We start from the raw sequence: 53,971 nt of genomic DNA on the forward strand, positions 1-53,971 counted from the left end.
CCGTCACCTACACGGTCACGAACTCGGGCACGGCGGCCTTGACCATCGCGCAGGCGGTGAGCGCGGCCCCGGCCAACGTCACGGTCAATTCGATCTCGGCGCCGGGCAGCCTGACCGTCGCGCCGGGCGGCGGGACGACGACCTTCACGGTGAATTACACGCCGACCCTGGCCGGCGCCTTCTCCTTCGGGCTGAGCTTCACCAATGACGATGCCGACGAAAATCCGTTCAACTATACCGTCTCGGGCACCGCGACCGGCGCGCCGGAGATCGTGGTGAGTTCCTCCGAAAGCGGCGCGCTCACCGATGGCGGCACGGACGCCCAGGGCAGCGAGCCGGCGGGGGTGGCGAAATCCGTCACCTACACGGTCACGAACTCGGGCACGGCGGCCTTGACCATCGCGCAGGCGGTGAGTGCGGCCCCGGCCAACGTCACGGTCAATTCGATCTCGGCGCCGGGCAGCCTGACGGTCGCGCCGGGCGGCGGCACGACGACCTTCACGGTGAATTACACGCCGACCCTGGCCGGCGCCTTCTCCTTCGGGCTGAGCTTCACCAATGACGATGCCGACGAAAATCCGTTCAACTATACCGTCTCGGGCACCGCGACCGGCGCGCCGGAGATCGTGGTGAGTTCCTCCGAAAGCGGCGCGCTGACCGATGGCGGGACGGATGACTTCACCTCGACCCCGTCGGCCGGAGCGCCGAGCAGCGTGACCTACACGATCGGCAATTCCGGGACCGGAGCGCTCACCCTGACCGCGCCCAGCGTCGCGGGCAATATCTCGGGCCAGACCAACGTGACGGTGACGGGCCTGTCGCTGGCCGCCACCTCCGTCGATCCCGGGGGCAACACCACGCTACGGGTCGATTACACGGTGACCGCGGCGGGCGCCTTCGGCTTTGCCCTCTCGATCGACAACAACGACGCGGACGAGGCGCCCTTCGACATCGCCGCGAACGGCACCGCGATCGGCGGGCCCACCGTCGTCCTGTCCGGTGCGCCGGAGACCTTCGCCGCCGCGGCACCCTTCAACGTGACCGCGACCTTCAGCGAGGCGGTCACCGGCTTCACGGCGTCGGACGTGGCGGTGGGCAATGGCGATGCCACCGGGCTGGCTGGGTCGGGTGCGGTCTACACGATCACCATCACGCCGTCGGGTGCCGGGGATGTGACCGTGTCGGTGCCCGAAGGGGTCGCCTTCGCCGCCAGCGGGGCGTTCAACCAGGCCTCCCTGCCGATTTCCGTCGCGAACGTGACGGAGGAGGAGACCAAGGAGGTCATCGCGCGGTTCATGGCGAACCGGGCCAACCTGTTGCTTGCCAACCAGCCCGACGTGCTGGGCTTCGTGAACTTCCGCACCCAAGGGCGCCTGTCCTTCGCGGCCAATGGTGACAACATGACCTTCAACCTCGATTCCCGCGGCAAAGGGCCCATCTGGTTCACCCTGACGGGGGCGCAGGCCAATTCCTCGGGCAGCACGTCGGACTACGTCTTCGGCGCGGTCGGGGGCCATGTCTGGGCCAACGCCAACACCGTGATCGGAGGGATGATCCAGATCGATTACGTGGACCAGACCGACGGCGATGCGCGGACCACGGGGCGCGGCTGGATGGCCGGGCCGTATCTCGCGGGCAAGATCCCGGACCATCCGCTCTATTTCCAGACGCATCTGCTTTACGGGCAGACGCAAAACGAGGTTTCCCCGTTCGGCACCTATACGGACGATTTCGAGACTGAACGGCTGCTCTTCCACGCGGAACTGCGCGGGGAGCTCACGCAGGGCGAGGTCACCTACGCGCCCAGCCTGTCCGCCGCCTATACCTCGGACGAGCAATTGTCCTACGAGGACAGCCTCGGCAACACTATCTCGGCGCAGTCGATCGAGCTGGGGCGTGTCGCGCTCGGGGTCGATTTCATGACGCCGATGGGCGCCAGCCTGTGGATTCTGGATGGCGGCATCCAGGGATCCTACACGCAGATCAACGGGACGGACGTGCCGGGATCGGTGATCGAGGATTACGAAGGCGCCTACGCGCGCATCGATCTCGGCGTCTCGCGGACCGGCAAGCACGGGTCGAACTTCCGGCTTTCGGGCTTCTATGACGGCCTCGGCGCAGAGGATTTCGAACTCTTCGGCCTGTCGATGTCGTACGAGTTGCCGTTCTGAGCCGCGCGATGATAGCGATGGGGCTGGGGCAGGGCCATGCGGTCCGGCCCCGGACGACGGCCGGAACATCGCGGCCCGGAGAGACGGGCCTCCGCAACAGGGGCAAGGAAGGGACATATGGGAATGGACGGACAAAAGTCGCTGAGCCTGCAGGATTTCACCGATCTCGTGGACGACACGTTCACGGTCAGCTTCGGCGAGACCACGCTCGAGGCGCGGCTCGTGGAGGCGAAGGCGATGGGGACGGGCCTCAGGGAAGGCGGCGCCTTCTCGTTGCTGTGGCAGGGCCCGGCGGAGCCCGCGCTGGTCCAGGCGACCTACGAGGTCGCGCATGCGGCGACCGGCCCTCTGGACATCTTCCTCGTGCCGGTGGCGCGCAACGATGACGGATATTGCTACGAGGCGGTGTTCACCTGAGCCAAGGCGGCGGTGCGCTCGGCGGGCCACCGCATCAGGTCGTAGACACCCTTGTCCTCGGTCCGGACAAAACCCAGCCGGTGATAGAGCGCCATGGCGGGGTTGTTCTTTTCGACATGGATGCTGAGGGCCTTGCCGCCCGCCGCGCGCGCCTCGCGCTGCAGATCGACGAGGATCGCGCCGCCGATCCCGTGGCCGCGGCTATCGGGAAGGAGCGCGATGTCGATGATCCGGTGTTCGCGGTCCCACCGTTCGAGATAGAGTCGGCCGATCGGCGTGCCCTCCCGCTCGATCACCAGCCACAGCGCATCGGGATAATGCGCGCGGTAATGGCTGTGCTGGGCGTTGAACTGCATGGCGATGAAGGCCGCCTTTTCGTCCTCGCTCCAGCCCGTCAGGGCCAGCTCGTCCTCCCGCGTGGAGCGGTAGACCCGCTGCAGAAAGTCCATATCCGCATCGGTGCAGGCGCGATACCGCACGCCCAAAGCCGCGGCCTCATCGGCAATCGGATGATCCTTGATCTGCATGTCGCTCGATGGATGTTCCGAGGGCGGCGCCTTAGCTGCGCGACGGGTAGAGACCGAACAGCGCGATGATGAAGCTCATTGACAGGTAGGGCTGCATGTTGTTGTGCGGCTGGCTGCTGCCGGCAACCGCGATGCTTTCGGTCGCAAGATCGACGATGTCGGTCTGCGCGTCAGAGCGGTAAAGCGAATCCCCGAAGCCGACCCGCGAGACGGCGGTCGTGGCGCCGGGGGTGGCGGTGCTCGCGGCGCCGCTTTGCACGCGCACTTCATGAATGTGCGCCGGGATTTGCCCTTCGGTCAGGGTCACGGTCTCGACCCCGGCGACCTCGCCAAGCTGCCGCGGTGTCAGTCCGGGACCGCGGCCGGGATGCATCGGCGCGCGTCCCTGCAGGTTCGGCAGGGCGGTGGTGGTGCGCCCATCCCCGCCATAGGTCGTGCCGATGAGCGAAAACAACGCGGTGTTGTTGGCGATGGGCAGAAGCTGACCGTCACAGAAGGCCCAGTTACGTGGTGCGAAATTTCCCGCGAAGATGCGGATCTCTGCGATGAAGGGGTCCGACATCGGCGTAGCCTCCTAGCTGCGGGATGGGTAGATGCCGAACAGCGCGATGATGAAATTCACGCAGAGCGAGGGCATCAGGTTGATATGGGACTGCGATCCGCCGGCGCTGGCGATCGCGGCGGGGTTCATCGTCTGGTCCGGCGTGGCGGTGTTGTAGAAATTGACCCCGGCGCCCTCGGCCAGCAGGTTGCCCTGCGGGTTCGGGCTGGTCGCGGTTGCGGTATTGGCGTGAAAGCTGTGGCTGTGCGTCGCCATTTCCTGGATCGTCAGGGTTTCGTATTCCTGACCGCCTTTCGCGCCGATCTTGCGATCGCTCAGGCCCGGACCCGTTCCCTGGTGGACGGGAAGCCGGCCGCGCATGTCGGGCAGCGCGAAGGTGGTGCGGCCGTCACCGCCGTAAATCGTGCCGAGCAGCGAGAAAAGCGCGTCGTTCTGCGACACCGCAATGAGCTGGCCGTCGCAGAAGGCCCAGCCCCGGGGTGCGAAATTGCCCGCAAACATCGTGATCTGGCCAACAAAGGGCTCCGACATGACCTGTACTCCGATTGATCAGTTGCGCGACGGGAAGAGACCCTGCAGCGCGATGCAGAAATTCACCGCCAGAAACGGTTGCATGTTGTTGTGCGCCATACCGCCCCCCTGGTTCGTCACCGTGCCGGGTTGCAGCGAGGTCATCGTCGCGGCCTCCGGGGCGCGATAGGCCGCATCGGGCGCCAGTTCGGTGGCGAAGATGTTGCCCCCCGGCGACGGCGAATCCGCCGCGGCGGACGAGGCTTTCGCCGGATGATCATGGGCCGGAAGCTCGGGCTCGATCAGGGCGACGCTTTCCTGTCCGTCCTTCTGGCCGAGCGAATGTGCCGCGGAGCGGTGCATGGGGGTTCGTCCGCGCAGTTCGGGAAGCGCGAAGGTCGTGCGTCCGTCGCCGCCATAGGTCGTCCCCAAGAGCGAGTAGAGGGATTGGTTCTGGTTGATCGGAAGGATTTGGCCATCCAGTCCCGCCCAGCCGCGGGGGGCAAAGCTGAAGCCGAACATGCGAATTTCAGCGAGAAACGGTTCAGACACGGGTCCCTCCAATGAATTTATTACATGATTTTACTATTTAAACGAGTAAACTATCCCTGCGTAAACCTTGCCCGAAGATCTTCACAATACAAGAAAAATTTTCGGAAATTTGTCATATGACATAGCGGGCCCGGAACGATCGCGCCCAAGGTGGCCCGATATCGGGGCGGGTTTGCGGAAATGCCCGCGCGCCGGGCGTGGCGCGCGCAAGCCCGTTCCGTCGCGCCGATACCGGCACCGCGTGGGCCGGTCCCCGACAGGATCACTGCAAGGCGGCAGAGGTCGAGACGGTCGCGAGTTTCCAGTCTTCGATCAGCGTGCCTTCGGTCTCGAGCCTGCTGGCGAGGTAATAAAGCCGCTGCGTCGCGGGGCCGGTCGGCGCGGTCTCGAAACGCTGCTTGAGGTAATAGGGCGGGATGGCCTGCGAATAGAGCGTCGCGGTCACCGTGACCTTGGCCGGATCCGTGCCCGCCGGCAGCGGAATGCGGTATTCGACGCGATCCGAGCCCGGGACGAAATCCGGATCGGAGGCCGCGCGTCCCTCGGGCAGCGTCGCCTTCATGAAGGCCGAGGTGACCTCGCTGTCGCCGAACTTCGCCTTGAAGGCATCCGTTCCGGGCAGGAGCGTGCCATGCGGGGTCAGCCGGTTGTCCTTCGGATGGTAGACCCGGTGAACGAAACTCGTGGTGAAGGCGCGTTCGGCGTTCTGGGTCAGCTCTTCGTAGATCTGCACCTCGGTCTCGTTGGTGATGACCCGGTGATGCGGCTGGAAAAGCGCGGTCTGCGCGCCCTCGGGCACCACGTCGAGGAATTCGGTCACAAGGGGCGTGCCCGCACCGTCCACGATCACCCCCGCGCCGTTCGTGCAGCCCGAACACCAAAGCGTCGTGCCATCCGCGGCCACGGCGCGCACTTCCAGAAAGGCGCGCCGGAAGCCCACGCCCGAGGGCAGGCGGTGCCCGGTCTTGTTGGTCACCCCGACCTCCGCCACCAGTCCGTCATAGCCCCGGCTCAGCGCCAGCGAGATATCCGCGGTTTCCTGCGCTGCCTGCAGCGCCATCGTGTCGATCGAGAGCTGCGCGCCGTTCGTCGCATAGGTCATCGGATCGGTGAGGCTCAGGCCCATATCGTCGCTGAACTGGCGCATCATCTCGACCATGAAGACGTTCAGCCCGACGAAATTGTGCCGCCGGTAGCCGTCGCGGAAGGGCACGTCGACCTCCGCCTGCGGCAGAAGGTTCGCGACGGCGGGCAGGTTGGTGTCCTGGATCGAGGCGATCTGCGTGGTGATCGCCGGCACCGAAAGACTGCCATCGGCGCTGCGGAAGTCCGACTTCATGTGGCAATCCTGGCAGGACCGCGCGGTGCCGGGATCGCTGTAGATCGAGTTGACCCATTCGATATAGGTGGCCTGCTCGACCGAGTGCTGGAACCCGGTCAGCGCTTGGGGGAAGTCCACGCCGTAGCGGTCCTTCAGGAAATCGGCGCCATTGCGCGCGGCCTGGTTGAAGACCGCCTGGTCGGCCTCGGTATAGCCTTCCAGCGGCTCTGAGGTGTCGGCATCCACGTTGGGCAGGTTGATCGTGTGGCAGGCGCCGCAAAGCTCGCTGTCCTTGATGTAATCGTCGCCCATCGGCGTGATCCCCATGGCGTTCTGCATGGGTTTCTGGCGCACGTCGTCGAAGGGGCCGATCAGCCGGTCGGCCTCGGTGGTGCGGAAGACGCCGGTGGTGCCGTTCATCAGGTAGGTGTCGAGCGTGTTGTAATCGGGCTGCCCCGCGGCGCGCTCGGGCGGGGCGATGTGATGGCAGACCGCGCAGGAGATGCCTTCCCGCGCGAGATCGCCGTATTGATGATAGGGATAGGTCCCGTCTTCCTTCTGCTTGGCCTCCTCGGCGGCGGTCAGCGGGTCGTGCAGCGCCAGGTAGGACAGCTTGAAATCGTTCGGATCAAGCCCCGCCTCGGGGTTCTCATGCGCGTCGATCTGCAGCTGCCGCTGGCCCATCGCGCCGTGACAGGACAGGCAGGTGGTGCCGAGATTGCTGGTCAGATCGCCCGCGCCCGCGGCCTCGAGAAGGGCGAACTCGCTTTCGAGCTGCGCAAAGAAGATCGGGTCGCGCCCGGCCAGCCCCATCGGCGACCAGCGCCATTCCCCGTATTCCGAGATGTTGTAGCCGTCGCCATAGTCGGGCCCGGTCTGCAGGAACATCGTTGTGCCCGAGGGCGGACCGCCGAGACCCCCGTGACAGCCGAGGCAATTGTCCGAAGTCAGGAAATGCTGCGGCCCGTCGGGGCGCGCGGGCACATGGTCGAGCCATTGGCTGGGCATGGTCGCGACCTGATCCGGCGGGATGGCGATGCCGCCCGTGGGCGGGAACATCGCGGTGAAGGCCGGGTTCACCTTGCGCGGCGCCTCCGGCGTGACAGCCGTGTTGGAGGCCCGAAGTGCCGCATCGTCATGGAAGAAATCCGCGATCAGCGCGGCCTCGCTCTGGCCCATCGCCGGGCGCTGGGACGCGGGCAGGTTGAAGCGGCCCTGGGCCATGCCCGCCATGTCGCGCCAGCTTTCGTCGACGCGGAAGATCAGCGGCTCGCCCTCGTAGCCCGCGACGTTTTCGAGGCTGGAAAAGATCAGCTCCTCGGCGGCGGAGGCGTGGCAGCGCATGCACATGCCGTCGGCGGCCTGACCGGTGGCCGGAACGAAGGGCGCGTCGAACGTGTCGACCTCGGCGGCTTGCCCGACGAAGGCGAAGAACCAGCCGCCATGGGACAGCGCGCTGTCCTTGACCATCACCGTCCAGTTGAGCGCGCCGTCGCGCTTGAGAAAGGCGGTCATCTCGGTCTCGACCGTCTCGGGCGCGTCGGGATGCAGGAACTCCAGCATCTCGCGGTACTCGACGTATCGCGCCGCCGGGGGCGAGGTCATCTCCTTGACCACCATCGCGCCGTCGGGAATGCCGCGTTCGCGCTTGCCCTCAAGCCAGGTGATGATTTCGGGCGAGTAGTAGATGCGGACGGCGGGATGCACGCCGTAGGAGGTATCGAGGACGAAGGGGCCGGTATCGCGCCAGCTCTTGTCCCTGATCCAGCCCGCATCGGCAAAGCGGCGCTCGGCGATGTAGGGGTAAAGCTGGGCCTGGTAGTCCAGAAGCGGCGTCGCGGAGGGCAGGGGCAGGCCCGATCCCTGCGCCTCGGCCCCGGCCGGGCCGGTCAGGCTGAGAGCGAGGAAAAGCCCGGCGACAGAAAGCCGTTTCATGCAATATCCGATCAGAAAAACCTTCAGAAACTGCCGGTCACTCTGCGCGCAGCGGTTGTATCTGGCAATCTTTTTCGCGGGAGATGCAAGGGCTGGAAGGCTTTGGCGCCCCCGTCCGAACCGGTCGCGGATCAGCCGCGGGCCGGCATGTCGGCGATTATCCGGATCATCGCGTCCGCCGGGGAAAGCCCCGTCCCGGGCTGCGAGGCATGCGCGGTGCGGCCCGAAGCAGGACTTGCAGCCCCCGGCGCGACCCGGCCTGCTCTGCCCCCGAAGCGCCCCTAGCTCTGGTAACGGGTGGAGCCGCGGCGATTGGCGTCGATGGGCAGGCTGACATGCAGCGGCTCATGCGCGCGCTGATCGCAGTCGCGGCGCGGGCAGATATGGCAGTTGATGCCGATCTTCGCGACCATCTGCGCCGCATCGGGATCGAAGGGGGTGGCATAGCCGATCCGGTGCGCGTGATCGCGTTCGCAGCCCAGCGTCACCACGAGCCGCCGGGCCGGTTCGTGCCGGCTGACCACCGGGCGGGTGGTGGTGCGGCTGAAGGTGAAGAACTGGCCCGCATCGGGCATTTCCACGAATTGCGGGATGATCTCGCCGGGGCTCGCGAAGGCGCGGTGGATGTTCCACACGGTGCAGGAACCGCCCTGTTCCGCCAGCGTGAAGGGCGTAGCGTTGAACCGTTTGGTGACGTTGCCCGCCGTGTCGATGCGCAGGAAGAAGAAGGGCACGCCCTTGGCGCCGGCGCGCTGCAGCGTCGTCAGGCGCTGCGCGACCTGTTCGTAGGACACCGCGAAGCGCGTCGCGATCCGGTCGATGTCGTAGCGCGTCTCCTCGGCGCGGGCGCGCACGGCGTCGTAGGGCATCAGGATCGCCGCGGCCACATAATTGGCCAGCTCCACCCGGCAGCGCGCCCGTCCGGGCTCCGTGGCGATGCCGGAGGCCGCCACCAACTCGTCCAGCAGATGCGTGCAGCTCACCAGTGCCAGCACATGCGCCAGCTGGAAGTTGCGGTTGATGTGGTCGAGCGTCTCGCACAGCAGCACCACGCCCGCCGCCTCGTCGAAGTCGCGCAGGGTGCCCTGCATGGCGTCCGTTCCCGCCACCTCGACGCGCAGCCCGTAGGCGTGGCGCAGGTGCCGCTTGAGATTGGCGTAAAGGTCGTCGTTGTCGCCGCCGATCGCGGCGCGGGCGGCCTCGGCGGCGGTCTCCAGCGTGGGAAAATGATTGAGATGCTCGCGGAAGTAGTTGTGGATCGCGGTCTCGGGCCGGACCGCGTGCAGTTCCGTGGCCCCGTCGCCCGCATTGAACTTGCGCATTGTCTCGAGAAGCCCGTGGTGATTCTCGTGCAGCTGCAGAAAGAAGCGCACGAGCTTCGGCGCGTGATCGAGCGCGGCGCGGAGTTCCATCAGGTCGGGCGGCGCCTCGGAGAAGATCGGATCGCGCACCGCGGCGCGCAGTTCCGCGAGATTCGCCGCCGCGCCATCCTGCACGAGCTGGCGCGCGTCGACGCCGTAAGCCTCGCTGAGGCTCATTAACACTTTAACGGATACACTACGCTGGTTATTTTCCAGAAGGTTCACATAGGCCGGGCTGACCCCGAGATTCCGGGCCATTTCCGCCTGAGTATGGTTCTTCGCGGTGCGCAGCGCCCGCAATTGCGGGCCGATCAATGTCTTTGCCATGTTTACATGTTTACAAAATCATAGATTGTGTTGGCAATAATTAACACGCTCACTCGAAAAAATTGGAATAATCTTTCGCGCTTCTATCTACCCCTGTGTCAAGTCACCGCACCCGGGAGGCGGAGAGGTGGCGGAGGCAACTTGCTCAAAGGGAGTTTCAGGATGAAGACCAGGTTCACACGGCGGATGGCGATGGCCTTGGCCGCCTCGGCGGGATTGATGATGGCAGGCCCCGCGGCCGCCGAGGAATGGGCGCCGCAAAAGCCCGTCGAGATGGTCATCATGGCCGGTCAAGGTGGCGGCGCGGACCGTCTCGCGCGGCTGTTCCAGTCGATCATCCAGAAGGAAGGCCTCTCCAAGATGCCGATCCTGCCGGTGAACAAGGGCGGCGGTTCGGGCGCCGAGGCGCTGCGCTACCTCAAGGACAAATCGGGCGACAATCACGTCATCATGGCGACGCTCAACTCGTATTACACGACGCCGCTGCGCACCGATATCGGCGTCAACATCGAGGAATTCACCCCGATCGCGCGCATGGCGCTCGACACCTTCGTCCTGTGGGTGAACGCGGACAGCGACATCCAGAACCTCGACGATTACGTCGCCGCGGTGAAGGCCGCGGGCGGGTCGTGGAAGATGGGCGGCACCGGCACCGGCCAGGAAGACAGCCTCGTGACCGCGATGCTGCAGAACGAGTTCGGCCTCGACATCACCTACGTGCCCTTCAAGGGGGGCGGGGACGTCGCGAAGAACCTCGTCGGCGGGCATATCGACAGCTCCGTGAACAACCCCTCCGAAGCGCTGGGTTTCTACCAGGCGGGCAAGCTGCGCCCCATCGCGGCCTTCACGCCCGATCGGATCGAGGTCTTCCCGGACACCCCCACCATGACCGAACTCGGCCATGATCTGGTCTACTGGATGCAGCGCTCCTTCGTGGCGCCCGCGGGCATGGATCCGGCGGCGGTCGCCTACTACACCGAGATGTTCGAGAAGCTGAACGCCACCGAGGAGTGGCAGACCTACACCCAGGAAAAGGCCCTGATGGCCGATTTCCTGACCGGTCAGGAGCTGCAGGACTACTTCCTCGAAGAGCGCGCCAAGCACGACGAGCTGCTGGGTTCGATGGCCGAGGGCTGAGGTCAGCCTCACCGACCCAACAAGACCAAGGCGCGCGCCGCGAGTGCGCGCCTTCAATTTCGGGGGATAGCAAATGCTGACTGCGGATCGCGTCATCGCCGGTGCCATCATGGCGCTGTCGGTCTATTTCATGTGGCACGCCACGGTGCTGCCCATCGGCTGGAACGGCGAGACCGGCGGGCCGGGGGGCGGAGCTTTCCCGTTCTGGCTGTCGGCGATCATGTTCGTCTGCGCGGGCGGGATCATCCTGCGGTCGCTGCGCGAAAAACCCTCGGACACGGAACCCTTCTTCGACAGCGACACGCTGCGCTCGGTGGTGATCGTCACCATCGCGCTGGTAATCACCGTCGCGCTGATGCCCTGGGCGGGGGCCTATATCGCGCTGCCGCTCTTCCTGTTCTGGTACCTGAAGATCTTCGGCAAGCATGGCTGGGTCGTGACGCTCGCGATCACCCTCGGCACGCCGGTCTTCCTGTTCTTCTTCTTCGAGGTGACGCTGAAGATCCTGCTGCCCAAGGGCTTCACCGAACCGTATTTCATTCCGCTTTACGCGCGCTTCTTCTGAGGGACGCCACGCATGGAACTGCTGGGACATCTGGCCGACGGCTTCGCGACCTCGCTCTCGCCGCTCAACCTGTTCATCGTCATCATCGGCGTGACAGCGGGGCTGTTCATCGGCGCGATGCCCGGGCTCGGCTCGGTCAATGGCGTGGCGATCGTGCTGCCCATTACCTTCATCGTGCCGCCCGCCTCGGCGATCATCCTGCTCGCCGCGATCTATTACGGCGCGATGTATGGCGGCGCGATCTCGTCGATCCTGCTGGGGATACCCGGCGCCTCGACGGCGGTGGCCACGACCTTCGACGGGCGGCCCATGGCCCAGCAGGGCAAGGCGGGGCTCGCGCTCATCGCGGCGGCCTGCGCGTCCTTCGTGGGGGGCACCATCTCGGTCGTACTGTTCACGCTCTTCGCGGCACCTCTGGCCGATATCGCGCTGGCCTTCGGACCGGCGGAGGAATTCGCGCTGGTGCTCCTGGCCTTCACGACCTTCGTGGGCCTTGGCGGCGATGACGTCCTGAAGACGATCATCATGATCTGCCTCGGCCTCGCGCTTTCGACCGTGGGCCTTGACCTCATCTCGGGTCAGCCGCGGCTCATCTTCTTCGACGAGCCGGGTTTCTATTCTGGCATTTCCTTCCTAGTCCTCGCCATCGGCGTCTACGGCATCGGCGAGATCCTCTACACGATCGAGACGCAGAAGACCGCGCCGCAGGTCACCCCTGCCAAGCTGACCTTCACCGAGCTGTGGTACGGCATCAAGGAGATCAACAAGCTCTGGAAGACCATGAGCCTCGGTTCGTTCCTCGGCTTCTTCGTCGGTATGCTGCCCGCGGCGGGTGCCACGCCCGCGGCGCTGATGTCCTACGGGATCGCGAAGCTGACCTCGAAAACGCCCGAGAAATTCGGCAAGGGCGCCATCGAGGGCGTGGCCGCGCCCGAGACCGCGAACAATGCCGCCTCCACCGGATCGCTTCTGCCGATGCTGACGCTGGGCATTCCGGGGTCGCCCACCACGGCGCTGCTGCTGGGCGGCATGGTGATGTGGGGCCTCGTGCCCGGACCGATGCTCTTTATCGAGCAGCCGGATTTCGTCTGGGGCCTGATTTCGTCGCTCTATACCGCGAACCTCGCTGCCGTTCTGGTCAACCTCGCGCTCATCCCGCTTTTCGTCTGGGCCCTCCGGATGCCCTTCACTGTGCTCTGCTCGCTGGTCTTCGTGCTCTGCCTCGTGGGCGGCTATGCCCCGAGCCAGAAGCTGCACGATGTCTGGCTGATCGTGGGCTTCGGCGTCGCGGGCTACCTTCTGCGCAAGGCCGACTACCCGATGGCGCCGCTGGTGCTGGCGCTGGTGCTCGGGCCGCTGATGGAAAAGAGCTTCCGCCAGACGCTGATCTCCGAACAGGGCAACGTTTTGGCCTTCATCGAGCGGCCGATTTCGGGCACCTTCATCGCGATCAGCGTGATCTTCTTCGCGCTGCCGCTTCTGAAGCACGTCAAGCGCTGGCTGAAGCGCGATCTGTCGCCCGCCGAATAACACTCTGACTAAAATAAAAGAAACGAGGACATACCCCATGGAAACGACCCTGAAGGCGCTGCTCGCCCCGCATTCCGGTGAGATGCCTGCCATCGGAGCGCCCGGTCGGGAGTGGCTGAGCTATGACGGATTGCGCAGCCTCGCGGAGGAGGTGGCGGCCAGCCTGCACGGCATGGGGATCGACGCGTCGGACCGCGTGGCGATCGTGCTGCCGAACGGGCCGGAAATGGCCACCGCTTTCATCACCGTGGCCCAGGCCGCGACCACCGCGCCGCTGAACCCCGCCTACCGCGAGGACGAATACGCCTTCTATCTCGAGGATCTGAAAGCCAAGGCGCTGCTGGTCGAGGAGGGTTATGACGGCCCGGCGCTCGCTGCGGCGAACAGGCTCGGCATGGGGGTGATCCGCCTGTCGGTGCCCGACGGCGCGGCTTCGGGCCATTTCACGCTGGCCTCGGATCTTTCGGGCAGCGCCGAACGTGCACCCGCCGCCGATGACGTGGCGCTGATCCTGCACACTTCGGGCACCACCTCGCGGCCCAAGATCGTGCCGCTGCTGCAGTCGAACATCGCGGCTTCGGCCCAGCACATCGCGACCTCGCTCGCGCTCACGCCCGAGGATCGCTGCATGAACGTCATGCCGCTTTTCCATATCCACGGGCTCATCGCCGCCGTCGCCGCGACGCTGTCGGCGGGCGGCTCGGTCTGGTGCGCGCCGGGCTTCGACGCGATGAAGTTCTTCGGCTGGATGAAAGAGGCCGATCCGACCTGGTACACCGCCGTGCCGACCATGCACCAGGCCATCCTGACCCGTGCGGGCCGCAATGCGGACGTGATCGAGAAGGCGCGTCTGCGCTTCCTGCGCTCCTCCTCGGCCTCGCTGCCCGCACAGGTCATGGTGCAGCTGCAGGAGACCTTCGGCGCGCCGGTGATCGAGGGATACGGCATGACCGAGGCCGCGCACCAGATGGCGTCCAATCCGCTTCCGCCGCGCGCGCAGAAGCCCGGTGCCGTGGGTGTCGAGGCCGGCCCCAAGGTCCGCATCGCGCACGAGATCGAGAACCGGCTGGTCGAAGGCACCGGCGAGGTGGTCATCTCCGGCCCGAATGTAACGCCGGGCTACGAGGGCAATCCCGAGGCCAATGCGAAGAACTTCTTCGAGGCCGAGGGCGCGCGCTGGTTCCGCACTGGCGACCAGGGGGCCTTCGACGAGGACGGCTACCTGCACCTGACGGGGCGTCTCAAGGAGATCATAAACCGCGGCGGCGAGAAGATCAGCCCGCTCGAGGTGGATGGCGTGCTGCTCGACCACCCGGAGGTGGCGCAGGTCGTGACCTTCGCCCTGCCGCACCCGAAACTCGGAGAGGAAGTAGCGGCCGCCATCGTGCTGAAAGAGGGCGCGGAGGCCGACGAGAAGAGCATCCGGGCGTTTGCGGCCGAGCGCATGGCCGACTTCAAGGTGCCGCGCAAGGTCATAATCATGGACGAGATCCCGAAAGGCGCCACGGGCAAGATGCAGCGCATCGGCCTGGCCGAAAAGCTTGGCCTCGTGGAAAAGGCGTAAGTCCATGAAAATCTGTGTTTTCGGCGCCGGGGCCATCGGCGGCTATATGGGTGTGAAACTGGCCCAGGCCGGGGCGGATGTGAGCCTTGTCGCCCGTGGCCCGCATCTGGCCGCGATGAAGGAGAAGGGGCTAACCCTGATCGAGGAAGACGCCGATCCCGTCACCGTGCAAGTGACCGCCAGCGACAATCCCGCCGATCTGGGGCCGCAGGATTACGTCATCGTCACGCTCAAGGCGCATTCGGTGCCGCCCGTGGTGCCGAAGATGCAGCCGCTCATCGGCGAGAACACCACCATCGTGAGCGGCGTGAACGGCGTGCCGTGGTGGTATTTCCACAAGATCGGCGGCGAGCTCGAGGGCACCCGGCTCGAAACCGTCGATCCCGGCAACGCGCAATGGGACGGCTTCGGGCCCGACCGGGTTCTGGGCTGCGTGGTCTATCCGGCGGCGGAGGTCTCCGAGCCCGGCACGATCAAGCATATCGAGGGCAACCGCTTCAGCCTCGGAGAGCCCGACGGCTCCAAGTCCGAGCGCGCCATGGCGCTCTCGAAGGCGCTCGGTGCCGCGGGGCTCAAGGCGCCCGTGCGGCCGCGGCTGCGTGACGAGATCTGGGTGAAGCTTTGGGGCAACCTGTCGTTCAATCCGATCTCGGCGCTGACCCACGCGACGCTGGACGTGCTCTGCACCGACGAGGGCACGCGGCCCGTGGCGCGCGCCATGATGCTCGAGGCGCAGGAGATCGCCGAGAAGCTGGGCGTGAAGTTTCCCATCGACGTGGACCGCCGGATCGACGGCGGGGCGGCGGTGGGCGCGCACCGGACCTCGATGCTGCAGGATCTCGACCAGGGCCGCCCGATGGAAATCGACGCGCTCGTAGGCTCCGTACAGGAGCTGGGCCGCGTGACGAACACGCCCACGCCCACCATCGATACGGTGCTGGCATTGGTGAAGCTGCGCGCGAAAAGCGCCGGGCTCTACGGGGCCTGAGGGACGGAGACGACGCGCATGAGCATCAAGAACATCCTCGTGGCCTATAACGGCCTGCCGGGCTCGGAGGCGGCTCTTTCGGGCGCCGTCCTGATGCAGCAATATTTCGACGCGCATCTCAACGGGCTCTTCGCCCATGGCAATCCGTTCCTGTCGCGGAAGATGCAGCACAGCTGGATGCCCTCGAAGGTGCAGGCGGCGATCCTCGAAGTGGCCGAGGGCCCGACGGCGGATATCGAACGGCGCTTCTACGAGACCTGCCGCGAGGTGCCCGAGGACAAGCTGCACTGGATCGATTCCGGCGGCTCGGTGCAGCGCACGGTGGCGCGATACGCGCGGCTTTTCGATCTGACGGTGCTCGGGATGCACGAATCCAGCGTCGACAACACGATGCGGCACGTGGAGATCCATCCCGACCGCGTGGCCTATGACAGCGGGCGCCCGGTGATGACCTTCCCGGCCAATCACAAGGGCTCGGTCTTCGGGGGGCGGGCGGTCGTGGCCTGGGATGGCGGACGCGCGGCGGCGCGGGCGCTCGCGGATGCGATGCAGATCCTCGAGACCGAAACCGAGGTCGAGATCGTCTCGGTGGGCCGCTCGCCGCTCGCGGACAGCCTGCCGGGGATCGACGTCGCCATGGTTCTCGACCGGCACAACGTGAACGTGACGATCACCGAATTGCCACGTGGCCGCCAATCCATCGCCGATACGCTGGTCGATCATTGCGAGAAGACCGGGGCGGGCCTTCTGGTGATGGGCGCTTACGAGCATTCCCCGATCCGCGAGGGTCTGATCGGCGGTGTGACCCACGATATCGCTCTGCGCGCGCGCATCCCGGTGCTGATGAGCCACTGATCGGTCACCGGGCCGGGCAGGGCGCCGGTCGGGGCACAATGGGGCGCCCGGCAGACATTGCCGGAGCGTGGCAGGAGGAACTCCCCGGGGCCGATCCTCCGCTGGTCTTGGCGGCAAACGTGCTATGTTCTGCTTTGCAGCATGCCTTGCACACCCGGGATCCCTCACCATGCATGTCTTTTTCCGTTTGTCTTTCCTGTTGGGGCTTTGCCTGGTCCTGGCCCATCCGCTTCCCGCCCGCGCGCAGGGCGGACCGGCCGCCGTCGCGACCGAGCGGGTAGCGATGCGCACCATGTCCGAGACCATCTCGGTCTTCGGCGAGGTCGTCTCGGGACGCCAGAGCGCGGTTGCGGCGCGGGTCGCGGGGATCGTGACCGAGATGCCGCTGAGCGTCGGAGACCGGGTGTCCGAAGGCGATGTGCTGACCCGGCTCGACACCGAATTGCTGGAGATCGACCGCGCGCTCGCACAGGCCGAGATCGAGATCGCCGAGGCCGGTGTCACCGTCGCCACCGCGCAGCGGGACCGGGCCGAGAAGGCGCTGCGGCGCGCCGAGGCGCTGAAGGCCAATTCGACCATCGCCGAGGCGCAGTTCGACGAACGCTCGGGCGATTACAATTCCGCGCTCGGCGCCGAACAGCAGGCGCGCGCGCGTATCCTCGCCGCCGAAACAGCGCTCGCGCAGATGGAATACCGCCTGAAGAACGCCACCATCCGCGCCCCCTTCGACGCGGTCGTCCTGCAGGTCGGCGCCGAGAAGGGCGAATACATCGCCGCGGGCGCGGAGGTGGCGACGCTGCTCGATCTCGGCGCGACGGAAGTCGAGGCCAACGTGCCCGCGCGCTTCGTCTCGGCGCTGCGGCCCGACCTGGTCGTGCCGGCGCGGACCGATGCGGGGGGCGCCCTGAACCTCGCGCTGCGGGCAATTCTGCCCACGGAATTCGCCGCGACCCGCACCCGGCCCGTCCGTTTCGCGATCACCGATACCAGCGCCGATTTCGCGGTCGGGCAGTCGGTCACGCTCGACGTGCCGGTCAGCGCCCCGCGCGATCTGGTGGTGGTGCCCAAGGATGCGCTCGTGCAGGGCCAGAACGGCTGGAGCGTGTTCCTGAACGTCGACGGCAAGGCGCAGCCGCGCAATGTCGAGATCGGTGCCGCGATGGGCGGCGGTTTCGAGGTGCTTTCGGGCCTGCAACCGGGCGACGAGGTCGTGGTGCGCGGCAATGAACGCCTGCGCCCGGGCCAGGATATCGCGCCTTCGGGCGGCGCGCCGCGCGGAGACGGCGGCGGCGGTTCGGAACCCGGCAATGCGGCTGCCGAGGCCGAGGAGACGCCGGAGCCCGAAACGCCCGACGCTCCGGAGGATGCAGAGAGCGCGTCCGACACCGAACAGCAGGGCTGATCCATGGACCTGATCCGCGCTTCCATCGAACGCCCCGTCGCGGTGCTGGCGGTCGTCATCATGGCGGTCCTTTTCGGTGCCCTCGCGCTGACCCGCATTCCCGTCCAGCTGGCCCCGGATGTGCGCAAGCCCATCGTGGTGGTCGAGACGGTCTGGCCCGGCGCCGCCCCCGCGGAGGTGGAGCGTGAGATCATCAACCCGCAGGAAGACGCCTTCCGCGGGCTCGAAGGGCTCGAGATCATGACGAGCCGCGCCCGTACCGGGCAGGCCTCGGTGACGCTCGAGTTCGCCGTGGGCTCGGATATGGGCGACATCCTGCTTCTGGTCTCGAACCGGCTCGACCGCGTCGGCGGCTATCCGTCCGAGGCCGGCGAGCCCACGCTCAATACCTCGGGGTCAGACGACAGCCCCATCGCCTGGGTGATGGTGCGCAGTACCGAGGCCACCGAACGGCCGCTGCCGCAATACGGCGATTTCGTCGAGGACGTCATCAAGGAGCGGCTCGAACGGATCGACGGGGTGTCGACCGTCAACGTCTTCGGCGGGGTCGCGCGCGAATTGCAGATCGTGATCCAGCCCGGCGAACTGGCGCGTTTCGGGCTGACCATCCCCGCCGTGGTGCAGCGCCTGCGCGCCGAGAATGTCAGCCTCTCGGCGGGCGAGGTCGACGAGGGCAAGCGGCGCTACGTGGTCCGGGCGGATGGCAATCTCAACACCGTCGCGGCCATCGAAAGTGTCGTTCTGCGCAGCGAGAGCCAGGGCCGGTCCGGTGCGCTGGGCCGCGTGCGGGTCGCCGACGTGGCCGAGGTCGCCTTCGCCTACAAGGACAGCACCGCGCGGCTGCGTTTTCGCGGCGAACCGGCGCTCGCGTTCAACATCGTGCGCGAACAGGGCGCCAACGTCATCACCACCATGGAAGAGGTCAAGACCGTCCTCGCCGAACTTGCCGACGGCCCCGTCGCCGCGCAGAACCTGCAGCTCGAACAGGTCTATGACGAGACGGTCTATATCGAGGGCGCCATCGATCTCGTGACGCAAAACATCTGGATCGGCGGACTGCTCGCCGCGACGATCCTGCTTCTGTTCCTGCGCAGCCCCCGCGCCACGCTGGTCATCTCCATGGCGATCCCGGTCTCCATCGTCGCGACCTTCGTCGCCATGGCCGCGACGGGCCGCACGCTCAACGTGATCTCGCTGGCCGGTATCGCCTTTGCCGTCGGGATGATCGTCGACGCGGCCATCGTCGTGCTCGAGAACATCTACCGCCTGCGCGAACAGGGCAAATCCCGGCGCGAGGCGGCCTATATCGGCGCCAAGCAGGTCTGGGGCGCGATCCTCGTCTCGGCGCTGACCACGGTCATGGTGTTCATCCCGATCCTGGTCATGCAGCTCGAGGCGGGCCAGCTTTTCCGCGACATCGCCGTGGCGATCTCGGTCTCGGTGCTCTTGTCGCTCGTCGTGGCGGTGACGGTCATTCCCGCGCTGTCGAGCCGGCTTCTGAAACAGGGCCAGACCGCCACCTTCCCGCTGCCCGGGATCGATCATTTCGGGCGCGGCTTCTCTTGGCTCATCATGGCTTATGTGCGTTTCACGGTGCGGTTCCGCGCGGCGGGCCTCGTCATGGTCGCGGCCATCGCCACCGGGGCGGCGGTCGCGGCCTTCGCGTTCCTGCCGAAGCTCGAATACCTGCCCGAGGGCAACCGCAATCTCGTTTTCGGCCTGCTGATCCCGCCCCCCGGCTACAATCTCGACACGACCGAGACCATCGCCCAGCGGATCGAGGAGGTGGCGCAACCGATGTGGGAGGCGCGTCCGCAGACGGAGACCGAGGATGGGCGCCCGGCGCTCGACTCGTTCTTCTTCGTGGCCACCCCGGGCAACAGCTTCGTCGGCGCCGCCGCGGTCGACGGCACCCGCGTGGCCGAGGTCATCCCGATCCTGTCGCGTCCCATCTTCGCGGAGCCCGGCACCTTCGGCTTCATGACGCAGCCCTCGCTCTTCGGGCGTGGTGTCGGCGGGGGGCGCACGATCGAGGTCAATGTCTCGGGCGACGAGCTCGAGGATATCCTGTCGGTGGCGGGGCGTGCGGCGGGGATCATCAGCCAGAAGCTGCCGCGCTCAGAAGGGCATCAGTTCCGGCCCATCCCGGGGCTTGAGCTCGGCGCGCCCGAGGTGCGGCTGATCCCCGACCGGGTGCGGCTGGCCGATGCCGGCCTGTCGACGCAGGACCTCGCCGCGACGGTCGACGCCTATAATGACGGGCTGCGCGTGGCCGAGATCAATGTCGGCAACCGCCGGCTCGACCTCACGCTCAAGGGCGACGACACGGTGCTGAGCGGGCTCCGGACGCAGGATGTGGGCGCCTTCCCGGTGGTCACGCCCTCGGGACAGATCGTGCCCGCTTCCGAGCTGGCCGAGGTGCGCGTCACCGCGGGCCCCACTGAGATCCGGCATCTGGAGCGGCTGCGCACCGTGACGCTGGAGGTGCGGCCCTCGGATGCGCTGCCGCTGGAGGCGGCGGTGGAGCTGTTGCAGTCGGACGTGATGGGCGCGCTCGAGGCGCAGGGGCTGCCGCCCGGCGTGCGCCTGTCGGTTTCGGGCACGGCGGACCAACTCTCGCAGACCTGGAACGCGATCCAGATCAACCTCGCCGTGGCGATGGTTATCGTCTTCCTGGTGATGGCGGTCCTGTTCGAATCCTTCGTGCTGCCGCTCGTGGTGATGATCTCCGTCCCGGTGGCCGCCGCGGGCGGGGTCGGGGGTCTCGTCGTGCTCAATCTCGTGGGCACGCAACCGCTCGACATGCTGACGCTTCTCGGCTTCGTCATCCTCGTGGGGATCGTGGTGAACAACGCAATCCTGATCGTGCACCAGTCGCTTTATCTTCTGCGCGAAGAAGGCATGGCGCCGGTCGACGCGATCGAGGAGGCGACGCGCAACCGCATCCGCCCGATCTTCATGTCGACGCTGACCTCGGTCTTCGGGATGCTGCCCCTGGTGCTGTTTCCCGGCGCGGGGTCCGAGCTCTATCGCGGGCTGGGTGCCGTCGTGGTCGGCGGTCTGTCGATGTCGGCCTTCCTGACGCTGCTGACCGTGCCGCCGCTTCTCCGGCTGGTCCTCTCGGCCCGCCCGGCGGCGGCGGATGCCGGTCCGACCCCGGTCGCGGCGGAGTGACGGGACCTGCCTCAACGGGCGGGACCTGCGACTTTGTATGCAGATAAGCGCGATTTCGGCGATTATGGCTGGATTGCGCGCTGATCTGCATGCAAAATGCAGCGTCGACCCAGAAACGTGACGCCATGCAGAATTCCAGCCCGCCCAAGATGAACGCGACCGAGCAAGCCTATCACGGCATTCGCAACGATATCCTCACCGGCCGCCTGAAGGAAGGCGAACGGCTGACCGAGACGCGGCTGTCGGACGATCTGGGCCTCAGCAGGACCCCGATCCGCGAGGCCATCGGGCGGCTGATCCTCGAGGGGTTCATCGAACGGCAAAGCGGCTATACCACGCGTGTCGCCCATTTCCCCGAGGACGAGGCCGAACAGGTCTACGAGATCCGCCGCCTCGTGGAATGCTACTCGGTCCAGCGCGCCGCGCGCCTTGCCACCGAAGAGGATATCGCCGCACTCCGGCGCATCCATGCCGCGATGCAGGCCGATACCCCGCCGCGCGATCAGGCCGCCTATCAGCGGCTGACCGAGGCCAACGAGGAATTTCACCGCACGATCGTCGCCGCCGCCCGCTCGCCGCGGCTGACAGCGCTGATGACCACGGCGCTCGATGTCAGCATGGTGGTGCGGACCTATTCGATGTTCTCCGAAAAGGACCTGCGGCGCAGCCTCAACCACCATGCCGAGCTGATCGACGCCATCGAGGCACGCGCGCCGGACTGGGCGGCGAGCGTGATGTCCGCGCATCTTCTGGCCGGTGCCGCGCGCGTCGCCGCGCGGCTCAAGACGGCAGGAAGCGACGACGGGCAGGATTGAGCCCCGCAAGCCCCGCGCGTCAGGCGCCCGCGCGCCGGTCGGTCTGACCCTGCGGCGCGAACAGATCGGCATAGGTGTCGCGCAGGACATTCTTCTGGACCTTGCCCATCGTGTTGCGCGGCAGTTCCGCCACCGTCACGTACTGCTTGGGCCGCTTGTAATTCGCGAGCTTGAGCGCGACCTCGGCGCGGATCGTCTCGAGGTCCGGGGCGGGATCCGCCGCGGCGACGAGGACTGCGACGACCCCCTCGCCGAAATCGGGATGCGGCGCGCCGATCACCGCGCTCTCGACGATGCCGGGCTGTTCGTCGAGCAGCTGCTCCACCTCCTTGGGGTAGATGTTGTAGCCGCCCGAGATGATCAGGTCCTTCTCGCGCCCGACGATGGTGACGTAGCCGTCGGCGTCGATCCGACCCAGATCGCCGGTGATGAAGAAGCCGTCCTCGCGCAGCTCCTCGGCGGTCTTCTCGGGCATCTGCCAATAGCCCTTGAAGACGTTGGGGCCGCGCACCTCAATCATGCCGGTCTCGCCGCGCGGCACTTCCTCGCCGGTCTTCTCGTCGATGATGCGCAGCTCGGTGCCCGTCAGCGGAAAGCCCACGGTGCCCGCGCGGCGGTCGCCGTCATAGGGGTTCGAGGTGTTCATCCCGGTCTCGGTCATGCCGTAGCGTTCGAGGATGGCATGGCCGGTCCGGGCGCTGAACCGTTCATGCGTCTCGGCCAGAAGCGGCGCGCTTCCGGAGGTGAAAAGACGCATGTGGCCCGCGACCTCGCGGGTGAAGCCCGGCGCGTCGAGCAGGCGGGTATAGAAGGTCGGCACGCCCATCATGGCGGTCGCGCGCGGCAGCGCGTCCAGCACCGCCTCGACCGAGAAGCCCGGCAGCCAGATCATCGAGCCGCCCGCGACCAGCGTGACGTTGCAGGCCACGAAGAGGCCATGCGCGTGGAAGATCGGCAGCGCGTGCAGCAGCACGTCGTCTTCGGTGAAGCGCCAGGTTTCGGTCAGGACCTCGGCGTTCGACAGAAGGTTGCCCTGGGTCAGCATCGCCCCCTTCGAACGGCCCGTCGTGCCCGAGGTGTAGAGAAAACAGGCGAGGTCGTCGGTGCCGCACACTGTGACCTCAGTCCGGGGCGGGACGTCCGCGGCGGCTTCGGCGAAACTGCCCCCTCCATCCGCATCGAGCGTCAGAAGGGTCGCGCCCGCATCGGTGCAGATGGGCGCCAGCGCGGCCTCGGATGCGGGGTCCGCGACCACGATCCCCGGCGTCGCATCGCCGACGAAATAAGCGATCTCGTCGGGGGTATAGGCGGTGTTGAGCGGCAGGAAGATCACGCCGGATTGCAGGCAGGCGAGGTAGAGCGCGAAGGCTTCGGGCGATTTCGGGCATTGCATGGCGAGCCGGTCGCCCTTCGCCAGCCCCTGTGCCGCCAGCAGCCCTGCGAAGCGCGCGGCCATCCCGGCCATGTCGGCATAGCTCAGCGTCCGGCCATCGGTGAGATGCAAAAGCGGCGCTGCGCTCTTCGCGCGATGTCCCAGCAGCGTGTCATAGAGCGGGTTGGTCATCGGATCGTCTCCTGGATGTGTCATTGCGCGCCGTGCAGCGTCACGGTCATGGCGAGGGTATCCTCGGGCGTGCGCGCCCAGAGGGTGACGCCGGTCTCGGTCCGGCGGCCCTCAAGCGTGAAGGGCGCGGTGTCGAACAAGGGCGCCATGGCGCGGATGTCGAACGCGGTCAGGCGGCGGCCGTCCATATGTTTCAGGCCGAGCTGCACCAGGAGCGTCGCGGTCAGGGGGCCATGGACCACGAGCCCGGGATAGCCTTCGACATCGCGGGCGTAATCGGCGTCGTAATGGATGCGGTGGCCGTAGAAGATCAGCGCCGAATAGCGAAACAGCAGCACCGGATCGGGCGTGATCACCTGCCGGAACTCGGCGTCGTCCGGGGCCGGTGTTCCCGGCGGGGTCGGGCTGCCGGGGGCGGGCGGGTCGCGATAGACGATGTTCTGCGTCTCCCGCAGCCGGTGCACACCCGCGACGCTGAAATCGTGATCCACCGTCACGAAGCAGAGCCTGCCCGACCGGCCGGTCTTTTCCTCGATGGCGCGGATGGACGAGACCTTCTGCGCCCGCTCGCCCAGCCGCAGCGGTGCGTCGATGGTGACGCGCCCGCCCGCCCACATGCGCCGGGGCAGGCCGAAATCCGGGACGAAGCGGCCCAGCGTCTCGTGCCCGTCGGGGCCGAGATCCGAGGCGCGGATTTGCGGGTTGAAATAGAGGTAATGCCAGAACGGCGGCAAGGCATCGCCCTCCGCCGCCGTCGCGGGCGCATCGAGCGTGAGCTGCATGAGCTGCGCCTGACGCGGGCTCAACACGTCATGCGCGGTCTCGCTGCGCCCGATGCCCGGCGCGGTCTTGGGGGCCGTAGCGGTCATCTGCCCTTGAAGACCGGCGCGCGTTTTTCCGCGAATGCGCGCTGGCCCTCCTGGTAATCGTCGCTGTTGTAGCAGGTCTCGATCATCCGGGCGATGCGTGCCGGATCCTGATCGGCCTCGGCCTTGGCAAGCTCAAGAAGCGCTGCCTTGGCGGTCCGGATCGTCAGCGGTGCATTGGCCGAGATCGTGTCGACATAGGCGGCGCACTCGGCCTCGAAGGTCTCGCCGGGATGGACGAAATCGCAGATGCCGCGCGCCTGCGCCTCCTCGGCGGGCAACAGCCGCCCGGTGAACAGCAGATCGGCGGTGACCGCGTGGCCCAGCCGCCGATTGAGCGAGGCGACCCCCTCGAACCCGTAGCCGAGGCCCAGCTTCGCCGGCGTGATCCCGAACCGCGCATCCGCCCGTGCCAGCCGCAGATCGCAGCGCATGGCGATGCCGAGCCCGCCACCCACGCACGAGCCGCGCACCAGCGCCAGCGTCGGCACCGGCACCGCCTCGAGCAGGCGTTCCGCCCGCGCCACCGCCGCGTTATAGGCGTCGGCGGCCTCGGACGAGCCGCGCGTCTGGGCGAATTCCGAGATATCGGCGCCCGCGACGAAGGCACGCTCCCCCGCACCCTCCAGCGTGACGACGCGCAGCCCGTCCTCCTCGGCCAGTGCGGCGCAGAGATCGCCGAGGCCCTGCCACATGGCCAGCGTCATCGCGTTGCGCTTGTCGGGGTTGTTGAAGACGATCCGCACGACGCCCGCCCGCCGCGTCACCTGCAGCTTGCCGCCCGCCAATTCCTCGGTGTCGCTCATGTGCCTGTCCATTGTCCGCCTCCATCCAGATCGACGACGGTCCCGTTGAGATAGCTCGCCCGCGGTGAGACCAGCATGCAGGCCAGTGCCGCGACCTCTTCGGGCTCGGCGGGGCGACCATAGGGGAAGCGGTCGGGCGCGACCATCTCGCGCCAGCGGCTTTCGTCTCCAAGCTCGGCGGCGGCCTTGCGCTTCATGAAATCGGTCATCCGGTCGGTGAGCGTGGGCGAGGGGTTGAGCCCCAAGACGCGCAGGCCCGACGCCTGTGCCTCGGCCCCCAGCGCCTGCGTGAAGGCGATAAGCGCCGCATTCGCCGCCGAGCCCGAGATATAGGCGGGACGGTTGGCACGCCCGGCCATGCCGATGACGTTCAGGATCGTGCCGCTGCCGCGCGCGGCCATTTTCGGCATCAGCATCTGGCAGAGGTGAATGTAGCCGAAGACCTTCAGCTCCCAATCCTGCCGCCAATCGGCGATGGACAGATCGGCCAGTTTTCCCGCCCGGATCGCACCTGCATTATTTATCAGGATATCGGGCGTGCCCGCCGCCTCGACCAAGGCCTGCCGCCCGGCATCGGTGCCGAGATCGGCCGGGACGATCGTCACCCGGCCCGGCGCATCCGCGGCAAGCTCGGCCTGCGTGGTGGCCAGCTGATCGGCATCACGCGCGGCCAGCGTCACCTGCGCGCCCTCGGCCAAAAGTGCCGCCGCCACGGCCCGTCCGATGCCTTTCGAGCCGCCGGTGATGAGGGCGGACTTGCCTGCGAGATCAAGATCCATCATCGGCTCCGATATAATACTGGATCTCGAAAAAGACGCAGCCCTCGGCCGAGGTGAAGGGCCCGTGCTCGGTCCCCGGCGGGCGGCAGGCATAGGCGGGCGCGGCAAATTCCGTGCCGCCTTGCCCTTGCGCGTCGCAGCCGTTCACAAGCTTGCCCGAGACGAGATACACCTCTTCCCAGTAATCGTGCAGGAAGACGTTCGGGGCGACCGTGCCGGGCTGGAACCGGATCAGCCGCGTGCGCACCCCGGTCTTCGCGGTCTCGTCGAGCGCGCCCGACAGCATCTTCTGCTCGACGCCCGGCGCGCCGCCGGGCACCGGTTCCCATCCGGCATCGTTGTCGAGAACATGGAACGGAACGGCGGGCTTCAAGGGCATCGGGCATACTCCGGAACAGGGGACAGGGCCGCGGCGAAGGCGTCGCGCAGCCGTGAGGTATCGGGCGCGTCGGGCAGGGCAAGCACCGCGTCCCGAAGCGCCTCCGCCGCGTCCGCGCCCACGCCCCCGTGGCGCGCATTGGCGAGGAACTTCGCGACGAGATCGGCCTCGGACATCGGGTTCTCGGGATCGCCCCAGGCCTCGGGGCAGGCGGCGCTTTCGGTTGCGCCGTCGCTGCCCGTGACCGTGATGCGCGCGCCGTAGCCGCGCGGGAAGGCCGCATCGATGCCGGGATCGGTCGCCAGATGCACCTTGTCCCGCAGCGCGGCGATTGTCGGATCGGACAACGCGTCGCCTTCGAAGTCCGCGAGACTTGGCGCGCCCCTGAGCAGCGCGATTGCCGCGGCGTGCTGCAGGCTGAACCGCGCCGCGCCCGGGGTCGTGGGATGCGGCGCATCGCAGAACTCGATCGCGGCCCGGTAGGTGTGGATGTCGACGCGTTGGACCCCGGCGGGCGCGATGCTCGGGCGGATTTCCACAAGGGCGGAGATCGCGGGGTGGGTGTGGCGGCAGGCCGGGAAGGGCTTGAAGCTCATCTCGGACAGGGCCCAATCCTGCGGGCCGGGCGCGTCGGTCAGCCGGGCCGGATCGGCGCCGGGATAATAGCTCGCGAAAAAGCCCATCTCGCCGGTCAGGATCGCCCGCGGCCCGGTGAAGCCCGCGGCGGCCAGCTCCGCGGCGAAGACGCCCGCCCGGGCGGCTTGAGCGGTTGCCAGCTGCTTGGAAAAGCCGGGCTCGAGGCGGCATTGCCAGATGCCCGCCGCCTGCATGCCGGCCTGCGCCAGTACATCGGCGATCTGCGCCTCCGCGAGGGTCCTCACCTCGGCGGCGGCCAGCGCCGCGCCGAAGACGCCGCATGTGCCGGAATTGTAAAAGGGTGTGTAGCCGCCGGATGCCGCGACGCGCCCGATCCGGATCGCGGCCTCGTAGCCGCGCACGAGCGCCGTCAGCAGCGCGGGCCCGGGCACCGGACGCTCGAGGGCCGCCGCGAGTGCCGCCGCGCAGATCGTGTCGCCGGGATGCAGGATCGAGGCCCGATCGAGGTCGTCCATCTCCAGCACGTTCCCCAAGGTGCCGAAACAGAGTGCCGCGCGCTGGGCGTCGTGCGGCGTGGACGCCAGCCCCGCGCGCAATAAATCCCCGTCATCCGGCCCGACCGCGCGCGCCATGGCCCGGGCGGCATCGCAATGCCGCGCCGCGAGGATGCAGCCCAGCCAGTCGAGCAGATGCAACCGCGCGCGCCGCACCAGCCGCTCCGGGACGGGACGGCGGCATATCCGGATCAGGGTTGATTCGGGCAAGGGCGCTGTTTCGGTCATTTCGCATACAGAAATTGCGGTTTTGGGGTGAGGTTCTGCCAGTTTCGTCTGCAGATCAAGCGAAATTTGGCGCGAGATTTCTTCGCGTAGCATGCGGAATGCCGTGCAAATAGCATAAATTTCTCAAAATTCCCGGATCGCGCCATGTATACAAAATTCTTTTGCTTTCAAAAATTTTTGTCGACATAATCGCGCTAGTGTTCCGGCCTGTCGCCTTGTGTCCCGACGGGGTCCAGCGTGCCGGAGCCGCGACCCAAGGCCAGACCGGCATCAAGACCGGGTGGCCGCTCTGCCTGCCGCGCGACGGCTGAACCAACAGGAGAGACACAGATGAACCAAACAGACTTCAACCGGCGTCAGGTCATGGCGATGATGGGTGCGGCAGCGGCGGCGGGCGGCTTCGGCATGCCGGCCCGCGCACAGGAAGCGCTCAAGCTCTGGGCCCCGGGCATCGCCAAGGTCGGCGCGCAGGACTGGTCAGACATGGAGGCGCAGTCCGGCATCGGCATCAATGCCATCGCCAAGTCCGCCCGCGCCGACGAGTCGATCCAGAAGATGGTCGTGGGCGACGGCAACGCGCTTTACGATGCCATGACCGACAATGGCGGCGGCATGGAGGATGCGCTGGCCTCGCAAGGTGCCATCGTCGAGCTCGATATCTCGAAGATCCCCAATTGGTCGGGCATCCTGCCGAGCTACCAGGAAGGCGGCATGTCCGCCGACACGATCCGCTACGAGGGCCGGGTCTATGCCGTGCCCTATATCTCGAACGCCGACAGCCTTGCCTTCAACTACGACGTGATCGGCGAGGAGCTGACCTCGTGGGAGGCGCTGTTCGACAGCCAGTTCCGCGGTCGCGCCGCCATGCAGAACGATTTCGGCCCGACCCTGACCAATACGGCGATCTATCTCAAGCAATCGGGCAAGGGCTCCATCGACAACCCCTCGGACATGACCGAGGACGAGGTGCGCCAGACCTGCGAGTTTCTGATTGACCTGAAGAAGAAGGGCCAGTTCCGCACCTTCTGGGACGGCGTGCAGAACGGGGCCGATCTTCTGTCCTCCGAGGAAGTGCTCGTCTCCTCCTGCTGGGAGGTCATCCAGATCTTCGCCGCGCGCAAGAACGGCCAGGACATCCGCTACGGCACCATGAAAGAAGGCCACCAGAGCTGGAACAACGTCGTCATGCTGACCCGTGGCGGGCAGGAGCGCGGCATGGAGGATGCCTTCTACAGCCTCGCCAATGTCTATCTCAGCCCCTGGTTCGGCGCGCAGACGCTGGCCGGTCTCGGCTTCACGCCGCAGATGGAGGGCGTGCAGGAATACGTGGACGCCAATCCCGACATGTTCGATGCCGACACCAAGGCCATCATGGCCGAGCGGCTCGAGCGCAAGCAGGCGCGCCGGGCGGTTGCGGGCAATTCCTGGCAGAACGTCTTCCCCACGAATATCCGCGCCTATCAGGATTGGTGGGCCCGGGTGCAGGCGGCCTGATCCCGCATGGCCGATCTGTCGAGCAGCGCTGGCGGGGCCGTCCCCGCCGGCACCGACAAGACCCCATGGCGCGAAAGGCTCGCGCCATGGGCCTTCCGCGCTCCACTGATCTTCATGGTCGCCTTCTTCGCCATCCCGATGGCCATGACCGTGGTGTTCTCGGTCTTCGAGCGCACAATGTTCTGGATGGAGCCGGGCTTCACGCTCTTTTCCTACGAGAACTTCTTCTTCTCCGCGCGGCTCACGAACTTCCTGAATTCGATGAAATATTCGCTGATCTCGGTCGCGATCTGCTTCGTCTTCGGCTTTCCCATCGCGGTCTTCGTGCGCAAGTCGATCCCCGAGGTGGCGCAGCATCGGGTGGTGCTGCTGTTCATCCTGCCCTTCATGGTCTCGGAGATCATCCGCGTCTTCGCGCTGCGCCCCGTGCTGCAACGCAACGGGCTGGTGAACACCACGCTGATGGATCTGGGCATCATCGACGAGCCGATCACGGCACTTCTCTACACCCATACGGGCGTGGTGATCGGCGAAGTGCTGTCCTTCCTGCCCTTCATCGTTTTCTCGGGCTTCCTCGCGATGGAGGCGGTCCCGAAATACATCTTCGAGGTCTGCGACGATCTGGGCGTTGGCCCCTGGCGGCGCTTCGTCGATGTGATCCTGCCGCTGGCGGCCCCTGGCATCTTCGCGGGCTCGGTCTTCATCTTCGTGAACGGTCTCGGCGTGGCACTCCTGCCCAATATCCTCGGGGGCGCAGGGGCGGTGAATGCCGGGCTCATCGCCACGCAGGCGATCACCGCGCTCGATTTCCCGCTCGCCATGGCGGTGAGTGCCATCATGATGGCCACGCTGACGACGCTTCTCTGGATCGGTCACAAGCTCTTCGACCTGACCAAGATCCTCACCCCGCTGAGCTGAGGCACCCATGAACGATTACGACAATATCTGGCTGCACCGGCTGAAATGGACGTATCTTCTTCTGGTGGTGCTGACGCTCATGACCCCGGTGATGTACGTGATGTACGTCTCCTTCAACCAGAACGGCTTCGGCGCAAACGAATACGTCTTCACCTGGGAATGGTACGGGCTCATCTTCTCGGACGAACTCTTGATCGGGGCCTTGCGCTGGACGCTGATGCTGGCCGTGGTGGTCACCGTGATCACCGTGCCGATGGCGCTTCTGGCGGCGAAATACTACAAGGCGGCGGACAACAAGCTCTTCCCGGTCTTCCTGCTTCTCGCCCCGCTCTTCGTGCCGCCGGACATCCTCGGCTCGGCGCTGCTGGTGTTCTTCAAGAACCTCAACTTCGCCCTGATCTGGCTGGGCGATCAGATCGGCACGTCGCTTTTCGACAGCTGGTTCCGCCTCTCGTTCCTGACGGCGACGATCGGGCTCATCATCTACACGATCCCCTATTCCTTCGTCGTGATCCTGATCACCATGGGCCGCTACCGCAAGGAACAGACCGAGGCGGCGCGGGCCTGCGGGGCGAATGGCTGGCGCGCCTTCTGGGACATCGAGTTTCCCCAGATCCGCGCGGGCGTCTTTTCCGCCTGCGCCTTCACGGTGATCCTCGTCTTCAACGAATACACCCGCACGAGCCTTCTCAAGGGCGGGTTCGACACCTTCACCACGGTGCTCATCTCCCAGATGCTGAACACCGGCATGTCGCCGCAGAGCTACGCCATGTCCGCCATGGTCAGCTTCGTCGCCATCGCCGTGATCGGCTCCATCATCCTTTTCACCATGATCCGGGCCGAAAGCCTGTCGCGGACCGCCCGTGCCAAGGCCGAGCCGGTGATGTCATGACCAACGGGACCCAACCCATGACCGACCAGACAGCTCCTGCCGTCGAGGTGCGCAACCTCTCAAAGCATTACGGCGATTTCGTCGCGTTGAAGAACGTGAACGTCACCATCGCGGCGGGAGAGTATTTCGTGCTGCTCGGCCCCTCGGGCGGCGGCAAGACCACGCTTCTGCGCACCATCGGCGGGTTTCACAAACCCACGAAGGGCGAGATCCTGCTGCATGGCAAATCCGTGGGCCACCTGCCGCCCGACAAGCGCCCGACCACGATGGTCTTCCAGGCCTACGCGCTCTTCCCGCATATGACCGTGACGCAGAACGTGGGCTACGGGCTGAAGGTCGCGGGGCTTCCCAAGGACCAGATCGTCGAGAAGGTGGATTACGCGCTGGAACAGGTGGGGCTGTCGCAATTCACCCACCGAAAGCCGCACGAGCTGTCGGGCGGCCAGCAGCAGCGCGTGCAGCTTGCCCGCGCCATCGTGCTCGACCGCGACATTCTTCTGCTCGACGAGCCGCTCGCCGCGCTCGATGCGCAGCTCCGCAAGGACATGTGCCTCGAATTGAAGCATCTGCAGGAAAAGGTGGGCATCACCTTCATCCACGTCACCCACAACCAGGAAGAGGCGATGACCGTGGCCGACCGCATCGCGCTGATCGCCAATGGCGATCTGGTGGAATTCGGCAAGGCGCGCGACATCTACCGCGCGCCCGAGAAGTCCTTCACGGCAAGCTTCGTGGGCGAGAACAACATGCTGAAGGGCAGGGTGGCCGAGGCCAACGGCAGTTCCGTCACCGTCGATGTGGCGGGCTCCAAGCTCACCGTCGACAAGCGCGGCCTGAACGTCACGGACGGGCAGGAGGTCAACCTCTCGATCCGTTCGGAATGTGTGGCGCTCGACCGGGTGAACGGCACCAACGCCCCCGCGGACGGGCTGTCGATCCTGGGCACCTATGACGAATCGGTCTATCTGGGCCTCACCACGTCGCACATGGCGCGGCTGCCGGACGGCACGGAGATGGTCAGCCGGGTCATTTCCGACACCGACGACACGCTGCCCGAGGCCAACGCGCCGGTGCGCCTGTCCTGGAAGCCGGGCGATATCCGCCTGCACGTGGAGTGAAGGCATGCAATCGAACCCGCGCATCCCGTTCCAACTCTCCTCCGACCGCGCGCCCCTGACCGGGCCCGGGGGCAAGAACCTCATCGTCCATATCGTGATGAACATCGAATATTGGCCGATCGAGCGCGCCATGCCGCGCGGCATCATCCCCGCACCGCACGGGGCCACGCCCGCGCCGCCGGACGTGCCGAATTTCTCCTGGGTGGAATACGGGCTGCGCTGCGGGATGCCGCGCATCCTCGACATGCTGGACCGCAAGGGGCTGCCCTGTTCGGCCTTCCTCAACGCGCAGGTGGCGGACGTCTACCCGACGCTGATGGACGCGGTGATGGGCGCAGGCTGGGAACTGGTCGGGCACGGCTTCTTCCAGCAATCGCTGAAACAGGCCGAGGACGAGGCCGACGTCATCCGACGCTGCCTCGACCGCCTGGAGCAGGCGGGCGGTGCGCGCCCCCGCGCATGGCTGGGGCCGGGCCTTGGAGAGACCGAGCATACGCCCGACATCCTCAAATCCGAAGGCATCGAGTTCCTGCACGACTGGGTGCTCGACGACCTGCCCACCTGGATGAAAACCAAGCACGGGCCGCTGATGGCGCTGCCCTATTCGTTCGAGCTGAACGATGTGCCGGTCTACGCGATCCAGCAGGGCTCCACCGACGAATACCTCAAGCGTGTCGAGGCGACGCTCGCGGTCTTCGAGCGCGAGCTCAAATCGCAGCCGCGTGTGATGACGCTGGCGCTGCATCCCCACATCATCGGCGTGCCGCATATCGCGCATTACTTCGAGGCTGCGCTCGAATTGCTGACGGCCCGCGACGACACCGTCTTCCTGACCTCCAGCGGGATCGGCGACTGGTACGCCGAGGCCGATCCCGACGGTGCGGCCCGCGTGATGGAGGGCGCGTGATGGCCGAGCGTTCCACCGCCCTGCAGAGTCTCAAGGTGCTCGACCTGACCCGCGTGCGCGCTGGCCCGACCTGCTGCCGCGTGCTCGCGGATTTCGGCGCGGACGTCGTCAAGATCGAAGCGCCCGTGGGGGCCGACCCCTCGGCGGGCGTCTCGGGCGCGCGGCACGGCTACGACATGCTGAACCTGCACCGCAACAAGCGCTCGCTCACGCTGAATCTCAAGGCCCCCGAGGGCCGCGCGCTGTTCCTGCGCATGGTCGAAAGCGCCGATGTGGTGGTCGAGAACTTCCGCCCCGACGTGAAGGACCGCCTCGGCATCGCCTATGACGATCTGGCCAAGGTGAACCCGCGCATCATCCTCGCCTCGATCTCGGGCTTCGGGCAGGACGGGCCCTATGCGAAACGCGCGGGCTTCGACCAGATCGCGCAGGGCATGGGCGGGCTCATGGGCGTCACGGGCAATCCCGACGAGGGCCCGATGCGCGCGGGCGCGGCGGTCGCGGACAGCTCCTCGGGACTTTATGCGGCGATCGGCATCCTCGTGGCACTCCAGGAACGCAGCCAATCGGGCATGGGTCAATGGGTGCAATCCTCGCTCCTCGAGGCGCAAATCGCCATGATGGACTTCCAGGCCGCGCGCTATCTCGTTGAGGGCGAGGTGCCGAAAAGCTCCGGCAACGATCACCCTTACGTCACGCCGATGGGCGTGGTGGCAACGAAGGACGGCTATCTAAACCTCGGCGTCGGCAGCGACCCGCAATGGCAGGCCTTCTGCGAACTCGTCGGACAGCCCGACTGGGCGACGGACGAGAAATACGCCACCAACCCTGCGCGGTTCGAACGCCGCCCGGAACTCTGGGACCTGCTGAAGCCGATCTTCGCGGAGCGCACGACCGCCCAATGGGTCGCGGCGCTCGAAGAGGTGGGCGTGCCCGCCGGTCCGATCTACATGATGGACGAGGTCTTCGCCGACCCGCAGGTGCAGCATCTCGGCATGGCAGCACCCGTGCATCACCCCGCCCGCGGCGAGACCCGTCTTGTCGCGCAACCCGTGAAACTGTCGCGCACGCCCGCTTCGGTTTATGTCTCGGCCCCCGACGCGGGCGAACATTCCGACGCGATCCTTGCGGAGGTCGGTGTGACCCCGGACGAGATCGCCGCGCTGCGTGCGCAGAACATCATCTGAAGGATGGCAGAGATGAACCAATATGACCCCGACATGATCTCCATGCCCGTGAAGCCCGCCTGGGAGGATATCCGCGACGCGGTGGGCCGGCTCTGCGACGATTTCCCCAATGAATACTGGCTGAAGCTCGACAAGGAAGACGCCTATCCGCACGACTTCGTGAACGCGCTGACCGAGTCGGGTTTCCTCGGCGCGCTCATCCCCGAGGAATATGGCGGCTCGGGCCTGCCCCTGTCGGCTGCGGGCGCGGTGCTCGAGACGATCCACGCCAAAGGCTGTAACGCGGCGGCCTGCCACGCGCAGATGTACACGATGGGCACGGTGCTGAAGCACGGCTCGGAGGCGCAGAAGCAGAAATACCTGCCCAAGATCGCCACGGGCGAGCTGCGCCTGCAGGCCTTCGGCGTGACCGAGCCCACGACTGGCAGCGACACGACGCAGCTCAAAACCAAGGCGGAGAAGACCGACAAGGGCACCTATATCGTGAACGGCCAGAAGGTCTGGACGAGCCGCGCGTTCGAGTCGGACCTCATGCTGCTGCTGGCCCGCACCACGCCCGCCGTGGAGTGCAAGAAGCGCTCGGACGGGATGTCGGTCTTTCTCATCGACATGAACGAGGCCAAGAAGAACGGCCTGTCGCTGTCGAAGATCGACGCGATGATCAACCACAACACCTGCGAGGTGTTCTTCGACAACGTGGAGATTCCCGCCGACACGCTGGTGGGCGAAGAGGGCAAGGGCTTCAAGTACATCGTCGACAGCATGAATGCCGAGCGCATCCTCATTGCCTATGAATGCATCGGCGACGCGAAATACTTCATCGAGAAGGCCTGCGATTACGCCAATGACCGCAGCGTCTTCGGCCGGCCCATCGGCGCGAACCAGGGCATCCAGTTCCCCATCGCCGACGCCTACGCCAAGGCCCAGGCGGCCGAGTTGATGGTCACCAAGGCCGCCGCGATGTTCGACGCGGGCGAGAAGGCCGGGGCCGAGGCCAACATGGCCAAGCTTCTGGCGGCGGATGCCTCCTGGGCCTGCGCCGAGGTCTGCATGCAGACCTATGGCGGCTTCGCCTTCGCCCGCGAATACGGGATCGAACGGAAATGGCGCGAGGCGCGGCTCTACCAGACCGCACCGATCTCCAAGAACATGATCTACGGCTTCTTGGGCCAGCACGTGCTCGGCCTGCCGCGCAGCTACTGACGCGGGTGCCCATCGCCGAAGAGATTGACGCCCCGGCGGGACCGCGCTCGCGTTGGCCGGTGCTGGCGGGCGTCTGGGGCGTCTATTTCAGCTTCGGCGTCATCATCGCCTCGACCGCGCCGCTGATCACCGAGATCCGCGAAGACATCGCGGTCACCAATGCGGGCATGGGGCTGATCCTTGGCGCCTGGCCGCTGACCTATATCCTGTGTTCGGTGCCCTGCGGCATGGCCCTCGACCGGATCGGCGCGCGGCGCATGCTGGTCATCGCCTGCCTGCTCATGGCAGCCTCCGCGGGCCTGCGCGGACTGGCCGAGACGCCGCTGCAGCTGTTTCTCGCGGTGGCGCTGTTCGGGGCAGGGGGGCCGATGATCTCTGTCGGTGCGCCGGTGGTGATCGCCAAGCTCTACCAGGGCAAGGCGCGGGCCAGCGCGATGGGGCTCTACGTGACCGGCCCCTATCTCGGCGGGCTCGTGGCGCTGGCGATCACCAATTCCGCGATCATGCCGCTGGTGGGGCAGAACTGGCGCGGCGCGATGCTGGTCTATGCCGGGCTGGTGCTGTTCTCGGCCGTGATCTGGTGGGCGGTGTCGCGCCCGCGCGCCGCCGATATCGGGCCGGGGACCGGTGCCAGCAAATACAACCTCTCGGCCTTCGCCGAGATCGTCGGCTTGCGGCAGGTGCAGCTCATCCTCGTGATGTCGGTCGGGGTGTTCTTCGTCAATCACGGGCTCAACAACTGGATGCCCGAGATCCTGCGCAGCTACGGCTTCTCGGCGGTGGCGGCGGGATATTGGGCGGCGCTGCCCTCGGCCATCGGGATCCTCGGCGTGCTGGTCATCCCGCGGCTCGCCACGCCGGAGCGGCGGCTGCTGGTCATGGCGGGGCTGTTCGCGGCCGTCCTCGTCGCCAGCCTGATGCTGCAAAGCGCGCATCCCGCGCTGCTCGCGCCGGGTCTCATGCTGCAAGGCATCGCGCGCGGGTCGATGATGACGGTGGCGATTATGCTGCTGATGGAGACGCCGGGCGTGCCCGAAGAGCGCCTCGGCCTCGCGGGCGGCATGTTCTTCACCGCCGCCGAGATGGGCGGCGTGCTGGGGCCGGTCACGCTGGGGGCGCTCGCGCATGGATCGGGCGGTTTCGCGCTGCCGCTTCTGTCGGTCACGGCGGTATCGGTGCTGCTGCTGGCGCTTCTGGTCCGGCTCGGCGCGCAGACCCGCGCCGATGCGGCCCGCTGATCAGCGCGCGCGTTCCGGGGGCAGGCCGCCCAGCCTGCGGGTGATCTCGTCCGCGGCGTTCTTGACCGCGGTGCCGAAGGCCGCGATGCGATCCTCGTCGAAGCGGATGCTCGGACCCGAGATCGACACCCCCGCGCAGGGATTGCCCATCTCGTCGAAGATCGTGGCGCCAATGCAGGACATGCTTTCGTAGCGTTCCTCGCGGTCGAAGGACCAGCCGCGGGCGCGCGTGCGCGCCAGATCGGCGAACAGATCGGCCGGCGTGGTGCGGGTATTCGCGGTGAACCGCTCCAGCCCCGCGGCCGAGAGAAGCCGCTTCACCTTGTCCTCCGGCAGGTCGGCGAGGATGGCCTTGCCGGTGCCCGAGGCATGCATCGCGGTGCGCGTGCCGGGCGGAAAGAAGGCGCGGATCGGGTTCAGCGTTTCGATCTGGCCCACGAACACCACCTCGGCCTTCTGCGGCACCGCAAGGTTCGCGGTCTCGCCGGTCTCCTCCATCAGCAGCTGCATGACCGGGCGCCCGATCTCGACGAGGTTGGAGCGCTTGAGGAAGGCCGCGCCGGTGCGGAACGCCTCGATCCCGATCAGCCAGTCCTGCCGGTCCTCGTCGAAGGCGACGAAATCGTGCTTCTGCAGGGTCATCAGGATGCGATGCGTGGTGGCCGTCGGCACGCCCACGGCCAGCGCCAGATCGCTCAGCGTCATGCGCCCGGCACGCGACAGCGCCACCAGCACCGACAGCGCCCGGTCGAGCGATTGCAGCGTCCCGGCGGAGCTTTCGGTGAATTGCGACTTCGGGCGGCCGCGCTGACGTTTGGGGGCTTGCATGGCAAAACGGGTGTCCTGAGGAGCGTTATCCTTGGTCTTATTATTTTGGAAATATTTTTCAATATAATTCTGCGCCGCAGAAATGGAAACGGGAAGTTGACTTAAATCAGCGTGTTATGCGGGCAGACGCCGGGGAAGCACGCGTTATCGAGAAAATTGAAAAATATTTCCGAAAGTCTATTTGTTGGCCACCCAAGCGGAGAATCGACCGATGAGCACCCAGAACCCCGTCTTCATTCCCGGCCCCACCAACATCCCCGAGCGGCTGTTGTCGGCCATGCATGTCCAGACCCGCGATCACCGCGCGCCGGACTTCGTCGAAACCTTCGCGCCGGTCCTCAACGACACCAAGCGCGTCTTCGGCACCAAGGATGGCACGGTCATCACCTTCCCGGCCTCGGGCACCGGCGGCTGGGAGGCGGCGGTCACCAACACGCTCAGCCCCGGCGACAAGGTGCTTGTTGCGCGCTACGGCATGTTCAGCCACCGCTGGATCGACCTCTGCCAGCGCCACGGGCTCGACGTGCAGATCATCGAATGCCCCTGGGGCGCAGGTGCCCCCGCCGACAAGTTCGAGTCGGTCCTGTCCGAGGACAAGGGCCATGAGATCAAGGCCGTGCTCGTCACCCACAACGAGACCGCGACCGGCGTGAAATCCGACATCGCCGCGGTGCGCGGCGCGATGGACGCGGCCAGCCACCCCGCGATGCTGTTCGTCGATTGCGTCTCCTCGCTGGCCTCGATGCCCTTCGAGATGGACGCCTGGGGCGTCGACATCGCGGTCTCGGGCTCGCAGAAGGGCTTCATGCTGGCCACCGGCATGGCGATCCTCGGGGTCAGCCCCAAGGCGCTGGATGCGATGGAGGCGGCCAAGCTGCCGCGCACCTTCTTCGATTTCCGCGACATGACCAAGGCCAATGCCTCGGGCGGGTTTCCCTACACGCCCCCGCTGCAGCTGATCTACGGGCTGCGCGAAAGCCTGAAGATGCTTTTCGAGGAAGGCCTCGAGAACGTCTATGACCGCCATTTCCGCCTTGCCGAAGGCGTGCGCCGGGCCACCAAGGCCTGGGGCCTCGACCTCGTGGCGCAATCGCCCGATCTTTACTCCGACACGGTTAGCGCCATCTATGTTCCGAAGGGCTTTGACAGCAACGCGCTGACCCAGCATGCCTTCGATGCATATGGCGTGTCCTTCGGCATCGGCCTTGGCGAGATGAACGGAAAAGCCTTCCGCATCGGCCACCTGGGCAGCCTGACGGATGTCATGGTTCTGTCGGGCCTCGGCGCCATCGAGATGGCGATGGCGGATCTGAACTACCCGATCACGCTGGGCTCCGGCGTGGCGGCTGCGCAGGAATATTACCGCAGCACCCACGCGCCCGCCGTGCGGTCGGCCGCCTGAAAGGAGGAGACGTGATGCTCGACGCAACGACCACAGCCGCGGAACTGACGATCGACGACATGCGCGCGGCGCATGAACGGATCAAACCCTATATCCACAACACGCCGGTGCTGACCTCGTCCTATCTGAACGAGCTGACCGGGGCTGAGCTGTTCTTCAAGTGCGAGAACTTCCAGAAGGCCGGCGCCTTCAAGGTGCGCGGCGCCTGCAACGCGGTCTTCGGGCTGACGGATGCGCAGGCCGAGAAGGGCGTCTGCACGCATTCGTCCGGCAACCACGCACTGTCGCTGTCCTACGCGGCGGGCCGCCGGGGCATTCCCTGCTACGTCGTCATGCCCAAGACCGCGCCCGAGGCCAAGAAGGCTGCCGTGCGGGGCTATGGCGGGCAGATCACCGAATGCGAGCCCTCGACCACCAGCCGCGAAGCGGTCTTCGCCGAGGTGCAGGCCGCGACCGGTGCGGAATTCGTGCATCCCTACAACGACCCGCGCGTGATCGCGGGCCAGGCCACCTGTTCGGCGGAACTGATGGAGCAGGTCGCGGGCCTCGACACCATGGTGGCGCCCATCGGCGGCGGCGGCATGATCTCTGGCACCTGCCTGACGCTGTCGAACCTCGCCCCCGACGTGAAAATCTACGCAGCCGAGCCCGAACAGGCCGACGACGCGATGCGCTCCTTCAAGGCGGGCCACATCATCGCCGACGATGCGCCGGTCACCATCGCGGACGGCCTCAAGGTGCCGCTGAAGGAGAACACCTGGCATTTCGTGTCGAACTTCGTGACCGACGTGCAGACCGCCTCCGAGCAGGAGATCATCGACGCGATGAAGCTCACCTGGCAGCGCATGAAGATCGTGATGGAGCCGAGCTGCGCCGTGCCCCTTGCAGTCATCCTGAAGAATCCCGACGTCTATCGCGGTCGCCGCGTCGGCGTCATCGTCACCGGCGGCAATGTCGATCTGGACAAGCTGCCCTGGATGACCGGCGCCTGATCGCCGCTCCGATCATACCGAAGGGCGGGGGAAACCCCGCCGCCACCCCAACAGGGAGAGACATCATGAAAGATACCGTGAACCTCGACGAATTCGAAGTCGGCTACGACATCCCCGCCGCCATCGACATGGACGAGAGCGAGGTGCAGACGCCCTGCCTCGTGCTCGATCTCGACGCGCTCGAGCGCAACATCAAGAAGATGGGCGACTACGCCAAGGCCCATGGCATGCGCCACCGCGTGCACGGCAAGATGCACAAGTCGGTGGACGTGGCCAAGCTGCAGATCGAACTGGGCGGCGCCGTCGGCGTCTGCTGCCAGAAGGTGTCGGAGGCCGAGGTCTTCGCACGCGGGGGCATCAAGGACGTGCTGGTGTCGAACCAGGTCCGCGAGCCCGCCAAGATCGACCGTCTGGCCCGCATGCCGAAGCTCGGCGCGCGCACCATCTGCTGCGTCGACCAGATCGAGAACGTGGCCGACCTCTCGGCCGCCGCACAGAAGCACGGCACGGAGATCGAGTGCCTCGTGGAGATCGATTGCGGCGCGGGCCGCTGCGGCGTGACCACCATCCCCGCCGTGGTCGAGATCGCCAAGGCCATCGACGCCGCGCCGGGTCTGAAATTCTCGGGCATCCAGGCTTACCAGGGCGCGATGCAGCACCTCGACAGCTACGAGGAGCGCAAGGAAAAGACCGATATCGCCATCGCCATGGTGCGCGACGCGGTGGACACGCTGAAGGCCGAAGGGCTGGAATGCGACATCGTCGGCGGCGGCGGCACCGGCTCTTACTATTTCGAGTCGAATTCGGGCGTCTACAACGAGCTGCAGTGCGGCTCCTACGCCTTCATGGATGCCGATTACGGCCGTATCCTCGACAAGGACGGCAAGCGCATCGACAAGGGCGAATGGGAGAACGCGCTGTTCATCCTGACCTCGGTCATGAGCCACGCCAAGGCCGAGAAGGCCATCGTCGATGCCGGCCTCAAGGCGCAATCGGTGGATAGCGGCCTGCCGTTCATCTTCGGGCGCGATGACGTGGAATACGTCAAGTGCTCGGACGAGCATGGCGTCGTGGCCGACCCCAAGGGTGTGCTCGCGGTGAACGAAAAGCTGAAGCTCGTGCCGGGCCATTGCGACCCGACCTGCAACGTCCACGACTGGTATGTGGGTCTGCGCAACGGCAAGGTCGAAACGCTCTGGCCCGTCTCCGCGCGCGGCAAGGCGTACTGATTTTCGGGCAGTGACAAGGACGCGCGCTCCGGTCTCCGGGGCGCGCGTTCGACCGACAAGACGGGACGAGAAGGACAGAACATGAGCAACGAAAAAGATGGCAGCGTCGTCATCGTCACCGAGGAAATCTGCCAGAAGGTCGTCGACCGCGCCTCCGCCTTCACCGCGGTGGAGCAGGTCTTCGGCGCCATGGCCAAGGGCGACGCCTACAATTTCCCGGTGATCCGCGAGGCGATCGGCTATGCGGATGCGCTTTACGGGTTCAAATCGGGCTTCGACCGCGTCGGCGGGTCGCTGGGCCTGAAATCCGGCGGCTACTGGCCGGGCAATGCCGAGAAGGGGCTGACCAATCACCAGTCCACCGTCTTCCTGTTCGATCCCGATACCGGGCGGCTGCAGGCACTGGTGGGCGGCAATTACCTGACCGCGGTGCGCACCGCCGCGTCGTCGTCGGTGTCCATCGCGCATCTGGCGCGCAAGGACGCGAAGGTGCTGGGCATGGTCGGCGCCGGCCACCAATCGGCCTTCCAGCTGCGCGCCGCCGCCGAACAGCGCGACTTCGAGCGCGTCGTCGCCTGGAACCCGCATCCCGACATGCTGCCGAAGCTCGGTGAGGTCGCGAAGGATCTCGGGCTCGATTTCGAGGCGGTCAGCCAGGAAGAGCTGGGTGCGCAGGCGGATGTCATCATCACCATCACCTCCGCCTTCGAGCCCCTGCTAATGGCCGACTGGATCAAGCCCGGCACGCATATCGCCTGCATGGGCACCGATACCAAGGGCAAGCAGGAGGTCGACGCGGCGCTGCTGGCCCGGGCGACCGTCTTCACCGACGAGATCGCGCAGTCGATCTCCATCGGCGAGGCGCAGCACGCGGTGGGGCAGGGGCTCATCGCCGAGGGCGACATCACGCCCATCGGCGCGGTCATCAACGGCGATCACAAGGGCCGCACCAGCGAGGACGAGATCACGTTGTTCGACGGCACCGGCGTCGGCCTGCAGGACCTCGCCGTGGCCTCGGTGGCCGCGAAGCTCGCCCGCGAACGGGGCATGGCGCAGACCGTCATGCTTTGACGCGGGCAGGCGCCAGGCCTCCGGGCATTTCCCGAAAGGCCTCGGTTCGCGCCGGGGCCTTTTGCGTTCCGCGCGCGCTGCAGCGGTTGGTGTCTTCCGAACACGTCCGATCCGGCCTACACCGGTCGGACGCCTCTGAAAGCCCTGCCATGCGCGACTTCACCACCGACCGCCTGAGCGTCCGCGACTGGACGCCGATCCTCGCCGATCCCCCGGCCCGCGCCGCGCTGGGCCGGTCGCTGGCGGCGCTGCTTACTCCGCCGGTGATGCGCCATCTGCCGGACCGCGTGCAGCGCGACGCCGCCGATCCGGCGCTCGATCGGTGGATGACGGACCGGGCCGAGGCGGGCTGCGTCTTCACCGTCACCACCCGGGCCGAAGACACCCTGATCGGGTTGCTGTTCGTGTCGCGCCCGGACCCCGGCGCGGCGCCCGACAGGCCCGAACGGGCGCTGGGCTATCTTCTGGCCGAGGCCGCCTGGGGAAAGGGTTTTGCGAGCAAACTGGTGCGGGCCGCCTGCGCCGTGCTGGGCGAGAGCGGAACGCTATGCCTCTTCGCGGCGGTCGAGACGGACAATCGCGCGTCTTCCCGTGTGCTGGAAAAGGCGGGCTTCCTGCACGATCCCGCAGCGTCCGAGCCGGGGCTCGACACCTACCGGTTGGTGCGCGCCGCGCCCTGATCCCGCGCGCTCTGCAACCCGCGTGCCGGGCATGCACTTCCCGACCTGCCCGCCCGATTTTGTGGCGGCAGCCGCGTCACCGCTTGAAGCCGCAGGGAGGATGGGTACGATCCCCCCATTCGTTCGGGCATCGAAGCCCGGCAGAACATCCAGGGAGATACCCATGAAAACCACCGGCATCCTTGCCGCGGCGCTTCTGGCCAGCACATCGCTGGCGGCGTCCGCAGAAACCCTGCGCTGGGCGCGGGCGGGCGATTCGCTCACCCTCGACCCGCATGCGCAGAACGAAGGCCCGACCCACACGCTCGCCCACCAGATCTACGAGCCGCTCATCATCCGCGACATGTCGGGCGAGTTTCAGGCCGCCCTCGCGACCGATTGGGCGCCCTCCGCGGACGACCCGAATGTCTGGGTGTTCAACCTGCGCCAGGGCGTGAAGTACCATGACGGCGCGGATTTCACCGCCGAGGACGTGGTCTTCTCGATCAATCGCGCGAAGTCCGACAATTCGAACATGAAGGAGCTTCTGAACTCCATCGTCGAGGTCCGCGCGGTCGATGACCACACCGTCGAGTTCGTCACCGACGGTCCGAACCCGATCCTGCCCTCGAACCTCACCAACCTCTTCATGATGGACAAGGGCTGGACCGAGGCGAACGATTCCGTCGCCGTGCAGGACGTCGAGGGCGGCGAGTCGACCTTCGCCTCGCAGAACGCCAACGGCACCGGCGCCTTCACGCTCGTGAGCCGCGAGCCCGACGTGCGCACCGTGCTCGAACAGAACCCCGATTACTGGGGCATGGACATGTTCCCGATGGACGTGACCCGCATCGAATACACGCCCATCCAGAACGCCGCGACCCGCGTCGCGGCCCTGCTCTCGGGCGAGGTCGACTTCATCCAGGACGTGCCGGTGCAGGATCTGGGCCGCGTCGGCGACACCGAGGGCCTCCTGGTGAAGACCGCGCCGCAGAACCGGGTGATCTTCTTCGGCATGAACATGGGCGCCGAGGATCTCGCCAATGACGACGTCGAGGGCGCCAACCCGCTGGCCGACGCGCGCGTGCGCAAGGCCATGTCCATGGCGATCAACCGCGACGCCATCCAGCAGGTCGTGATGCGCGGCCAGTCCGAGCCCGCGGGCATGATCGCACCGCCCTTCGTCAACGGCTGGACCGAGGAGATGGACGCCTCTTCGGCCACCGATGTCGAGGCCGCGAAGGCGCTGATGGAAGAGGCGGGCTATGCCGACGGCTTCTCGATCCAGCTCGATTGCCCGAACGACCGCTACATCAACGACGAGGCGATCTGCCAGGCCGCGGTGGGCATGCTCGCCCAGATCGGCGTGACGGTGAACCTCGACGCCAAGCCCAAGGCGCAGCACTTCCCGCTCATCACCAATGGCGAGACGGATTTCTACATGCTGGGCTGGGGCGTGCCGACCTACGATTCCGAGTACATCTTCAACTTCCTCGTGCACACGCGCGGCGAAGAGCGCGGATCGTGGAACAACACCGGCTACTCGAACGCCGATGTGGATGCGCAGATCGTGAGCCTCGCCTCCGAGACCGATCTCGAGGCGCGCAACGCCACCATCGCGGATATCTGGGAAGTGGTTCAGGACGAACAGCTCTACATCCCGATCCACCATCAGGTGCTGAACTGGGGCATGACCGACAAGATCGGCATCGAGGTCTCGCCCGAGGACGATCCGAAGTTCAAGTTCATGGAAATGAACTGATCCACCGCCTCCCCGGGGGATGTATCCCGGGGCCTTGCTACATTGGTCCGGGCGTGTCACGGCGCGCCCGGATCATCCCTTTTACAAGGAATGCTGCCATGAAGACCGCCTGGACCCTCGCCGCGCTCTGCGCGCTGGCCGTGCCCGCGAATGCCGAAACCTTCCGCTGGGCCAGCCAGACCGACCCCAACACCATGGACCCCCATGCCGGCAATTCCGCCCCCGTTCTGGGCTTTCTGAACAACGTCTATGAAGGTCTCGTGCGGCGCGATCGCGATATGCAGATCGAACCGGCGCTCGCCACTTCCTGGGAACCCATCGGCGACGGCGAAGGCTGGCGCTTCACCCTGCGCGAAGGCGTGACCTTCCACGATGGCGCGGATTTCACCGCCGAGGACGTGGTCTTTTCCTACGAACGCGCCTCTTCGCCCGAGGCCGATACCGCAAGCTGGTTCTCTTCGGTGACCGAGGTCATGGCACCGGACGATTACACCGTCGAGATGCGCACCTCCGCGCCGAACCCGATCTTTCCGGATTCCATCGCCAACTGGATGATCATGGACAAGGGCTGGGCCGAGGCGAACGACGTCACCCGCCCCAATATCGAGCAGGGCAATTACGCCACGCTCAACACCAACGGCACCGGGGCCTACCGCGTGGCCGAACGCGACCCGGCGCTGAAGACCGTGCTTGTGCCCTTCGAGAACTGGTGGGGCGAGGATCGCGGCAACGTCACCGAGGCGATCTTCACCCCCATCGACAATTCCGCCACCGCGGTTGCAGCACTCCTGTCGGGCGAGGTCGACATGATCAACCCGGTGCCGGTGCAGGATGCCGACCGGCTCGATCAGGCCGAGGGCGTGGAGCTGAAGCGCGGCGTCGAGGCGCGGGTGATGATGTTCGGCTTTTCCCAGGACAAGGACACGCTGGTCGGCGGTGACGGATCGGTCGAGGGCAACCCGTTCAAGGACCCGCGCGTGCGCCGCGCCGTGGCCCATGCGATCAACGTTCCGGCCATCCTGCAGACCATCATGCGCGGCTCCGCCGAGCCTGCGGCGCAACTCGTGAGCCCCGCGATGTCGGGCTATTCCGAGAGCCTGTCCGAACGCCCGGCGCTCGACGTCGAGGCCGCCCGCGCGCTTCTGGCCGAGGCGGGCTATCCCGACGGTTTCCGCTTCCTCCTGAAATGCCCCAATGACCGCTACATCAACGACGATTCGGTCTGCCAGGCCACCGTCGCGATGCTGGCGCAGATCGGGCTCGAGGCGCAGCTCGACGCCATTCCGGTGCGCAACTACTGGCCGGAACTGCGCGCGGACGAATACGACATGTACCTCCTGGGCTGGTCGCCCGGCACCTTCGATGCCGAGCACCCGTTCCGCTTCCTCGTGCACACCCCGCAGGAGAATATCGGCACCTGGAATTTCGGCGGCTATTCCAATCCCCGCGTCGACGAGCTGATCCCGGCCATCCAGTCCGAGATCGACCCCGAGGCGCGTCAGGCCATGCTCGACGAGGTCGCGGGCATCGTGCAGGAGGACATGGTCTACGTGCCGCTTTACGTGCAGCCGCTTCTCTGGGGGACGGCCACGAATATCGATCTGACACAGCGCGAGGATAACTTCTTCATCCTGCGCTGGGTCGACGTACGGTAAGCGCCGATGCTCGCCTACATCATCCGCCGGGTCGGCCAGTCGATCCTTGTGCTGCTGTTCACTGGCCTCGTGGCCTTTTCCATGTTCAGCTTCGTGGGCGATCCCATCGACAACATGCTGGGGCAGGAGCGCACGCAGGCCGACGTGGAACGGCTGCGCACCGAGCTTGGCCTCGACCGGCCCTTCGTGGTGCAGTATTACAAGTTCCTCGAACAGGCCGTGCAGGGCAATTTCGGGCTGAGCTACCGGCAGGGCCGCCCGGTGGGCGAGATCCTTCTCGAACGCGCGCCGGCGACACTGGAACTGGCCTTCGTGTCGGGGCTTCTGGCGCTGGTGGGCGGGATCGGCCTCGGAATCTTCACCGCGATCCGAAGGCAAGGCTGGGCCGCGAACGTCATCATGACCGTGTCGCTGATCGGGGTGTCGCTGCCCACGTTCCTGATCGGAATTCTGCTGATCTACCTCTTCTCCGTCGAGCTGGGCTGGCTGCCGTCCTTCGGGCGCGGAGAGGTGACGCAGATCGGCGGCTGGTCCACCGGTTTTCTGACCGCGAGCGGGCTGAAGGCGCTCATCCTGCCCGCGATCACGCTGGGGCTTTACCAGATGACGCTGATCATGCGGCTCGTGCGCACCGAGATGCTGGAGGTGCTGCGCATGGATTACATCCGCTTCGCCCGCGCCCGCGGCATCCGCGAACGGGCGATCAACTTCCGCCACGCGCTGAAGAACACGCTGGTGCCGGTCATCACCATCACCGGCCTGCAGCTCGGCTCGATCATCGCCTTCGCCATCATCACTGAGACGGTGTTCCAGTGGCCGGGCGTCGGGCTTCTCTTCATCAACGCGATCCAGTTCGTCGATATTCCGGTCATGGCCGCGTATCTCATGATGATTTCGGTGATGTTCGTGGGCATCAACCTGATCGTCGACATGCTTTACTTCGCGATCGACCCGCGCCTGCGCGTCGACCGCACAGCCGGAGGGCACTGACATGGCCGAAACCGACATGCCATCGGACGCGCCGATCCGCCCGCCCTCGCGCATCAAGCGCGCTTGGGAGAGCGATCTGGCCTGGTCCTTCCGCCACACCCCCGTGGCGATGATCTCGGCCTTCGTCGTGACGCTGCTGGTCCTCGCGGCGCTGCTGGCGCCGCTGATCGCGCCGCACAACCCGTTCGATCCCGCGACGCTGAACCTGATGAACGGCTTCACCCCGCCGGGCGAGGCCAATGCCTTCACCGGAGACAGCTTCCTGATGGGCACCGACGATCAGGGCCGCGACGTCTTCTCGACCATTCTCTACGGCATGCGCATCTCGCTCTTCGTGGGCTTCTCGGCGGTGCTGCTGGCGCTGGTGATCGGCGTGGTCCTGGGGCTGCTCGCGGGCTATCTCGGCGGCTGGACCGAGACCATCATCATGCGCGTCGCCGACGTGCAGCTCACCTTCCCGGCGATCCTCGTCGCCATGCTGATCTTCGGCATCGCCAAGGGCATTACGCCACCCGAATACCGCGACCAGATGGCGATCTGGGTGCTGATCCTCGCCATTGGCCTCTCGGACTGGGTGCAGTTCGCCCGCGTCGTGCGCGGCGCCACGCTGGTGGAGAAAAGCCGCGAATACGTGCAGGCCGCGCGCCTCATCGGCCGATCGCCCTTCTCGATCATGATCCGCCACATCCTGCCCAACGTGCTGAACCCGGTGCTGGTGATCGCCACCATCTCTCTGGCGCTCGCGATCATCGCCGAGGCGACGCTGTCCTTCCTCGGCGTCGGGGCCCCGCCCACCAAGCCGTCGCTCGGCACGCTCATCCGGATCGGGCAGGAATTCATGTTCTCGGGCGAATGGTGGATCCTGTTCTTCCCCGCCCTGACGCTCCTTGCGCTGGCCCTGTCGATCAATCTTCTGGGCGACTGGCTGCGCGACGCGCTCAATCCGAAACTGAGGTGATCCCATGACCACCCCCGTCCTTTCCGTCCGCGGCATGACCGTGGAAATCCCCACGCGGCGCGGCGTGCTGCGCCCGGTGGACAATGTCAGCTTCGACATCGCCGAGGGCGAGATCCTCGGCGTCGTGGGCGAGAGCGGCGCGGGCAAGTCCATGACCGGCAACGCCGTGATCGGCCTGCTCGACCCGCCCGCGCGCATCGTCTCGGGCGAGGTACTGCTGAAAGGCGAGGCCGTGCACACCGCCAAGGGCGAGAAGCTGCGCCGCATCCGCGGCAAGCGCATGGGCATGATCTTCCAGGACCCGCTGACCTCGCTGAACCCGCTTCTGACCGTGGGCGAGCAGCTGAGCGAGACCATCCTCGAACACCTGCCGGTCAGCCAGTCCGAGGCGGAGAAACGCGCCATCGCCGCGCTGGACGAGGTCGGCATCCCGGCGGCCGCGCAGCGCATCGACAGCTATCCGCACGAGTTTTCGGGCGGCATGCGCCAGCGCGTGGTGATCGCGCTCGCGCTCTGCGCCGAGCCCGACCTCGTGATCGCGGACGAGCCCACCACCGCGCTCGACGTGTCGGTGCAGGCGCAGATCATCGCGCTTCTGAAGCGGCTCTGCCGGGACAAGGGGGTCGCGGTGATGCTGGTGACCCATGACATGGGCGTGATCGCCGAAGCCGCCGACCGCGTCGCGGTGATGTATGCCGGCCGCATGGCCGAGCTGGGCCCGGTGCGCGAGGTGCTGACCCGCGCCCGCCATCCCTATACGGCGGGCCTGATGGGCTCCACGCCGCTGGCCTCCCAGGGCCAGAAGCGCCTGCGCCAGATCCCCGGTGCCATGCCCCGGCTCGAACATCTGCCCGACGGCTGCGCCTTCCATCCCCGCTGCGACCGCGCCGAGGCCAGGTGCCGCCAGAACCCCGCGCCGGACCTGACCGCCTGCGAGGGCCGCGCGGCCTGCTGGTTCCCGCTGCCTGCCCAATCCGAGAAAGAAGAGGTCTCCGCATGAGCGCGCTCATCGAGGTCGAGAACCTGACCCGCGTCTTCGACGTCTCCAAGCCCTGGCTGAACCGGGTGATCGAACGGCTGCCGAAGGCGCTGCTGACGGCGGTCTCCGACGTCTCCTTCGGGATCGAGGAAAATTCCGTCTACGCGCTGGTGGGCGAGAGCGGTTCGGGCAAGTCCACCATCGGCAAGATCATCGTGGGTCTCGTGCCGCCCTCCTCGGGCAAGGTCGAGATCGACGGCGTGGATCTCGCCACCGAACCCGAGGGCGCGCGCCGCGCGGCGGTGCGCGAGAACGTGCAGATGATCTTCCAGGACCCCTATGCCTCGCTCAATCCGCGCTGGAAGGTGCGCGATATCATCGCCGAGCCGGTCTCCGCGCGCGGCGGCGATACCGAGGGGCTGGCCGAGCGGCTCCTGGAGCAGGTGGGCCTGTCGGCACAGGATGCGGGCAAGTATCCGCACGAGTTTTCCGGCGGGCAGCGCCAGCGCATCTGCATCGCCCGGGCGCTGGCGTCCAACCCGCGGATCATCGTCTGCGACGAGCCCACCTCGGCGCTCGACGTGTCGGTCCAAAGCCAGGTCCTGAACCTGATGAGCGATCTGCGCGAGGAGCTGGGCCTGACCTATCTCTTCATCTCGCATGACCTGACGGTGGTGCGGCACATGGCCGACAAGGTGGGCGTGCTCTATCTCGGCACGCTCGTAGAGGAGGCCCCGCGCGACACGCTCTATGCCGATCCCAAGCATCCCTATACGCAGATGCTCTTCGAGGCCGCGCCGCGCATGGACGCTTTCGGGCGCGACATCGACCCGCCCAAGGGCGAGATCCCCGACGCGATCAACCCGCCGCCGGGCTGCGCCTTCCATCCCCGCTGCCCCATCGCCGTCGACCGCTGCCGCAAGGAACGTCCCCGGCTGCGCGAGGTGGGCAAGACGCGCGTCGCCTGCCACCTCGCCGAATAGTCGGCGATTTTCGCATCGGCAGATATTGCACCGTTCGGCCGGTCGCAGTACACCGCGCCGGAGTGCCCCTATAGCTCAGCTGGTAGAGCAACTGATTTGTAATCAGTAGGTCCGCGGTTCGAGTCCGTGTGGGGGCACCATTTCATAAGCTTTAATTATTGAAAAATATAGAAAATTTAGATTTTAGCTAAAACCTATCCACCTATATACCCACCCTAAGGCTGCGAATACTTCCGTGAACGCTTGGATATTATACAGCTACCTAAGGGGCAGACCGGTAGCATTTCGCATCATGCTCGTCGCCATCGAAGGCAAGCCTTAGCTTGTCTTAGCATACAACTTAGCAATCTTTGCGGTCCCGCACACGCCATACGCATTGCCGATGGACTGATCCGACACGCGAATAAAAGCTAATATTCCTTAATAATAACGCGTCGGAGACATCCAGGAAATGTACCTCCTGCATCGCGGCGCCCTGGTCCTTGACCGCATCTCCGGTCTTGCCGACGCCGCTGTTGAACGCCTCGCCCGGCGTCCGGTCGCGCGGGTCTAGTGTTCCCCGTCTGACATAAGATTCCTGGCCTGCCTGTGTTGCGCGGCCGTTACCTGGATATAGCTCCCAGGTTAGCTATGCGGACGAAGCAGCCCTCCGTCGAGAACTCCACTCTTTGACAAAAGCATTCATGAGCACGAATGATCCAGCGACTTAACAAGGAAACGCAACGTGACCTTTCGGGAAGAATGCCAAAAGCCGCTCGACCGTTATGTTTCTTCCTACCGCGAAGGTGACGCCAAAGGGTGCGCCGCCATCTATGCGCAGCATGCAGAAATGTATTCGCCCTTCGGCCCTCCGGCCGTCGGGCGTCAAGCTATCGAAGATACACATGCAGAGTGGGTCGCAGAGGGTGCCGAAAACAAAACGATTGAAGTAGTGATCGCGGAACGCAGCGGCGATCTTGGCTGGTGCCTCGCAAAATTCGGCGAAGGCACAACTGGCGAGGGCATCTCCTTGAACATACTGGCGAGACAATCAGACGGAGGCTGGCTAATCACACGTTCCAGCCTCAACGAACTGTCGCTATAGGCAAAACCGAGTTCAGTGAGCGTACGAAGCCTGACGCTTGCGCGAGCACTTAATAGAAAACCTTGAAGGACCGCTTTGCGGACAAAGCCGACCTTCGCCCGAGGCCCGCTTATGGAGCGGGACAAAAGCGGCGGTTTGTGGCAGGGCCACAAACCTTCGGCAGAACCTATCATCGACAATGCGAAGCCGAGAGGAGGGTTGCTGACTTAGGTCAGTATTTATGACTTATGGTTCGTTTTGTGTTGATAAAAATTGGCTATGTCAAAGTATGCCAAGCCTCCGTGAAACTTTCATAGTCCATTCGCAACCGAAGATATTGAACCCTTGAGAACTTTTTAAAAGCAGTTTGTTCTTCACGTTTTTTAGCCCCGAGGCTGTCTCTTATGAAGTCGAGTGCGTTCATAGCATCTTCTAATCGCTGCCCGTACACAGGTTCGTGGTGTGCCACCCGGTTTCTAGTCGCATAAATTGCTTCAAGTGACGTCGCTATGTCGCCCCTTTTGCGAGACTTGTCAGGAAAGACCTTTTTCAAAGATGGTTTCCACAAGTCAGCTTCATAGTCACTGGAGTACAAGCGCTTCCAAAATGAGAAAGTTGTCTGCGAAACGATCTGGCCATGTGTCACCACAAACAGAGCCTGCCGTCCCTTGACTATGTTCTTGTGTAACGTACCTGCAGGCACGCCACCAGGAAACGCGAAAGCGTCGAGGAAGGCTTTCTCTTTGTAGCTCAGTTTCGAATAGGCCGCTTTCTGTGCATGACTTGTGGCCGAGCTGATTGCCTTTTGCTCGAATGGCTTAAGCGGTAGAGTCGTATGGCCTGGTAGCAGCCATTCGTCATCTCCAAAATCATCGATTAAACACTGGTTGGTACTGTTACGAAGCGATAACTCCAACAGTGCGATCACAGACATCAACGACGATCCAAGCTGAAGCGTGTGGTTGTGCAGAGCAATAGCCTTCTTTTGTCTATCCGTATGATTTTCATACGTTTTAAGGCGTTCAGCCGAGATGAATTTTACTACGTCCAATGCAACACCTATCGTTTCACCCCTTGCATACGGCGTTAAGGATCGCTATGTCGAGAGTTGAAAGGCTGGGGATAAGGTCGGCAGCGCCACGAGAGTGGTGACGGACCCCCCGCCTATTTGAAGAAAGGCTCATCCTTTTGGGTGAGCCTTTTTCTTTATCCAAATTTTAGGGTGTCAATAACGGTCGTTTCCGCCGGTGACAGAAAAGTTTGAGTTTTGGTGCTTCCTGCGGTTCGGAGAAGGAAAGCTCCGAGCTATCTTTGAAAGACGCTCCCGTGGCGTCCGAATCGCATCCTATGTTGCGGAGGGCGTCTGTGGTATACTCGTCTACGTGCTGGAGAGGCGATCTCGTCGGCCTCCCGGTTGCCCGGAGACCGCGGTCGCGAGCGGGTCGGCCGAACTGCGAGGCTTGGTCACGGTGTCGCGAACGGGAGATTTGCCATGAAGGTATTTCGGAACATCACGGCATTGGGTCCGGCCCTACTGGTTCTCGCGAGCTTTCTCGGCGCCGATCCGGCAGGGGCTGAACGGACTCAACCCGGAGAGACGAGCATCATCGACGGCTGCCCGGGCGACAAGTTTTCGGTCACAGACGCCGAAGGCGAAACGACCTGCTTCTGTCCGCAGGGCACCTCGGAGGTGGGCGACTTCTGCGTGTCGCAGGATCTTGCGGATTTCTTCGACGACCCCTGGGGAACGGTCTGCGGCTATTTTGGCTGCGGATCGGGCAGCGGCGCGCCGACGGAGCCCGAGATGGAAATTTGCGACGCCCGCAACGGCTTTACCTGCGCGGAGGAATTCGATGCCTGCCGCGCTGATTTCCGCACAAACATGCAAGTTTGCCAAAGCCGCAAGCTGCGAACGGCACAGACGAGCTGCGACGGCAATATTTGGCCCAACAATTCCCGCTTCGCAAACTGGCACCGAGTGGGCGGCTGGTGGTGCCCGAACCCGGACGACGATCCCAACGACTATGATCACTGGCGTTTCAATTCGTGGGACAGCCAATGCCAGAGGGTCGCAGATGTCCACGAACAGTGCATGGATGCCTGGTTGCACGATGCCAATTCGGGCTCTAGCGGCAGCTTCAGTCTATTCGGTGTCGGCGGCGGTGGTGGAAGCGGGGCCGAACCAGCTGGCGACCTAGCCAAGGCGCGTTGCTCGTTCGAGGAAATACCGAAGCATGACGCTTGTATCAAGCGCGTCGAGGAGGTGCTCGCCTGCCCCGCCGATTGCGATCCGGCCGTTGCCGAGCGGATCGTTCTCGATCCCCTGCGCCCGGACCAGCGGCCCAGCTCGACCGACGGGTCGACCCGCGCGGCGCTCGTCGCGCTGAACCGGCAGGAACAGGAACATGCCCTCACCCGGCTCGGCTATCTCTTCCTCGATCGCGGCCATACCAACGGGGCAATCGGCATCTTCCGCGTCGTTGTCGCGAATTTTCCCGATTCCGCCAATGCCCGCCACAGTCTTGGCGAGGCGCTGGAGGAGGCCGGCCAGGCCCATCTGGCAGAAGCCCGCTACCGCGAAGCGTTGGGGATCAATCCGACCTTTTCAGCGGCGCGCGACGACCTCGTGCGACTGGTCGGCCCGTCGGACGGGGAATGAGACCGACGGCCCGTATTCAACTGCAAGATCTTGACCGCCAGCTTTCCCGCGTCGCGGGCGGCGAACCCTTTCGTGACATCAACATTTTGATGATGTGGCTCGAAGCGAGCAATTGGGGGCTATGCGTCTTCGGTATTGTTGACTCAAGGCAAGGGCTGCGACGAGCTCTGACAGCTTTATTTCCGCGCCTACCGCGTGGGCGCTTAGAGCGAGTTGCGTTCAATCAGTTTCATAGCCTGCGGCCTTGAAGAAGTTGTAGCACTCTTCCTCAGTGAAGAGATCGCAGACATTGCCAACG

Annotated in this window: 46 protein-coding genes and 1 tRNA gene; 33 read left to right on the forward strand and 14 right to left on the reverse strand. The window is 65.7% G+C overall.

What is annotated here, in order from left to right:
• Both BW990_RS18635 and BW990_RS18640 read left to right on the forward strand, forming a co-directional pair.
• Positions 1–2,171 (forward strand): choice-of-anchor D domain-containing protein (locus BW990_RS18635; protein WP_143526285.1); only part of this gene is annotated, 2,171 nt, incomplete at its 5' end.
• 123 nt (positions 2,172–2,294) lie between these two features.
• Positions 2,295–2,588, forward strand: a complete 294-nt coding sequence (locus BW990_RS18640; RefSeq protein WP_076450566.1) for a DUF6916 family protein — start codon at positions 2,295–2,297, stop codon at positions 2,586–2,588.
• Here the strand turns inward: BW990_RS18640 and BW990_RS18645 are convergent.
• The 6 genes from BW990_RS18645 to BW990_RS18670 all read right to left on the reverse strand — a co-directional run bounded on the left by BW990_RS18645 (position 2,567) and on the right by BW990_RS18670 (position 9,683).
• Positions 2,567–3,115, reverse strand: a complete 549-nt coding sequence (locus BW990_RS18645) for a GNAT family N-acetyltransferase (protein WP_076450568.1) — start codon at positions 3,113–3,115, stop codon at positions 2,567–2,569. The genes BW990_RS18640 and BW990_RS18645 overlap by 22 nt on opposite strands.
• Positions 3,116–3,146: 31 nt before the next feature.
• Positions 3,147–3,677: a phage tail protein gene (locus tag BW990_RS18650; RefSeq protein ID WP_076450571.1), complete on the reverse strand. Its 531-nt coding sequence runs from the start codon at positions 3,675–3,677 to the stop codon at positions 3,147–3,149.
• Between the two features lie 12 nt (positions 3,678–3,689).
• Entirely contained in the window at positions 3,690–4,208 is a 519-nt protein-coding gene (locus BW990_RS18655) for a phage tail protein (RefSeq protein WP_076450573.1), read from the reverse strand.
• A gap of 18 nt (positions 4,209–4,226) precedes the next feature.
• Positions 4,227–4,739 carry a phage tail protein gene (locus BW990_RS18660; RefSeq protein WP_076450575.1) on the reverse strand — a complete coding sequence of 171 codons (513 nt, stop codon included), beginning with the start codon at positions 4,737–4,739 and terminating at the stop codon, positions 4,227–4,229.
• Positions 4,740–5,001: 262 nt separating this feature from the next.
• Positions 5,002–7,995: a cytochrome P460 family protein gene (locus BW990_RS18665; RefSeq protein WP_076450577.1), complete on the reverse strand. Its 2,994-nt coding sequence runs from the start codon at positions 7,993–7,995 to the stop codon at positions 5,002–5,004.
• A gap of 281 nt (positions 7,996–8,276) precedes the next feature.
• Complete coding sequence (locus tag BW990_RS18670; RefSeq protein ID WP_076450579.1) at positions 8,277–9,683, reverse strand: helix-turn-helix domain-containing protein; 1,407 nt, start codon at positions 9,681–9,683, stop codon at positions 8,277–8,279.
• Between the two features lie 162 nt (positions 9,684–9,845).
• On the opposite strand from BW990_RS18670, the gene BW990_RS18675 reads away from it, so the two are divergent.
• From BW990_RS18675 to BW990_RS18715, 9 genes are all read left to right on the forward strand, one after another.
• The gene (locus BW990_RS18675) at positions 9,846–10,820 is read left to right on the forward strand and encodes a Bug family tripartite tricarboxylate transporter substrate binding protein (RefSeq protein ID WP_076450581.1); all 975 of its coding nucleotides are present in this window, start codon (positions 9,846–9,848) and stop codon (positions 10,818–10,820) included.
• Between the two features lie 73 nt (positions 10,821–10,893).
• Positions 10,894–11,385, forward strand: coding sequence for a tripartite tricarboxylate transporter TctB family protein (locus BW990_RS18680; RefSeq protein ID WP_076450583.1), 492 nt, complete (start codon positions 10,894–10,896; stop codon positions 11,383–11,385).
• 12 nt (positions 11,386–11,397) lie between these two features.
• Positions 11,398–12,915 (forward strand): tripartite tricarboxylate transporter permease, encoded by a 1,518-nt coding sequence (locus BW990_RS18685; RefSeq protein ID WP_076450585.1) that lies wholly within the window; start codon positions 11,398–11,400, stop codon positions 12,913–12,915.
• Positions 12,916–12,952: 37 nt separating this feature from the next.
• Positions 12,953–14,479 carry an acyl--CoA ligase gene (locus BW990_RS18690; RefSeq protein WP_076450587.1) on the forward strand — a complete coding sequence of 509 codons (1,527 nt, stop codon included), beginning with the start codon at positions 12,953–12,955 and terminating at the stop codon, positions 14,477–14,479.
• Positions 14,480–14,483: 4 nt separating this feature from the next.
• On the forward strand, positions 14,484–15,467 hold the full coding sequence (locus BW990_RS18695; RefSeq protein WP_076450589.1) for a 2-dehydropantoate 2-reductase: 984 nt from the start codon (positions 14,484–14,486) through the stop codon (positions 15,465–15,467).
• Positions 15,468–15,485: 18 nt separating this feature from the next.
• A complete protein-coding gene (locus BW990_RS18700; RefSeq protein WP_076450591.1) occupies positions 15,486–16,322 on the forward strand; it encodes a universal stress protein in 837 nt (278 codons plus the stop codon).
• Between the two features lie 169 nt (positions 16,323–16,491).
• Positions 16,492–17,724 (forward strand): efflux RND transporter periplasmic adaptor subunit, encoded by a 1,233-nt coding sequence (locus tag BW990_RS18705; RefSeq protein ID WP_076450593.1) that lies wholly within the window; start codon positions 16,492–16,494, stop codon positions 17,722–17,724.
• A 3-nt stretch (positions 17,725–17,727) separates the two neighbouring features.
• On the forward strand, positions 17,728–20,898 hold the full coding sequence (locus BW990_RS18710) for an efflux RND transporter permease subunit (protein ID WP_076450595.1): 3,171 nt from the start codon (positions 17,728–17,730) through the stop codon (positions 20,896–20,898).
• A 125-nt stretch (positions 20,899–21,023) separates the two neighbouring features.
• Positions 21,024–21,713: a GntR family transcriptional regulator gene (locus BW990_RS18715; RefSeq protein WP_076450597.1), complete on the forward strand. Its 690-nt coding sequence runs from the start codon at positions 21,024–21,026 to the stop codon at positions 21,711–21,713.
• A 19-nt stretch (positions 21,714–21,732) separates the two neighbouring features.
• Here BW990_RS18715 and BW990_RS18720 read toward each other — a convergent pair whose 3' ends face one another.
• Genes BW990_RS18720 through BW990_RS18745 form a run of 6 tightly spaced genes read right to left on the reverse strand, consistent with a single transcriptional unit; the run spans position 21,733 to position 27,468 of the window.
• Positions 21,733–23,277, reverse strand: a complete 1,545-nt coding sequence (locus BW990_RS18720; RefSeq protein ID WP_076450599.1) for a malonate--CoA ligase — start codon at positions 23,275–23,277, stop codon at positions 21,733–21,735.
• Positions 23,278–23,297: 20 nt separating this feature from the next.
• A complete protein-coding gene (locus BW990_RS18725) occupies positions 23,298–24,146 on the reverse strand; it encodes an HTD2 family dehydratase (RefSeq protein WP_076450601.1) in 849 nt (282 codons plus the stop codon).
• Positions 24,143–24,949 (reverse strand): enoyl-CoA hydratase, encoded by an 807-nt coding sequence (locus tag BW990_RS18730; protein ID WP_076450603.1) that lies wholly within the window; start codon positions 24,947–24,949, stop codon positions 24,143–24,145. Before BW990_RS18730 ends, BW990_RS18725 begins: the two co-directional genes overlap by 4 nt.
• A complete protein-coding gene (locus BW990_RS18735; protein ID WP_076450604.1) occupies positions 24,946–25,728 on the reverse strand; it encodes a short-chain dehydrogenase/reductase in 783 nt (260 codons plus the stop codon). Before BW990_RS18735 ends, BW990_RS18730 begins: the two co-directional genes overlap by 4 nt.
• Positions 25,718–26,107: a cupin domain-containing protein gene (locus BW990_RS18740; protein ID WP_076450606.1), complete on the reverse strand. Its 390-nt coding sequence runs from the start codon at positions 26,105–26,107 to the stop codon at positions 25,718–25,720. The genes BW990_RS18735 and BW990_RS18740 overlap by 11 nt, the downstream gene beginning before the upstream one ends.
• A complete protein-coding gene (locus tag BW990_RS18745) occupies positions 26,098–27,468 on the reverse strand; it encodes an MmgE/PrpD family protein (RefSeq protein ID WP_159441687.1) in 1,371 nt (456 codons plus the stop codon). The genes BW990_RS18740 and BW990_RS18745 overlap by 10 nt, the downstream gene beginning before the upstream one ends.
• A 348-nt stretch (positions 27,469–27,816) precedes the next feature.
• Between BW990_RS18745 and BW990_RS18750 the strand changes: the two genes are divergently transcribed.
• From BW990_RS18750 to BW990_RS18785, 8 genes are read left to right on the forward strand one after another with little or no spacing between them, the layout of a single operon-like run.
• Positions 27,817–28,980, forward strand: coding sequence for an ABC transporter substrate-binding protein (locus tag BW990_RS18750; RefSeq protein ID WP_076450610.1), 1,164 nt, complete (start codon positions 27,817–27,819; stop codon positions 28,978–28,980).
• 6 nt (positions 28,981–28,986) lie between these two features.
• Positions 28,987–29,898 carry an ABC transporter permease gene (locus BW990_RS18755; RefSeq protein ID WP_076450612.1) on the forward strand — a complete coding sequence of 304 codons (912 nt, stop codon included), beginning with the start codon at positions 28,987–28,989 and terminating at the stop codon, positions 29,896–29,898.
• A gap of 7 nt (positions 29,899–29,905) precedes the next feature.
• Positions 29,906–30,790 carry an ABC transporter permease gene (locus BW990_RS18760; RefSeq protein ID WP_076450614.1) on the forward strand — a complete coding sequence of 295 codons (885 nt, stop codon included), beginning with the start codon at positions 29,906–29,908 and terminating at the stop codon, positions 30,788–30,790.
• A 17-nt stretch (positions 30,791–30,807) separates the two neighbouring features.
• The gene (locus tag BW990_RS18765; protein WP_076450617.1) at positions 30,808–31,908 is read left to right on the forward strand and encodes an ABC transporter ATP-binding protein; all 1,101 of its coding nucleotides are present in this window, start codon (positions 30,808–30,810) and stop codon (positions 31,906–31,908) included.
• Positions 31,909–31,912: 4 nt separating this feature from the next.
• On the forward strand, positions 31,913–32,815 hold the full coding sequence (locus BW990_RS18770; protein ID WP_076450619.1) for a polysaccharide deacetylase family protein: 903 nt from the start codon (positions 31,913–31,915) through the stop codon (positions 32,813–32,815).
• Complete coding sequence (locus tag BW990_RS18775; protein WP_076450622.1) at positions 32,815–34,002, forward strand: CaiB/BaiF CoA transferase family protein; 1,188 nt, start codon at positions 32,815–32,817, stop codon at positions 34,000–34,002. Before BW990_RS18770 ends, BW990_RS18775 begins: the two co-directional genes overlap by 1 nt.
• Before the next feature lie 12 nt (positions 34,003–34,014).
• On the forward strand, positions 34,015–35,205 hold the full coding sequence (locus BW990_RS18780; RefSeq protein ID WP_143526286.1) for an acyl-CoA dehydrogenase family protein: 1,191 nt from the start codon (positions 34,015–34,017) through the stop codon (positions 35,203–35,205).
• A gap of 59 nt (positions 35,206–35,264) precedes the next feature.
• The gene (locus BW990_RS18785; RefSeq protein ID WP_159441688.1) at positions 35,265–36,443 is read left to right on the forward strand and encodes an MFS transporter; all 1,179 of its coding nucleotides are present in this window, start codon (positions 35,265–35,267) and stop codon (positions 36,441–36,443) included.
• Here BW990_RS18785 and bhcR read toward each other — a convergent pair whose 3' ends face one another.
• On the reverse strand, positions 36,444–37,271 hold the full coding sequence (gene bhcR / locus BW990_RS18790) for an HTH-type transcriptional regulator BhcR (protein ID WP_076450624.1): 828 nt from the start codon (positions 37,269–37,271) through the stop codon (positions 36,444–36,446).
• A gap of 211 nt (positions 37,272–37,482) precedes the next feature.
• Here bhcR and bhcA point away from each other — a divergent pair, with 211 nt between their 5' ends.
• From bhcA to BW990_RS18855, 13 genes are all read left to right on the forward strand, one after another.
• Positions 37,483–38,673, forward strand: a complete 1,191-nt coding sequence (bhcA, locus tag BW990_RS18795) for an L-aspartate--glyoxylate aminotransferase BhcA (RefSeq protein WP_076450627.1) — start codon at positions 37,483–37,485, stop codon at positions 38,671–38,673.
• Between the two features lie 14 nt (positions 38,674–38,687).
• Positions 38,688–39,665, forward strand: a complete 978-nt coding sequence (gene bhcB, locus BW990_RS18800) for a beta-hydroxyaspartate dehydratase BhcB (protein WP_076450630.1) — start codon at positions 38,688–38,690, stop codon at positions 39,663–39,665.
• A 65-nt stretch (positions 39,666–39,730) separates the two neighbouring features.
• Positions 39,731–40,894, forward strand: a complete 1,164-nt coding sequence (gene bhcC, locus BW990_RS18805) for a 3-hydroxy-D-aspartate aldolase BhcC (protein WP_076450633.1) — start codon at positions 39,731–39,733, stop codon at positions 40,892–40,894.
• Positions 40,895–40,975: 81 nt separating this feature from the next.
• A complete protein-coding gene (gene bhcD / locus BW990_RS18810; protein WP_076450636.1) occupies positions 40,976–41,965 on the forward strand; it encodes an iminosuccinate reductase BhcD in 990 nt (329 codons plus the stop codon).
• A 149-nt stretch (positions 41,966–42,114) separates the two neighbouring features.
• On the forward strand, positions 42,115–42,645 hold the full coding sequence (locus tag BW990_RS18815; RefSeq protein WP_076450639.1) for a GNAT family N-acetyltransferase: 531 nt from the start codon (positions 42,115–42,117) through the stop codon (positions 42,643–42,645).
• 163 nt (positions 42,646–42,808) lie between these two features.
• A complete protein-coding gene (locus tag BW990_RS18820; protein WP_076450641.1) occupies positions 42,809–44,386 on the forward strand; it encodes an ABC transporter substrate-binding protein in 1,578 nt (525 codons plus the stop codon).
• A gap of 98 nt (positions 44,387–44,484) precedes the next feature.
• Positions 44,485–46,041 carry an ABC transporter substrate-binding protein gene (locus BW990_RS18825; protein WP_076450643.1) on the forward strand — a complete coding sequence of 519 codons (1,557 nt, stop codon included), beginning with the start codon at positions 44,485–44,487 and terminating at the stop codon, positions 46,039–46,041.
• A gap of 6 nt (positions 46,042–46,047) precedes the next feature.
• Positions 46,048–47,031, forward strand: coding sequence for an ABC transporter permease (locus tag BW990_RS18830; protein ID WP_076450644.1), 984 nt, complete (start codon positions 46,048–46,050; stop codon positions 47,029–47,031).
• Between the two features lies 1 nt (position 47,032).
• Positions 47,033–47,989, forward strand: a complete 957-nt coding sequence (locus BW990_RS18835) for an ABC transporter permease (protein ID WP_076450645.1) — start codon at positions 47,033–47,035, stop codon at positions 47,987–47,989.
• Between the two features lie 4 nt (positions 47,990–47,993).
• Positions 47,994–48,989 carry an ABC transporter ATP-binding protein gene (locus BW990_RS18840; RefSeq protein WP_076450646.1) on the forward strand — a complete coding sequence of 332 codons (996 nt, stop codon included), beginning with the start codon at positions 47,994–47,996 and terminating at the stop codon, positions 48,987–48,989.
• Positions 48,986–49,951, forward strand: a complete 966-nt coding sequence (locus BW990_RS18845) for an ABC transporter ATP-binding protein (RefSeq protein WP_076450647.1) — start codon at positions 48,986–48,988, stop codon at positions 49,949–49,951. The genes BW990_RS18840 and BW990_RS18845 overlap by 4 nt, the downstream gene beginning before the upstream one ends.
• Before the next feature lie 64 nt (positions 49,952–50,015).
• Positions 50,016–50,091, forward strand: a tRNA-Thr gene (locus BW990_RS18850).
• Positions 50,092–50,675: 584 nt separating this feature from the next.
• Positions 50,676–51,035, forward strand: coding sequence for a YybH family protein (locus tag BW990_RS18855; protein ID WP_076450648.1), 360 nt, complete (start codon positions 50,676–50,678; stop codon positions 51,033–51,035).
• A 256-nt stretch (positions 51,036–51,291) separates the two neighbouring features.
• Here BW990_RS18855 and BW990_RS21650 read toward each other — a convergent pair whose 3' ends face one another.
• Complete coding sequence (locus BW990_RS21650; protein ID WP_143526287.1) at positions 51,292–52,065, reverse strand: hypothetical protein; 774 nt, start codon at positions 52,063–52,065, stop codon at positions 51,292–51,294.
• A gap of 441 nt (positions 52,066–52,506) precedes the next feature.
• Between BW990_RS21650 and BW990_RS18860 the strand changes: the two genes are divergently transcribed.
• Positions 52,507–53,673, forward strand: a complete 1,167-nt coding sequence (locus BW990_RS18860; RefSeq protein WP_076450649.1) for a tetratricopeptide repeat protein — start codon at positions 52,507–52,509, stop codon at positions 53,671–53,673.
• Positions 53,674–53,971 lie beyond the last annotated feature (298 nt).

It is taken from the genome of Roseivivax lentus, from assembly GCF_900156805.1.
Classification (GTDB): Bacteria; Pseudomonadota; Alphaproteobacteria; order Rhodobacterales; family Rhodobacteraceae; genus Roseivivax; species Roseivivax lentus.

Excerpts from the sequence above, each read along its gene's own strand:
- BW990_RS18760 (WP_076450614.1), top strand. The coding sequence starts at position 29,906 with ATGAACGATTACGACAATATCTGGCTGCACCGGCTGAAATGGACGTAT.
- BW990_RS18830 (WP_076450644.1), top strand. The coding sequence starts at position 46,048 with ATGCTCGCCTACATCATCCGCCGGGTCGGCCAGTCGATCCTTGTGCTG.
- BW990_RS18730 (WP_076450603.1), bottom strand. The coding sequence starts at position 24,949 with ATGAGCGACACCGAGGAATTGGCGGGCGGCAAGCTGCAGGTGACGCGG.
- bhcB (WP_076450630.1), top strand. The coding sequence starts at position 38,688 with ATGCTCGACGCAACGACCACAGCCGCGGAACTGACGATCGACGACATG.
- BW990_RS18770 (WP_076450619.1), top strand. The coding sequence starts at position 31,913 with ATGCAATCGAACCCGCGCATCCCGTTCCAACTCTCCTCCGACCGCGCG.
- BW990_RS18650 (WP_076450571.1), bottom strand. The coding sequence starts at position 3,677 with ATGTCGGACCCCTTCATCGCAGAGATCCGCATCTTCGCGGGAAATTTC.
- BW990_RS18780 (WP_143526286.1), top strand. The coding sequence starts at position 34,015 with ATGAACCAATATGACCCCGACATGATCTCCATGCCCGTGAAGCCCGCC.
- BW990_RS18755 (WP_076450612.1), top strand. The coding sequence starts at position 28,987 with ATGGCCGATCTGTCGAGCAGCGCTGGCGGGGCCGTCCCCGCCGGCACC.
- BW990_RS18765 (WP_076450617.1), top strand. The coding sequence starts at position 30,808 with ATGACCGACCAGACAGCTCCTGCCGTCGAGGTGCGCAACCTCTCAAAG.
- BW990_RS18705 (WP_076450593.1), top strand. The coding sequence starts at position 16,492 with ATGCATGTCTTTTTCCGTTTGTCTTTCCTGTTGGGGCTTTGCCTGGTC.
- BW990_RS18735 (WP_076450604.1), bottom strand. The coding sequence starts at position 25,728 with ATGGATCTTGATCTCGCAGGCAAGTCCGCCCTCATCACCGGCGGCTCG.
- BW990_RS18725 (WP_076450601.1), bottom strand. The coding sequence starts at position 24,146 with ATGACCGCTACGGCCCCCAAGACCGCGCCGGGCATCGGGCGCAGCGAG.
- BW990_RS18645 (WP_076450568.1), bottom strand. The coding sequence starts at position 3,115 with ATGCAGATCAAGGATCATCCGATTGCCGATGAGGCCGCGGCTTTGGGC.
- BW990_RS18695 (WP_076450589.1), top strand. The coding sequence starts at position 14,484 with ATGAAAATCTGTGTTTTCGGCGCCGGGGCCATCGGCGGCTATATGGGT.
- bhcA (WP_076450627.1), top strand. The coding sequence starts at position 37,483 with ATGAGCACCCAGAACCCCGTCTTCATTCCCGGCCCCACCAACATCCCC.
- BW990_RS18655 (WP_076450573.1), bottom strand. The coding sequence starts at position 4,208 with ATGTCGGAGCCCTTTGTTGGCCAGATCACGATGTTTGCGGGCAATTTC.
- BW990_RS18665 (WP_076450577.1), bottom strand. The coding sequence starts at position 7,995 with ATGAAACGGCTTTCTGTCGCCGGGCTTTTCCTCGCTCTCAGCCTGACC.
- BW990_RS18700 (WP_076450591.1), top strand. The coding sequence starts at position 15,486 with ATGAGCATCAAGAACATCCTCGTGGCCTATAACGGCCTGCCGGGCTCG.
- BW990_RS18740 (WP_076450606.1), bottom strand. The coding sequence starts at position 26,107 with ATGCCCTTGAAGCCCGCCGTTCCGTTCCATGTTCTCGACAACGATGCC.
- BW990_RS18640 (WP_076450566.1), top strand. The coding sequence starts at position 2,295 with ATGGACGGACAAAAGTCGCTGAGCCTGCAGGATTTCACCGATCTCGTG.
- BW990_RS18715 (WP_076450597.1), top strand. The coding sequence starts at position 21,024 with ATGCAGAATTCCAGCCCGCCCAAGATGAACGCGACCGAGCAAGCCTAT.
- bhcC (WP_076450633.1), top strand. The coding sequence starts at position 39,731 with ATGAAAGATACCGTGAACCTCGACGAATTCGAAGTCGGCTACGACATC.
- BW990_RS18670 (WP_076450579.1), bottom strand. The coding sequence starts at position 9,683 with ATGGCAAAGACATTGATCGGCCCGCAATTGCGGGCGCTGCGCACCGCG.
- BW990_RS18835 (WP_076450645.1), top strand. The coding sequence starts at position 47,033 with ATGGCCGAAACCGACATGCCATCGGACGCGCCGATCCGCCCGCCCTCG.
- BW990_RS18675 (WP_076450581.1), top strand. The coding sequence starts at position 9,846 with ATGAAGACCAGGTTCACACGGCGGATGGCGATGGCCTTGGCCGCCTCG.
- BW990_RS18750 (WP_076450610.1), top strand. The coding sequence starts at position 27,817 with ATGAACCAAACAGACTTCAACCGGCGTCAGGTCATGGCGATGATGGGT.
- BW990_RS18860 (WP_076450649.1), top strand. The coding sequence starts at position 52,507 with ATGAAGGTATTTCGGAACATCACGGCATTGGGTCCGGCCCTACTGGTT.
- BW990_RS18775 (WP_076450622.1), top strand. The coding sequence starts at position 32,815 with ATGGCCGAGCGTTCCACCGCCCTGCAGAGTCTCAAGGTGCTCGACCTG.
- bhcR (WP_076450624.1), bottom strand. The coding sequence starts at position 37,271 with ATGCAAGCCCCCAAACGTCAGCGCGGCCGCCCGAAGTCGCAATTCACC.
- BW990_RS18710 (WP_076450595.1), top strand. The coding sequence starts at position 17,728 with ATGGACCTGATCCGCGCTTCCATCGAACGCCCCGTCGCGGTGCTGGCG.
- BW990_RS18690 (WP_076450587.1), top strand. The coding sequence starts at position 12,953 with ATGGAAACGACCCTGAAGGCGCTGCTCGCCCCGCATTCCGGTGAGATG.
- BW990_RS18845 (WP_076450647.1), top strand. The coding sequence starts at position 48,986 with ATGAGCGCGCTCATCGAGGTCGAGAACCTGACCCGCGTCTTCGACGTC.
- BW990_RS18815 (WP_076450639.1), top strand. The coding sequence starts at position 42,115 with ATGCGCGACTTCACCACCGACCGCCTGAGCGTCCGCGACTGGACGCCG.
- BW990_RS18680 (WP_076450583.1), top strand. The coding sequence starts at position 10,894 with ATGCTGACTGCGGATCGCGTCATCGCCGGTGCCATCATGGCGCTGTCG.
- BW990_RS18825 (WP_076450643.1), top strand. The coding sequence starts at position 44,485 with ATGAAGACCGCCTGGACCCTCGCCGCGCTCTGCGCGCTGGCCGTGCCC.
- BW990_RS18720 (WP_076450599.1), bottom strand. The coding sequence starts at position 23,277 with ATGACCAACCCGCTCTATGACACGCTGCTGGGACATCGCGCGAAGAGC.
- bhcD (WP_076450636.1), top strand. The coding sequence starts at position 40,976 with ATGAGCAACGAAAAAGATGGCAGCGTCGTCATCGTCACCGAGGAAATC.
- BW990_RS18840 (WP_076450646.1), top strand. The coding sequence starts at position 47,994 with ATGACCACCCCCGTCCTTTCCGTCCGCGGCATGACCGTGGAAATCCCC.
- BW990_RS18820 (WP_076450641.1), top strand. The coding sequence starts at position 42,809 with ATGAAAACCACCGGCATCCTTGCCGCGGCGCTTCTGGCCAGCACATCG.
- BW990_RS18685 (WP_076450585.1), top strand. The coding sequence starts at position 11,398 with ATGGAACTGCTGGGACATCTGGCCGACGGCTTCGCGACCTCGCTCTCG.